The 55,362-nt window shown below is 65.9% G+C and carries 52 protein-coding genes and 2 pseudogenes (1 of these 54 only partly in view); 20 read left to right on the plus strand and 34 right to left on the minus strand.

Translation table 11 applies throughout. The annotated features are described in order from the left end of the window. The 7 genes and pseudogenes from AC3FKH_RS06290 to catA all read right to left on the minus strand — a co-directional run. Positions 1-126 (minus strand): annotated as a pseudogene (locus AC3FKH_RS06290) (muconate cycloisomerase); the annotation flags it as partial. A 37-nt stretch (positions 127-163) separates the two neighbouring features. Then, on the minus strand, positions 164-1,546 hold the full coding sequence (locus AC3FKH_RS06295; protein ID WP_488673881.1) for an MFS transporter: 1,383 nt from the start codon (positions 1,544-1,546) through the stop codon (positions 164-166). An 82-nt stretch (positions 1,547-1,628) separates the two neighbouring features. After that, on the minus strand, positions 1,629-2,405 hold the full coding sequence (gene benD / locus AC3FKH_RS06300) for a benzoate diol dehydrogenase BenD (RefSeq protein ID WP_488673883.1): 777 nt from the start codon (positions 2,403-2,405) through the stop codon (positions 1,629-1,631). Beyond that, positions 2,402-3,424 (minus strand): benzoate 1,2-dioxygenase electron transfer component BenC, encoded by a 1,023-nt coding sequence (benC, locus tag AC3FKH_RS06305; RefSeq protein ID WP_488673884.1) that lies wholly within the window; start codon positions 3,422-3,424, stop codon positions 2,402-2,404. The genes benD and benC overlap by 4 nt, the downstream gene beginning before the upstream one ends. A 37-nt stretch (positions 3,425-3,461) precedes the next feature. Next, positions 3,462-3,950: a benzoate 1,2-dioxygenase small subunit gene (gene benB, locus AC3FKH_RS06310; protein WP_488673886.1), complete on the minus strand. Its 489-nt coding sequence runs from the start codon at positions 3,948-3,950 to the stop codon at positions 3,462-3,464. Continuing rightward, on the minus strand, positions 3,947-5,305 hold the full coding sequence (locus tag AC3FKH_RS06315) for an SRPBCC family protein (protein ID WP_488673888.1): 1,359 nt from the start codon (positions 5,303-5,305) through the stop codon (positions 3,947-3,949). The genes benB and AC3FKH_RS06315 overlap by 4 nt, the downstream gene beginning before the upstream one ends. A 103-nt stretch (positions 5,306-5,408) precedes the next feature. Beyond that, on the minus strand, positions 5,409-6,344 hold the full coding sequence (gene catA / locus AC3FKH_RS06320; RefSeq protein WP_488673890.1) for a catechol 1,2-dioxygenase: 936 nt from the start codon (positions 6,342-6,344) through the stop codon (positions 5,409-5,411). Between the two features lie 173 nt (positions 6,345-6,517). Between catA and AC3FKH_RS06325 the strand changes: the two genes are divergently transcribed. After that, positions 6,518-7,438: a LysR family transcriptional regulator gene (locus tag AC3FKH_RS06325; RefSeq protein ID WP_488673892.1), complete on the plus strand. Its 921-nt coding sequence runs from the start codon at positions 6,518-6,520 to the stop codon at positions 7,436-7,438. Positions 7,439-7,529: 91 nt separating this feature from the next. Then, the gene (locus AC3FKH_RS06330) at positions 7,530-8,051 is read left to right on the plus strand and encodes a DsbA family protein (RefSeq protein ID WP_488673893.1); all 522 of its coding nucleotides are present in this window, start codon (positions 7,530-7,532) and stop codon (positions 8,049-8,051) included. An 81-nt stretch (positions 8,052-8,132) separates the two neighbouring features. Here the strand turns inward: AC3FKH_RS06330 and AC3FKH_RS06335 are convergent, their stop codons facing one another. Both AC3FKH_RS06335 and AC3FKH_RS06340 read right to left on the minus strand, forming a co-directional pair. Next, on the minus strand, positions 8,133-9,533 hold the full coding sequence (locus tag AC3FKH_RS06335) for a dihydrolipoyl dehydrogenase (protein ID WP_488673895.1): 1,401 nt from the start codon (positions 9,531-9,533) through the stop codon (positions 8,133-8,135). A 140-nt stretch (positions 9,534-9,673) separates the two neighbouring features. After that, on the minus strand, positions 9,674-10,405 hold the full coding sequence (locus tag AC3FKH_RS06340; protein ID WP_488673897.1) for a glutathione peroxidase: 732 nt from the start codon (positions 10,403-10,405) through the stop codon (positions 9,674-9,676). Positions 10,406-10,656: 251 nt separating this feature from the next. Here AC3FKH_RS06340 and AC3FKH_RS06345 point away from each other — a divergent pair, with 251 nt between their 5' ends. Continuing rightward, a complete protein-coding gene (locus AC3FKH_RS06345; RefSeq protein WP_488673899.1) occupies positions 10,657-12,408 on the plus strand; it encodes a dipeptidase in 1,752 nt (583 codons plus the stop codon). A gap of 193 nt (positions 12,409-12,601) precedes the next feature. Here AC3FKH_RS06345 and AC3FKH_RS06350 read toward each other — a convergent pair whose 3' ends face one another. The 5 genes from AC3FKH_RS06350 to AC3FKH_RS06370 form a co-directional block, all read right to left on the minus strand. Continuing rightward, positions 12,602-13,507, minus strand: a complete 906-nt coding sequence (locus tag AC3FKH_RS06350; protein ID WP_488673901.1) for an alpha/beta fold hydrolase — start codon at positions 13,505-13,507, stop codon at positions 12,602-12,604. A gap of 58 nt (positions 13,508-13,565) precedes the next feature. Beyond that, positions 13,566-14,873, minus strand: a complete 1,308-nt coding sequence (gene mhpT, locus AC3FKH_RS06355; RefSeq protein ID WP_488673903.1) for a 3-(3-hydroxy-phenyl)propionate transporter MhpT — start codon at positions 14,871-14,873, stop codon at positions 13,566-13,568. Between the two features lie 83 nt (positions 14,874-14,956). Further along, positions 14,957-15,745 (minus strand): 2-keto-4-pentenoate hydratase, encoded by a 789-nt coding sequence (gene mhpD, locus AC3FKH_RS06360; RefSeq protein WP_488673905.1) that lies wholly within the window; start codon positions 15,743-15,745, stop codon positions 14,957-14,959. Positions 15,746-15,763: 18 nt separating this feature from the next. After that, positions 15,764-16,723 (minus strand): 3-carboxyethylcatechol 2,3-dioxygenase, encoded by a 960-nt coding sequence (locus AC3FKH_RS06365; protein ID WP_488673907.1) that lies wholly within the window; start codon positions 16,721-16,723, stop codon positions 15,764-15,766. A gap of 2 nt (positions 16,724-16,725) precedes the next feature. Then, complete coding sequence (locus AC3FKH_RS06370; RefSeq protein ID WP_488673909.1) at positions 16,726-18,582, minus strand: bifunctional 3-(3-hydroxy-phenyl)propionate/3-hydroxycinnamic acid hydroxylase; 1,857 nt, start codon at positions 18,580-18,582, stop codon at positions 16,726-16,728. A 264-nt stretch (positions 18,583-18,846) separates the two neighbouring features. On the opposite strand from AC3FKH_RS06370, the gene AC3FKH_RS06375 reads away from it, so the two are divergent. Next, entirely contained in the window at positions 18,847-19,638 is a 792-nt protein-coding gene (locus AC3FKH_RS06375) for a DNA-binding transcriptional regulator (protein WP_488673911.1), read from the plus strand. Positions 19,639-19,896: 258 nt separating this feature from the next. Here the strand turns inward: AC3FKH_RS06375 and AC3FKH_RS06380 are convergent, their stop codons facing one another. Together AC3FKH_RS06380 and nfsB are read right to left on the minus strand one after the other, a co-directional pair. After that, positions 19,897-20,556, minus strand: a complete 660-nt coding sequence (locus tag AC3FKH_RS06380; protein ID WP_488673913.1) for a carbonic anhydrase — start codon at positions 20,554-20,556, stop codon at positions 19,897-19,899. 114 nt (positions 20,557-20,670) lie between these two features. Continuing rightward, a complete protein-coding gene (gene nfsB / locus AC3FKH_RS06385) occupies positions 20,671-21,324 on the minus strand; it encodes an oxygen-insensitive NAD(P)H nitroreductase (RefSeq protein WP_488673915.1) in 654 nt (217 codons plus the stop codon). Positions 21,325-21,487: 163 nt separating this feature from the next. On the opposite strand from nfsB, the gene AC3FKH_RS06390 reads away from it, so the two are divergent. Next, positions 21,488-22,420 carry a LysR family transcriptional regulator gene (locus tag AC3FKH_RS06390; protein WP_488673917.1) on the plus strand — a complete coding sequence of 311 codons (933 nt, stop codon included), beginning with the start codon at positions 21,488-21,490 and terminating at the stop codon, positions 22,418-22,420. A gap of 109 nt (positions 22,421-22,529) precedes the next feature. Here AC3FKH_RS06390 and AC3FKH_RS06395 read toward each other — a convergent pair whose 3' ends face one another. Together AC3FKH_RS06395 and AC3FKH_RS06400 are read right to left on the minus strand one after the other, a co-directional pair. Next, positions 22,530-22,901, minus strand: a complete 372-nt coding sequence (locus AC3FKH_RS06395) for a hypothetical protein (RefSeq protein WP_488673919.1) — start codon at positions 22,899-22,901, stop codon at positions 22,530-22,532. Positions 22,902-23,054: 153 nt separating this feature from the next. Beyond that, entirely contained in the window at positions 23,055-24,026 is a 972-nt protein-coding gene (locus AC3FKH_RS06400; RefSeq protein WP_488673921.1) for an aliphatic sulfonate ABC transporter substrate-binding protein, read from the minus strand. Positions 24,027-24,275: 249 nt separating this feature from the next. Between AC3FKH_RS06400 and AC3FKH_RS06405 the strand changes: the two genes are divergently transcribed. The 6 genes from AC3FKH_RS06405 to metC are packed head-to-tail and all read left to right on the plus strand — an operon-like array spanning position 24,276 to position 29,308. Beyond that, positions 24,276-25,103, plus strand: coding sequence for a transporter substrate-binding domain-containing protein (locus AC3FKH_RS06405; protein WP_488673923.1), 828 nt, complete (start codon positions 24,276-24,278; stop codon positions 25,101-25,103). Between the two features lie 8 nt (positions 25,104-25,111). Next, positions 25,112-25,858: an amino acid ABC transporter permease gene (locus AC3FKH_RS06410; protein ID WP_488673925.1), complete on the plus strand. Its 747-nt coding sequence runs from the start codon at positions 25,112-25,114 to the stop codon at positions 25,856-25,858. Then, on the plus strand, positions 25,848-26,657 hold the full coding sequence (locus AC3FKH_RS06415) for an amino acid ABC transporter permease (protein ID WP_488673927.1): 810 nt from the start codon (positions 25,848-25,850) through the stop codon (positions 26,655-26,657). Before AC3FKH_RS06410 ends, AC3FKH_RS06415 begins: the two co-directional genes overlap by 11 nt. Beyond that, entirely contained in the window at positions 26,644-27,519 is an 876-nt protein-coding gene (locus tag AC3FKH_RS06420; protein ID WP_488673928.1) for an amino acid ABC transporter ATP-binding protein, read from the plus strand. Before AC3FKH_RS06415 ends, AC3FKH_RS06420 begins: the two co-directional genes overlap by 14 nt. Next, positions 27,516-28,136 carry a cysteine dioxygenase family protein gene (locus AC3FKH_RS06425; RefSeq protein WP_488673930.1) on the plus strand — a complete coding sequence of 207 codons (621 nt, stop codon included), beginning with the start codon at positions 27,516-27,518 and terminating at the stop codon, positions 28,134-28,136. Before AC3FKH_RS06420 ends, AC3FKH_RS06425 begins: the two co-directional genes overlap by 4 nt. After that, positions 28,133-29,308 carry a cystathionine beta-lyase gene (gene metC, locus AC3FKH_RS06430; protein ID WP_488673932.1) on the plus strand — a complete coding sequence of 392 codons (1,176 nt, stop codon included), beginning with the start codon at positions 28,133-28,135 and terminating at the stop codon, positions 29,306-29,308. The genes AC3FKH_RS06425 and metC overlap by 4 nt, the downstream gene beginning before the upstream one ends. 50 nt (positions 29,309-29,358) lie before the next feature. On the opposite strand, the gene AC3FKH_RS06435 is transcribed toward metC, so the two are convergent. Continuing rightward, positions 29,359-31,581, minus strand: a complete 2,223-nt coding sequence (locus tag AC3FKH_RS06435; protein WP_488673934.1) for a rhodanese-like domain-containing protein — start codon at positions 31,579-31,581, stop codon at positions 29,359-29,361. A gap of 214 nt (positions 31,582-31,795) precedes the next feature. Here AC3FKH_RS06435 and AC3FKH_RS06440 point away from each other — a divergent pair, with 214 nt between their 5' ends. Then, positions 31,796-32,791 carry a tripartite tricarboxylate transporter substrate binding protein gene (locus AC3FKH_RS06440; protein WP_488673935.1) on the plus strand — a complete coding sequence of 332 codons (996 nt, stop codon included), beginning with the start codon at positions 31,796-31,798 and terminating at the stop codon, positions 32,789-32,791. Positions 32,792-32,814: 23 nt separating this feature from the next. After that, complete coding sequence (locus AC3FKH_RS06445; protein WP_488673936.1) at positions 32,815-34,461, plus strand: rhodanese-like domain-containing protein; 1,647 nt, start codon at positions 32,815-32,817, stop codon at positions 34,459-34,461. Between the two features lie 57 nt (positions 34,462-34,518). Here the strand turns inward: AC3FKH_RS06445 and AC3FKH_RS06450 are convergent, their stop codons facing one another. The 4 genes from AC3FKH_RS06450 to AC3FKH_RS06465 are packed head-to-tail and all read right to left on the minus strand — an operon-like array spanning position 34,519 to position 38,055. Continuing rightward, the gene (locus AC3FKH_RS06450; RefSeq protein WP_488673938.1) at positions 34,519-34,767 is read right to left on the minus strand and encodes a hypothetical protein; all 249 of its coding nucleotides are present in this window, start codon (positions 34,765-34,767) and stop codon (positions 34,519-34,521) included. A gap of 26 nt (positions 34,768-34,793) precedes the next feature. Continuing rightward, entirely contained in the window at positions 34,794-36,404 is a 1,611-nt protein-coding gene (locus AC3FKH_RS06455) for a DHA2 family efflux MFS transporter permease subunit (RefSeq protein ID WP_488674847.1), read from the minus strand. After that, positions 36,404-37,510 carry an HlyD family secretion protein gene (locus AC3FKH_RS06460; protein ID WP_488673940.1) on the minus strand — a complete coding sequence of 369 codons (1,107 nt, stop codon included), beginning with the start codon at positions 37,508-37,510 and terminating at the stop codon, positions 36,404-36,406. The genes AC3FKH_RS06455 and AC3FKH_RS06460 overlap by 1 nt, the downstream gene beginning before the upstream one ends. Next, positions 37,507-38,055: a winged helix-turn-helix transcriptional regulator gene (locus AC3FKH_RS06465; RefSeq protein WP_488673942.1), complete on the minus strand. Its 549-nt coding sequence runs from the start codon at positions 38,053-38,055 to the stop codon at positions 37,507-37,509. The genes AC3FKH_RS06460 and AC3FKH_RS06465 overlap by 4 nt, the downstream gene beginning before the upstream one ends. Positions 38,056-38,176: 121 nt before the next feature. Here AC3FKH_RS06465 and AC3FKH_RS06470 point away from each other — a divergent pair, with 121 nt between their 5' ends. Beyond that, a complete protein-coding gene (locus AC3FKH_RS06470) occupies positions 38,177-39,652 on the plus strand; it encodes an efflux transporter outer membrane subunit (RefSeq protein WP_488673943.1) in 1,476 nt (491 codons plus the stop codon). A 27-nt stretch (positions 39,653-39,679) separates the two neighbouring features. Here the strand turns inward: AC3FKH_RS06470 and AC3FKH_RS06475 are convergent, their stop codons facing one another. Then, complete coding sequence (locus AC3FKH_RS06475; protein WP_488673945.1) at positions 39,680-40,198, minus strand: winged helix-turn-helix transcriptional regulator; 519 nt, start codon at positions 40,196-40,198, stop codon at positions 39,680-39,682. A 129-nt stretch (positions 40,199-40,327) separates the two neighbouring features. Continuing rightward, positions 40,328-41,245 (minus strand): annotated as a pseudogene (locus tag AC3FKH_RS06480) (LysR family transcriptional regulator). 110 nt (positions 41,246-41,355) lie between these two features. Between AC3FKH_RS06480 and AC3FKH_RS06485 the strand changes: the two are divergent. Together AC3FKH_RS06485 and AC3FKH_RS06490 are read left to right on the plus strand one after the other, a co-directional pair. Then, positions 41,356-42,105, plus strand: coding sequence for an SDR family oxidoreductase (locus tag AC3FKH_RS06485; protein WP_488673947.1), 750 nt, complete (start codon positions 41,356-41,358; stop codon positions 42,103-42,105). Positions 42,106-42,210: 105 nt separating this feature from the next. Beyond that, positions 42,211-42,645 (plus strand): VOC family protein, encoded by a 435-nt coding sequence (locus AC3FKH_RS06490; protein WP_488673949.1) that lies wholly within the window; start codon positions 42,211-42,213, stop codon positions 42,643-42,645. A 77-nt stretch (positions 42,646-42,722) separates the two neighbouring features. On the opposite strand, the gene AC3FKH_RS06495 is transcribed toward AC3FKH_RS06490, so the two are convergent. Next, positions 42,723-43,685 carry a GlxA family transcriptional regulator gene (locus AC3FKH_RS06495; protein ID WP_488673951.1) on the minus strand — a complete coding sequence of 321 codons (963 nt, stop codon included), beginning with the start codon at positions 43,683-43,685 and terminating at the stop codon, positions 42,723-42,725. 109 nt (positions 43,686-43,794) lie between these two features. Here AC3FKH_RS06495 and AC3FKH_RS06500 point away from each other — a divergent pair, with 109 nt between their 5' ends. Further along, on the plus strand, positions 43,795-44,595 hold the full coding sequence (locus AC3FKH_RS06500; RefSeq protein ID WP_488673953.1) for an SDR family NAD(P)-dependent oxidoreductase: 801 nt from the start codon (positions 43,795-43,797) through the stop codon (positions 44,593-44,595). A 134-nt stretch (positions 44,596-44,729) separates the two neighbouring features. Here AC3FKH_RS06500 and AC3FKH_RS06505 read toward each other — a convergent pair whose 3' ends face one another. Beyond that, on the minus strand, positions 44,730-45,650 hold the full coding sequence (locus tag AC3FKH_RS06505; RefSeq protein WP_488673955.1) for a 2-dehydropantoate 2-reductase: 921 nt from the start codon (positions 45,648-45,650) through the stop codon (positions 44,730-44,732). An 11-nt stretch (positions 45,651-45,661) separates the two neighbouring features. Further along, positions 45,662-46,849 (minus strand): thiolase family protein, encoded by a 1,188-nt coding sequence (locus AC3FKH_RS06510; protein ID WP_488673956.1) that lies wholly within the window; start codon positions 46,847-46,849, stop codon positions 45,662-45,664. Between the two features lie 261 nt (positions 46,850-47,110). Here AC3FKH_RS06510 and AC3FKH_RS06515 point away from each other — a divergent pair, with 261 nt between their 5' ends. Continuing rightward, positions 47,111-47,695, plus strand: a complete 585-nt coding sequence (locus tag AC3FKH_RS06515) for a TetR/AcrR family transcriptional regulator (protein ID WP_488673958.1) — start codon at positions 47,111-47,113, stop codon at positions 47,693-47,695. 55 nt (positions 47,696-47,750) lie between these two features. On the opposite strand, the gene AC3FKH_RS06520 is transcribed toward AC3FKH_RS06515, so the two are convergent. The 3 genes from AC3FKH_RS06520 to AC3FKH_RS06530 all read right to left on the minus strand — a co-directional run bounded on the left by AC3FKH_RS06520 (position 47,751) and on the right by AC3FKH_RS06530 (position 50,438). Further along, positions 47,751-48,536 (minus strand): alpha/beta fold hydrolase, encoded by a 786-nt coding sequence (locus tag AC3FKH_RS06520; RefSeq protein WP_488674848.1) that lies wholly within the window; start codon positions 48,534-48,536, stop codon positions 47,751-47,753. Positions 48,537-48,592: 56 nt separating this feature from the next. Continuing rightward, entirely contained in the window at positions 48,593-49,930 is a 1,338-nt protein-coding gene (locus tag AC3FKH_RS06525; RefSeq protein WP_488673959.1) for an epoxide hydrolase family protein, read from the minus strand. A gap of 64 nt (positions 49,931-49,994) precedes the next feature. Beyond that, positions 49,995-50,438, minus strand: coding sequence for an organic hydroperoxide resistance protein (locus AC3FKH_RS06530; RefSeq protein ID WP_488674849.1), 444 nt, complete (start codon positions 50,436-50,438; stop codon positions 49,995-49,997). Positions 50,439-50,642: 204 nt separating this feature from the next. Between AC3FKH_RS06530 and AC3FKH_RS06535 the strand changes: the two genes are divergently transcribed. Then, complete coding sequence (locus tag AC3FKH_RS06535; protein WP_488673961.1) at positions 50,643-51,077, plus strand: MarR family winged helix-turn-helix transcriptional regulator; 435 nt, start codon at positions 50,643-50,645, stop codon at positions 51,075-51,077. A 52-nt stretch (positions 51,078-51,129) separates the two neighbouring features. Here AC3FKH_RS06535 and AC3FKH_RS06540 read toward each other — a convergent pair whose 3' ends face one another. Continuing rightward, the gene (locus tag AC3FKH_RS06540; RefSeq protein WP_488673963.1) at positions 51,130-51,906 is read right to left on the minus strand and encodes an enoyl-CoA hydratase; all 777 of its coding nucleotides are present in this window, start codon (positions 51,904-51,906) and stop codon (positions 51,130-51,132) included. Positions 51,907-52,237: 331 nt separating this feature from the next. Between AC3FKH_RS06540 and AC3FKH_RS06545 the strand changes: the two genes are divergently transcribed. After that, complete coding sequence (locus AC3FKH_RS06545) at positions 52,238-52,996, plus strand: sulfite exporter TauE/SafE family protein (protein ID WP_488673965.1); 759 nt, start codon at positions 52,238-52,240, stop codon at positions 52,994-52,996. A gap of 25 nt (positions 52,997-53,021) precedes the next feature. Here AC3FKH_RS06545 and AC3FKH_RS06550 read toward each other — a convergent pair whose 3' ends face one another. Together AC3FKH_RS06550 and AC3FKH_RS06555 are read right to left on the minus strand one after the other, a co-directional pair. Further along, complete coding sequence (locus AC3FKH_RS06550) at positions 53,022-54,353, minus strand: aminotransferase-like domain-containing protein (protein WP_488673966.1); 1,332 nt, start codon at positions 54,351-54,353, stop codon at positions 53,022-53,024. A gap of 108 nt (positions 54,354-54,461) precedes the next feature. Then, on the minus strand, positions 54,462-55,362 hold the 3' portion of the coding sequence (locus AC3FKH_RS06555) for an MFS transporter (protein ID WP_488673968.1). Its footprint extends 428 nt past the window's final position; the window shows 901 of its 1,329 coding nt (coding positions 429-1,329); its start codon lies off the right edge, out of view — the gene reads right to left on this strand; its stop codon occupies positions 54,462-54,464.

The following is a 55,362-nucleotide window of genomic DNA, read 5'->3' on the forward strand; positions in this document are numbered from 1 at the left end:
GTCGCTGCAGCGCAGCCGCACGATCACCAGCGTCTGCTGCTGCATGGTGGCCATGGCCAGTTGATGGGCCCGGATGGTGGGCAGGTCGACCAGGATGGCTTCGACCGAGGTAATCGTGGCTGTCATAGCTTCTCGATGCTGTGGATGTATGGGTTGGACGACGTCATGAGCTGCGCTGCTGGACGCGCGCAACGATGGTCCGGTCATCCGTTGGGGCCTGGACCGCCTTGCCTTCGATGACCGACGCCGAGCGCTGGTGGTCGATCAGCAGGACAGCCAGCACGGCGATGACCGCAGGCACGGCCATGGCCGCGAAGTTCTGCTGCAGTGGCAGGGAAAGGCTGACCAGCACGCCGATGACAATCGGCGCGAGGATAGCGCCGCTTCGGCCGACACCGGAGGCCCAGCCAATGCCCGTGCCCCGCACCGTCGCCGGATAGAACTGCCCGGCATAGGCGTAGGTCACGATTTGCGTGCCGATGGTGGAGGCTCCAGCCAGCGCGACCACGAAGAACAAGGCCCCGGTCGGCATCCTGAAACCAAGCAGCGTGATGGAGACCGCAGCCAGCGCGTACATGCCGACCAGCACGTATTTGATATTGAACCTGTCTGCAAGCCAACCGCCGCCGATGGCGCCGGCCATCGCGCCAAAGTTCAACACCAGCACGAAAGTCAATGCGGAGCCGAGGCTATAGCCTGCGCCCGCCATGAGCTTGGTGAGCCACGAGCTCAAGGCATAGACCATGAACAGGCACATGAAGAAGGCAATCCACAGCATCACGGTGCTGAAGCCGCGCCCGTCACGGAACAGCATGCTGATGGGAGCGCTGGTCCCTTTCTCGGCCTGCGGCAAGTCGAACCGGTCCGTGGCCTGTGCGCGGTAAGCGGGGAACATCCTGACCAGCACGGCCTTCAGCGTGTCCAGGCGATTCCGCTGGATCAGGAACGGCAATGACTCCGGCATCAGCTTCAGCACGGCGGGGATGATGAGCACGGGCGCGCTGGCGGCCAGGAACACCGATTGCCAGCCGTACGTCTCGATCAGCGACTTGCCCATCAATGCGGCCAGCATCCCGCCCACGGAATAGCCGCTGAACATGAGCGTGACCATCGTGCCGCGGATCTTGCGCGGCGAAAACTCGGTCATCTGGGCGACGACGTTGGGCATCACGCCGCCGATGCCGAGTCCGGCAAAGAAGCGTGTCACGCTGAACGAGACCGGATCATGCGTCATGCCCGCCGCCGCCGTAAAGACGCTGAACAGCGCGATGCAGATGGCAATGGCCTTGGGCCGGCCAATGCGGTCGGCAACGGTGCCCATGATTACCGCGCCGAACATCATGCCGAACAGGGCCGAACTGACCATGAAGCCTGCACGGGTCGCGTCGACGCCCATGTCCTTCATGATCGAGGGCAGCGCAATGCCCACCACGGCAAGGTCGTAGCCGTCAAAGATGATGATGAGCGCGCACCAGAACAGCAGGCCTGCATGGAATCTGTTGAAGCGCGCGTCGTCCGCTAGCTTGTGGACGTCAATGTGTCGCATGTTTTGTCTCCGTGGTCGTTTTTTGGATGGCCGCGGCGGCCAGGCTGAATGCAGCCGGCCGCGCCTGCTTCTTTTATGAGCTTTAGCCGTTGTCGCCGCCTGCAACCGGCAGCACCGCGCCTGTGATGTAGCCGGCTTCGTCCGAGGCAAGGAAGAGAATCGGCGCGATCTGTTCGTCTAGCGTGCCGTAGCGCTTGAAGAAGGTCGACTCGGCAACCTGCGTCACCGCCTCGCGCATCCATGCCTTCTCTTGCTCGCTGTCTCCCGCTGCGTTGCGCGGCACGCGCCGCGGCGGCGCCTCGGTCCCGCCGGGCGCTGCGGCGACCACCCGGATGTTGTGCTCGCCATACTCCATGGCCAGCGACTGGGTCATCGCATTGACGCCGCCTTTGGCCGCCGAGTACGGCACGCGTCGGATGCCGCGCGTGGCATTCGAGGAAATATTCACGATGGTTCCGCCTCCCCGCGCCAGCATGTGCGGAAGGACCGCGTGGCAGGCGTACAGCGTAGGCATGAGCGAGCGGCGGATTTCCGCGTCGATCTGCGCCGGCTCGAACTCGGCAAACGGCCGCATCCGGATGGCACCGCCCACGCCGTTGACCAGGACGTCGATGCGGCCAAATTTCTCCACCGCAAAGGCCATCGTGGCGGCCGCGCCTTCATAGGTCTCCATGTCGGCAATGAAGCCGGCGGTGTCGGCCCCGACCGCTTCAGCAGCGACCTCGCGGACGAATTCGGCGCGATCGACGAACAGGACGCTGGCGCCTTCCGCCGCGGCGCGCAGCGCAACGCCACGGCCGATACCCTGTGCCGCGCCGGTGACGACCATCACCTTGCCTTCGAATCGGCGGGCGTTCATGCGATCACCGGAACGGCGTTGGGCGTGAACTTCTCGTAGTGGAAGCTGTTGGGCTTCACGCCGTTGTCATCGAAATGCTTGCGCACCGCGTCGACCATCGGCGGCGGACCGCACAGGTACACGTCGACATCCCCATCGTTCAGGCATTCAGCCGGCATATGCTGGGTGACCCAGCCCTTGCGCGGATGGCTCGATTCCGCTTCGGCGACCACGGTGCTGAACGTGAAGTTCGGCAGCTTCGCGACGTAGGCCTCGATCGCATCGACCTGGACCAGGTCGAGGTCCCGCGTCACGCCGTAGATGAGATGCACCTTCTGCTGCGAGTTCGCCCGCACCAGCACTTCCAGCATCGACAGGAACGGCGCCAGGCCCGTGCCGCCCGCGAGGAACAGCAAGGGACGCTCCACGGCCCGAAGGTAGAAGCTGCCCAGCGGGCCGGTCAGCTGCACCTTGTGTCCCGGCTGCGCCGATTGGAGCCAGGTGCTCATCACGCCGCCGGAAATCTTCTTGATCAGGAAGCTGATCTTCGAGGCACCCGGCGCGGACGAGAACGAATACGAGCGGTGCGCCCCGCTGCCGGGAACGTCGATGTTCACATACTGGCCGGCGAGGAAGACCGGGGGAATGCTGTCCACGTCCAGTTCAAGCACTACGGCCGCATCGTTGTGCTGCTCGACCTTGGTGACCGTCGCGGCAAACTTGCTTTGTTCGGTCTTGCACACCGTTGACGACGCCGGCACGGCGATGACGCAGTCGCTCTGCGGCACCATCTGGCACGTCAGCACGAGACCGCTGGCTTTCTCGTCGTCGTTCAGCGCATCCTCGATGTAGTCGTCGCCGAGATCGTAGCTGCCGCTCTCGGCGCGGCACTTGCAGGTGCCGCACACGCCGTCGGAGCAGTCCATCGGCAGGTTGATCTTGGCGCGAAACGCGGCGTCGAGGACCTTCTCGCCGGCCTTGCATTCGACAAAGCGGGTGACGCCGTCTTCAAAATTCAGCGCGATGTTGTAGCTGGACATGTTGCCTCCTGCGTCCGTTTCATTCCAACCCGTGGCCTCAGACGTGGTAGACGTCGAGCACCTGGCGGATGTAGTCATTCTTGAGCGCGATCTTCTTGCTCGAAATCAGCAAGCGGTCGCCCACCTTGCGGAAGGTGAGATAGACCGTTCCAAAGTACTGGTCTGTCACCCTGTAGCGATGGCTCAGCGTGTTGAAGTTGTAGCGAATGTCGACTTCGTCCTCGCGCTGCGCCAGCACTTCGACATTGGTGACGTTGTGGCTGGTGCGCGGTTCCGGCATCGACGCGCTGCTGCGCTCGGTCCTGATGCGGAACACCCGGTCTTCCAGGCCGCCGCGGTCCGGGTAGTACATCAGTGAGATCTGGCTTTGCGGGTCCTGGGTAAGCTGGTCATCGTCGTCCCACGCCGGCATCCAGTAGGTGACGTCTTCCGCGTAGCAGGCCAGCCACTCGTCCCACTGGCGGTCATCGAGGAAGCGCGCTTCCTGATAGAGCGTCTGGCAGATGGTTTGGTAGTCGATGTTCATGCCGCCGCCTCCGCCTGTTCCTTGCGCAGGGCTTCGCGCATCACCTGCCTCCAGTATTCGTGTTGCACTACGAAGAGCCCTTCATCTTCACTGCGCTCGCCCGAGATCAGCGGGTTCAAACCCATGCCTTTGGCGTTCTCGTCCGGTCCGTGGACCCACAGCGGTGCGCCACGCGACATGTCGTTCCACATCGTCGTGGTGTTGGCGTAGCCCGCCTGGCACGCGCGGAATTCCTCAAGGTCGTCGCTGGTGCCCATGCCCGTGACGTTGAAGAAGTCCTCGTACTGGCGAATGCGGATGGCGCGGCTTTCGGCGCTTTCGCCCTTCGGCGCGAAGCAGAAGATATTGACTTCGGTCTTGTCGACGCTGATCGGCCGCACCACGCGGATCTGCGTGCTGAACTGGTCCATCAGGAACACGTTCGGATACAGGCACAGGTTGCGTGTCTGGTTGACGATGTAGTTCGCCTTGTCTTCGCCGACACGCGCGGCGATCTCGTCGCGATGCTGATAGACCGGACGGACTTCCGGGTTCATCGTGTTGGTCCACAGCAGGATGTGGCCATGCTCGAAGCCATACACGCCCGCAATCGACTTGCTCCAGCCGTTGGCATCGACGGCCTTGGTGCCTTCGACCTTGCGCCGGCCCATGGTGGCGGCGTAGTTCCAGTGCACGGTGCTGACGTGATACCCGTCGCAGCCGTTTTCCATCTGCATCTTCCAGTTGCCGTCGTAGATGTAGGAAGAGTTGCCGCGCAGCACTTCGAGACCTTCAGGTGCCTGCGATACGATCTGGTCGATGATGACCTTCGTTTCGCCAAGGTAATCCTCGAGCGGCATCACGTCTTCGCTCAGGCTGCCGAACAGGAAGCCGCGGTAGTTCTGGAAGCGCGCCACCTTCTTCAGGTCGTGCGAGCCGTGCTTGTTGAACTGCACCGGATACTCGGTGGTCTTCTCGTCCTTGACCTTCAGCAGCTTGCCGGCATTCGAGAACGTCCAGCCGTGGAACGGACAGGTGAAGCTGCCCTTGTTGCCATGCTTGCGACGGCACAGCATGGCGCCTTTGTGGGCGCAGGCATTGATCACCGCATGCAGTTCGCCGGTCTTGTCACGCGTGATGACGATCGGCTGGCGACCGATCCACGTGGTGTAGTAATCGTTGTTGTTCGGAACCTGGCTTTCGTGCGCCAGGTAGACCCAGTTGCGCTCGAAGATGTGCTTCATCTCGAGTTCGTACAGATCGGCATTCGTAAAGATGTCACGGCGGCAGCGGAAGACGCCATTTTCCTTGTCATCCTGGACGGCATTGCTCAGCAGATCGTCCAGTTGTCGTGCTTTGTCGAGTGTTGCGGACATGAGTCGTCTCCCTATGCAGGCTTCGCGGGGAAGCCCGTGGCATCGGTTTAGATAATTCGAGCGGAGAAGTGGGCGGCCTGCGAGAGAGGCCGCCGGGCGAGGCTTACGCCGTGGCGGCGACGCGCGGGCGATTCACCAGCTGGTTGTCCTTGCCCTGCACCAGCGGAGTCAATGCGATGTTGAACTCGATTTCCTTGTACGCGTCGGCCTTGAGGCCAAGCGCTGCGCCGCCGGTCTTTTCCACCACATGCGGCACGAGTTCTTCACGCGTGGCGTAGGCGAAGTCATCCCAGATCAGCGGGTCGCCTTCGATGTTGATCTGCGTCGTGAGCTTGCGGGTCTTGTCGCTCGTGACGAAGAAGTGGACGTGCGCCGGGCGGTTGCCGTGGCGGGCCATCGCGTCAAGCAGCTGTTGCGTGGCGCCCTGCGGCGGGCAGCCGTAGCCGACGGGCATCAGCGTGCGGAATTCATACTTGCCGTCGGCGCCGGTCTTCACCGCGCCGCGCAGGTTGAAATCGTCTTGCGCGCCGGTCGGGTCAAAGTGCGAGTAGAAGCCCTTCGAATTGGCGTGCCAGCATTCGACCACCGCATCGGCCACGGGCTTGCCGTCCGGTCCGGTCACGGTGCCACGGATGACCAGCGGGCCCGCATCTTCGTCAGCATTGAGATCGATCCGGGAGACGCCGTCACGCACCGGGGCACCGGCCACATACAGCGGTCCTTCAATCGTGCGCGGCGTGCCGCCGTGGATATCGGCTTCGCGGTCCTGGGCATCCATGCGGATGTCGAGATACTTCTCCAGACCCAGGCCAGCGGCCAGCAGGGCCGCCTCGCCATCCTGGCCGAGCTTGTTGAAGTAATTCACGCCGACCCACACTTCGTCGGGGGTCATGTCCAGGTCGTCGATGGCCTTGAACAGGTCGCTCAGCAGACGATGCGTGATCTGCTTGGTACGAGCGTTGCCCTCGTTGCTGCCCAGATTGGCGGCGGCCTTCAGCAGGTCCTGCACTTCCTTCGCGTCGAATACCTTGGCACTCATGTCTGCTCCTAGCTGTCTGTGTTTTTGCTGGGGTTAACCCTCATTTCAGGTCGGTCTTAATCTACCCAGAAGGTATAATTTGCCGCTGAAACCGAGCTTGAATGCAGAATAGAGTCGTAAAACGCGCCAGTCCAACACCGTTTTAGTATCAGGCTATATCCAGGAGGTATTGTATGGAGCTACGGCATCTCCGCTACTTCGTGGCCGTCGCGGAAGAGCGCAACTTCACGCGCGCCGCAAAACGGCTCCATATCGCCCAGCCGCCGCTCAGCCGGCAGATACAGCAGCTCGAAGAGGCGCTCGGGGTACAGCTGTTCGAGCGGAACTCCCGTCCGCTCAAACTCACCGAGACCGGCAAGTTCTTTTATTCGCACGCGGTCCACCTGCTCGCGCAGACCAGCGAGCTGGAATCGATGACGCGGCGCGTGGGCAACATCGAGCGCAGCCTGTCCGTCGGCTTCGTGGGTTCGACGCTCTACGGCATGCTGCCAAAGATCATCCGGCGATTCCGCGACGAAAACAAAGCGGTCGAGCTCAGCCTGCACGAAATGTCGACCATGGACCAGATCCGCGCCTTGAAGGACGGACGCATCGATGTCGGGTTCGGCCGCATCCGGCACGAGGATGCGAATATCCGCCGGGTCATCCTGCGCGAGGAGAAGATGATCGTGGCCCTCCCCGTTGGTCATCCGCTCTCGCTGTCCAAACCGCAGCTCTCGTTGCGGGACCTCATCTACGAAACATTGATCGTGTTCCCGAAGGCGCCGCGGCCCAGCTTTGCGGACCAGGTCCTGTCGGCGTTCCAGGAACGGGCACTGACGCCCCGGCGCATCTATGACGTCCGTGAGTTGCAGATTGCATTGGGGCTGGTCGCGGCGGGAGAAGGGATCTCCGTCGTGCCGAGCAGTGTCTATGGGCTCAAGCGCGACGACGTGAGCTACATGGAACTCGATGACCCGACCCTCACGTCGCCGATCATCATGAGCATGCGCGCGATGGACGAGTCACGCGATATCAGGGAAATGCTCGACCTGATCTATCGGCTCTACGAAGAAGAGCAGATTCCATATGTGCCTCGGACGGACATGGGTTAACGCATGAGCCGCATATCCCACCCACGCCTGAGCCCCGTCTGCGCCTAAACTAAAAAATCCCGGGCCGCCAGCCCACGTACCGGAGCGCCTTATGCCAGACGTCGCCATCACGGCCGCCGACCACGCGGTCGGCCCCGACACCGCCAGGGTTACTGTCGTCGAGTACGGAGATTTCGAGTGCGAGTATTGCCGCATGGCCTACGGCGCCATGAAGATCCTCATGGAGCACTACGGCCCGCAGGTGCGCTTCGTCTATCGCCACTATCCGATGTCGCACTGGCACCCGTCGGCCGAAGCCGCCGCCGAATGCGCGGAGGCCGCCGGCGCGCAGCAGAAGTTCTGGCCGATGTACCGCCTGCTCCATGAAAAGCCGGACGGCCTCAAGCCCGACGCGTTGCGCCACTACGCCGGCATGCTCGGCATGGACCTGGACCGATATGACGAGGACATGACGGCCCACGCGCATCTGCCGCATATCCGCGACGACATGCATGGCGCTGCGCAGTGGCAGGTGCGCGGCACGCCATCATTCTTCGTCAATGGCGTGGTGCAGGACGTAACGTTCGGCATGGAGCGGCTGCAGCATGCTATTGATGCGGCACTGGCCGCATGACCGTGCCGGGCGTCCGCGGCAGCCGCTGCAGCGCTTTCCCGCAAGCGGAACTTCCCGCCGCCCCCGGGGGCAGTGGCCCGCTCAGCCCTCCAGCTTTGCCGCCGCATCGCGCAACGCCGTACGCAGGCCCTCTTCCACCACCGGGTGATAGAACGGCATGCCCAGCATTTGCGCGATGGTCAGGCCCTGCTGATATGACCACGCCAGCAGGTGCGCAATGTTCTCCGCTCGCGGGCCAGTCCATTCGGCGCCCAGGAAGCGGCCCGTCGCCTTGTCGGCATACACGTGCATCAGGCCACGGTTCTTCAGCATGACGCGGCTGCGGCCTTGGTCCTCGAAGCTGACCTCGCCGGTGACGAAGCTGCCTTCGGCCAGGTCGGCAAAGCGCTGGCCGACCATGGCGATCTGCGGGTCCGAGAACACCACCGCAATCGGCGCGCGGCGCGCGAGCGGCTTCACCTGCGGGTACGCGGCAGCGTTCTCGCCAGCGGCCTTGCCTTCATCGGCGGCTTCGTGCAGCAGCGGCAGGATATTGTTGGCATCGCCGGCAATGAACACCGGCGATACGCCGCACTGCAGCGTGGCCGGATCGAACACCGGCACGCCGCGCGCATCGCGTTCCAGGCCCGCGTTTTCCAGGCCCAGGCCGCGCACATTGGGCTCGCGGCCGGTCGCGCACAGCACGTAGTCGAACGTCTCCGTGACGGACTTGCCGTCGCGGTCGGTGTAGGTGATGCGAGCCAGGTCGCCTTCGCGCGCCATGTCCGTGACATCGGCCTCGGTATCGAGGTAGAACTCATTGCGGAAGGTCTCGTTCGCATGGCTGCGGATGACAGGGTCGGTCAGCGGACCGAGCGAGCCGCGCACGCCGAATACCCGGACCCGCACGCCAAGGCGCGACAGTGCCTGGCCAAGCTCCAGGCCGATCACGCCGGGGCCGAACACGACGACGCTGCGCGGCAAGTCTTCCCACGCAAATACATCGTCGTTGACGATCAGGCGGTCGCCGAACACCTTGAACGGCGCCGGCACGACCGGACGCGAACCCGTGGCGATCACCACGCGGCTGGCGCGCACGGTGATGTCGCCCTCGGCGGCAGCAACCTCCAGCGTGGTGTTGTCGATGAAGCGGGCATAGCCACGCAAACGGTCCGCTGCGGGAATGGTTTCCACGCCGCGCTCCACGAAACCGACAAAGCGGTCGCGTTCGCTGCGGACGCGGGCCATGACTTCGCGGCCATCGATGCGGATATTGCCGTCCACGTGCACGCCGAACGGGGCCGTGTGGCGCAGTTCGTGCGCGGCTTCCGCAGCGGCGATCAGCAGCTTGGACGGCATGCAACCCACGCGGGCGCAGGTGGTGCCGTAGGGGCCGCCTTCGATGATCACGGCGCGCTTGCCTGCCGCAATGGCGGCGCGATAGGCGGCGAGGCCGGCGGTGCCTGCTCCGATGACGGCGACGTCGGTCTGGATGGTCTTCATGGCGTGCGGTTCCTTCCCTTCAGGGTTGTTCTTGAAATCGATCAGTCATCAATCGGCGGGCTGGATGGCGCCACGCAGGCAGCGCGGTGCCATCGGGTCCGGCGACTGCCGGACCGCGAAGTGCGGTCGTGATACCGGAGTTACCTGGCCAGGTACTGTTCAAGCGCGGCGGCGCCGCCGACCAGCTTGCCGTTGATGAACACCTGCGGCGCCGTCATTTCACCGGACACGGCGCCCAGCACCTTGCCGCGCACCTTGTTGTCCAGCGGCACTTCGATGTACTCGTAGCCGGCATCCGACAATTGCTGCTTGGCCTTGGCGCAGAACGAGCAGCCGACCTTCGAGAACACGACAACCTGGTCCGGGCGCTTGGCATCGGGGGCGATGTGGTTCAGCATGGTGTCCGCGTCAGACACCTTGAACGGGTCGCCCGGCTCATCCGGCTCGATGAACATCTTTTCGACCACGCCGTCGCGGACCAGCATCGAATAGCGCCAGCTGCGCTTGCCGAAGCCCAGGTCGGTCTTGTCCACCAGCATGCCCATGCCTTCGGTGAACTCGCCATTACCGTCGGGGATCATGGTGATGTTCCCGGATTCCTGGTCCTTGGCCCATTCGTTCATCACGAAGGTGTCGTTGACCGAGACGCACAGGATTTCGTCCACGCCCTGCTTCGCAAACGCCGGCGCCAGTTCGTTGTAGCGCGGCAGGTGGGTCGACGAGCAGGTCGGCGTGAAGGCGCCGGGCAGCGAGAACAGCACGACGGTCTTGCCGTTGAACAGTTCACCGGTGGTGACCGTCTTCCATTCGTTGTCCTGGCGGATACGGAAAGCGACATTGGGAACGCGTTGGCCTTCACGGGATTGCAGCATCGGAATCACTCCTTGGTTTCTGTGGTTTGCTGCGTGCTGCAGCGATGAACCACATTCTGGCGACCGCGATGTGATTTGTACAATTCATCGTTTAAACCAATGCGATTAGTAATGGCTATCGAAACGTGATCAGGCTCCCATTACCGACAGGAAAAAGCGCACATAAAGTCACGCACAATTTTCAACCCATCACCAAAGTGCCCTATCATGCGGCCATCTCCCGATATCCATCGGAATCACCGATAGTCCTGATGCTCCGCCCAGACACCCTGAATGCCGGCCGCCGCCATGGCCGGCTGATCTCCCTGCTTGCGTTATCGCTGGCGCTGGCCTGTCCGGCCGGGGCCGAGACGCTGCGCAAGCCCGCCCTCGACACCCTGATCGCCACCCATAAATCGGGCCCGCCGGCCAGCCTGGAAACTTTCCTGGCGAGCGCGGCCAAGGCAGAGCCGGCCGCGGCGCCGGCCGTGGCCGCCTGGCAGGCCGGGACCCCGCTCAGTGGCGACAACCTTGTCAATATGGGGCGCTTGCTTGGTGTCTATAACCGGCTGCGCAACGAGGCGGCGGTGATCGACGCCCTGGGCAAGATGGTCGCGCTGCGGACCGTGCGCGACGACAAGGTTCCGCCGCACGAGAGTCCCGCCATCATCGAGTTCGGCAAGCTGGTCGAAGGCATGGCGAAGTCCTTCGGCCTGGTCTATCGCAATATCGACAACCGCGTGTTCGAAGTCACGCTGCCTGGCGCGGGCCTGGACACCTTCGGCATCCTGACCCATGCGGATGTCGTGCCGGCGGTCGCCGACGAATGGGTGCTCGACAACGGCACCCGGCTGGATCCGTTCGCCGTCACGCGCGTGGACGGCTACCTGTACGGCCGCGGCACCATCGACGACAAGGGATCGATTGCCGCGGCGCTCTACGCCATGAAGACCGTCAAGGAAAGCGGCCTGCCGCTGGAGCGCAGCGTGCGCCTGATGATCGAGACCACCGAGGAAACCGGTGGCGACGGCATGAAGTATTACCGCGAACGCAACGCGCTGCCCGACTACAACATCGTGCTCGACAGCAAGTACCCGGCCGTGGTGGCAGAGAAGGGTTCCGGCGCGCTGCGCGTCATGTTCCCGGCGCTGCGCACCGACAGCAAGCAGCCGGCCATCGTGTCCATGCGCGGCGCCGCGTCCGCCAACAGCGTGCCCGAGACGGCCGTGGCACGCATCGCCGGCGGCAATCCGGCGACGGTGATGGCGGCGCTCGACGGTGCCCGCGCTGCCTTCCTGCGCAAGACCACGCCGCAGGGCGGCAAGTTCAGCATCGACCTGAAGCGCGATGGCGATGACGTCGAGGTCAAGGTAACGGGCGTGTCGGCCCACGGCTCGCGCCCCGAAGAAGGCGTCAACCCGCTGCCGCGCCTGGCCATGTTCCTGCAGGCCTCCGGCCTGCAGCTCGCCGACAACCAGTACCTGCGGGCCGCGCGCTACATTGCCGACCTGTATGGCCTGGGCTACCTGGGCGAGAAGATGGGGCTGGCCTATCGCGATCCGTTCATGGGCCCGCTGACCATGTCCCCCACCCAGGTGCGCGAGCAAGCCGATTCCGTCGAGGTCATCACCAATGTGCGCATGCCGCGCGGCAGCACGCCCGAGGCGCTGAGCGGCAAGGCCGTGCAGCGCATCTACAAGTGGGCGGCGTCCACGGGTTCGACGGTCGAAATCAAGTATGACCAGGGCAACTGGATGGCCCGCGACCCCAAGGGTGCGTGGCTTTCCACGCTGCTCAATATCTTCGGCGACACCACCGGGCTCGAAGCCAAACCCGTGGCCACCGCCGGCAGCACCACCGCCAAGCTGCTGCCCAATGCCATCAACTTCGGGCCGGCGATGCCGGGCAAGAAATACACTGCCCACAACGCCAAGGAATACAAGGAAGTCGCCGATCTCGACCTGGACCTGCAGATGTTCACCGAGATGATCGTGCGGATCGGAAACCTGGCAAAGATGCAGTAAGGGCGGCAAGGAAACGCCCAGGCCGTCTGGGTGAAGGCGACCCGGTGCTGCCATTTTCCGGTCGCCCCTGGCATGTACGCGCCGGGGAAACCGTGCTCAACGTCGAACTGGCCTGGTCCTCGATGAAATCCGCGAGTGGCAGGGCCAGCGCCGTAACGGCTAGCGGCATGCGCCGTGCGGGAGATCTACCGCGTCAGCGCGCCAGGAAGTCGAGAACAAGGCGATTGAAGGTCTGCGCGTGCTCCCACTGCGCCCAGTGGCCGCAGCGGTTGAAGATATGCATCTGCGCATCCGGAATCCCGGCGATCAGCCGCAGTCCGACATCCATCGGCACGAACCGGTCGTCACGTCCCCAGATCACCAGCGTCGGCGACGCAATCTCGCCGAGCCGCGGACCGTAGTCCGTGAACTGCTTCGGGTTGGCCGCCAGGCTCTTGACGAAATTTTCCAGGTGATCGCGCCGCGCCAGCATATTGTCCAGCCGCGCCTGCATCAGCTCGTCGGTCAATGAGCTCGCGTCGTAGACGAACACGTTCATCATGCGCCTCAGGTTCTCGATGGACGGCTCGCGGTAAAGCCCATTGAGCAGCTTGATTCCTTCGGTCGGCATCGGCGCGAACAGGCTCGGGCCGCCGGTGCCGCCGCCCATCAGCACGAGCTTGCCGGCGCGCTGCGGATGGGCCAGCGCGAACGCCACCGCGCTGTGGCCGCCCATCGAATTGCCGAGGATGTGCACGCGTTCGATGTCCAGCGCATCGAGCACGCCCTTGAGCACGCGGCCATTGAGTTCCGAGCGCGAGCCCGTATTGACCACCGGGTCGCTCTTGCCCCAGCCCGGACAGTCGACCAGCAGCACGCGGTAGCCGGCAGCCGCCAGCGGTTCGACGTTGCGGTTGAAATTGGCCCAGCCGGTGGCGCCCGGCCCCGAGCCGTGCAGCATCACGACCGTCTCGGCACCGGCTCCGGTGTCGTTACAGTGGATGCGAAACCCGGTGTCGCCATCCTTCACGGTGACGAACCGGCTCGTGTTGGCTTCGGTAATGGCCTCGGTAATGGTTTCGGTGTTGGCTTCGGTATTGGCTGGTGCAGTAGCTTGCATGATCGTCTTCCTTGCTGGACTGAATCCGTTCTGAATGAAATGTGTGCCAACGCGCGGCTCAGGCGCCGCGCCCGCCCGGCAATGCCGCCCCGGCTTCGAGCCGCGGCGAGCATGAACCCACCACCGCCAGCGCGGCAATCGCCGCGACCACGATCAGTGGAATGCTGGCCGCCACCAGCATCGATGCACTCTGGCCCAGCGCGAACAACTGACCCGCAACGAGCGGCCCCAGGATCGAGCCGAGCCGGCCAATCGCGACCGCTGCGCCCACGCCGGTGCCGCGCACTTGCGTCGGATAGGCCTGCCCGGCCAGTGCATACAGCACCGACTGCCCGCCCACCAGGAACAGGCCGCAGAAGAACGCGCCCCATGCCATCGAGACGCTGCCACCCGCCCCCGCAAGTCCCGCCAGCGCGGCCGCAATGCCTGCATACATGCCCACTACCGTGAGGCGCGGGCTGAAGCGGTCCATCACGTTGGCGATACCGACCGCGCCGATGCCGCCGCCGATGTTGAACATCATCATGGCAACGCCGGCCTGCACACGCGTCAGGCCGTTGGACAGCACCATCGACGGCAGCCAGTTCATCAGGAAATACAGCACGACGAGCGTGCCCAGATAGCTGATCCACAGCGCGATCGTGGTACGTGTCCGGCGGTCGCCACACAGCGCTTCGGCAAAGCCGGACGAAGCTTCCGCACCCTTCGTCGCTTGAGACACCGATTGAGACTTCGATCGGGACTTGGATTGGGACTTCGCTTCGACGAACTGGGCCGACTCGGGCAGCCACAGCGCGAGCAGCGGCACCATCAGCAGCGGCCCGAATCCACCCACATAGAAGATGTGCCGCCAGCCCTCGTCGCCAGGACTGGCGATGCCGATCGCGGCGGCAAGCGCGGCCCCGAATGGCATGCCGCAGTACATCGCGCCCACGGCCGTGTTGCGCTGCGCGGGCGATGCCGCTTCCGAGCACAGCGCGATCAGGTTAGGCATGGCGGCACCCAGGCCCAGGCCAGTCAGCAGGCGTGCGGCCAACAGGCTTTCGAAACTCCACACCAGCGTCGTCGCCAGCGAGAACCCGCCGAACAGCGCCACCGACAGCATCAGCACGCGCTTGCGGCCAAGGCGGTCGGCAAGGCGCCCGCCGAGCGCCGCGCCCGGCAGCAGACCGATGGCACCGGCACTGAAGGCCCAGCCCATCTGCGCCACGGACAGCGAGAATTCCTTCGCGATACGCGGCGCTGCAACGCCGGCGGACTGCAGATCGAGTCCTTCCAGCAAGGCGATCGCCAGGCACAGGCCAATCGTGGTGATGCTGCCGTTCGTGCGGCGCGCGTCGGCACCGCGGGTGTTCATTGTCTGCATGGCTTGTCTGCTGTCTCTGTGTTCCGCTCTTGGTGGGCGGTTAGGGGTTGTGTGCGTTGGGTCGGGCGGCGATGACGTCCCTGCTACGCGTCAAACGCCGCGCGGACACTGCCGAGCCCCTCAATCTCCGCGGCATAGGTGCCGGGCTCGGTGACGGCGACCATGGGCCCGAGCGCGCCGGTCAGCACCACGTCGCCGGCGCGCAGCGGCGTGCCGAGCTGCACCATGCGGTCGGCAAGCCAGAGCGCCGCGTTGAGCGGGTTGCCAAGGCATGCCGCGCCGCTGCCGCGCGACAGCACTTCGCCATGGCGCGAGAGCGTCATCGCGCAGGCAGTGAGATCGAGCGCGGACAGCGGCACCGGACGGCTGCCGAGCACGAAGCGCGCGCTCGACGCGTTGTCGGCCACGGTGTCGACGAAGCGGATGTCCCAGTTGCGGATGCGGCTGTCGACAACCTCGATCGCCGCGAGCGCGTAGGCGCTGGCGCGCAGGATATCGGCAAAGGTGTGGCGCTCGTGCGTCAGGTCGTGCTCCAGCACCAGCGCGATCTCTGCCTCGACCTTGGGCTGGATCAGGCGCGACAGCGGCATAGGCTGGCTGTCGCCACAGGCCATGCTGGCGAACAGCGCGCCGAAGTCCGGCTGGCCGACGCCGAGCTGCTTCTGCACTGCCAGCGATGTCAGGCCGATCTTGCGGCCGACGATGCGTTCGCCGCTGGCCACGCGGGCGTCGACGTTGACCTGCTGCACGGCGTAGGCCGTGGCAATGTCGTCGATCGCGATCTCGCCGCGCACGGGGGCGATGGTCTGGCGCGAGGCCTCGGCGCCGCGCAGTCGCGCTGCGATGTCGTTGATGAGGGTACGGTCGGTCATCTGTTGTCCTGGATGAGGTCAGGCCGCAGCGGCCAACGCGGCGCGCGGCTCGGCGTGCATGGTGGCGAAGCCCGCGATCCACTCGGGAATGGCGCGGTAGAAGTCGAGCGATGCACGGTACGGCCCGTACGCGGCCAGGGCGCCGAACGCGGCCACCCACGTGCGGATCTCGTGCGCCGACTTGCCGCCATCGCGCGTGATCGCGTCGTTGGTCATGCCATCGACGGCCGTGAGTTCGCCGCACACGAGCAGCGAGAGGAAGGCGCGGTCCCACTCCGGATTGAGCGGGTGGAGGGGGCTGTCGCCGGCCACGAAAGCCTTTGCGGCGGCAACCGTGCGTGCCTGGCGCGCCGCGCGCGCTTCGGCTGACGGGTTGCGCCCGGCGATCAGGCGTTCCGCAACCTCTTCGCTCGCGCCGGCCAGTTCCGGCACCGGCGGTTCGTGCGAGATGCCGCCCGAGCCAACCACCAGCACACGCTTGCCGGTGCGCGACGCGAAGCGGCCAACCGCATCGCCGAGCAGGCGCGCGCGGCGCAGCGTGGCCATCGGCGGCGCCACCGAATTGATGAAGACAGGGATGACCGGGTAGCGGTCCAGGCCGCCGCTCAGCACCGCAAGGGCGTCGGCGCAGCCGTGGTCGACCTGCATCCGGTATGACAGCGCGACATCGATATCGGCCGCCATCACGCTCTCGGCCAGCGACTGCGCCAGGTCCGCGGGCACCGGCAGCTTGCCCGCAAGGCTCCTGAAGTCGCCGATGGCGGTGGCAGCCGCGCCGATGCAGAACGGCGGCATGACGTCATAGAAGAAGCCGTTGAAGTGGTCCGGCGCGAATACCACCACCAGTTCCGGATCGAACGCACGCACGCGCTCGCGCGCCGCGGCCTGCACGCGCTCGACCTCGGCGACGATCTCGGGCGCGGGGTCGACATAGCCGTGCAGCGGCGTATGTGACAGACATTCCAGGTGAATCGGCATCCTCATGCTCCTGCTGCTTGCGTAACGTTGACGGGGTCGTGCGCCGGTCGCTGCGTCGTGCAGGGGCTGGCGGCACCGGCATGCGGCGGCACCTGCGCCATGCCGAGCTTGCCGGCGAGTTCGGTGATGGCCTCCGACACCCGCTGCGGCGAGCACACGCCGGCGACGAAGCGGTCGGGGCGCAGCAGCACGACCGAATGCGGCTGGCGGCTGAACCACTCCTTCAGGCGGCCGCCTGCGTCGCCGATGGCGGTCACGCCTTCGGGCACGTCGTCGGCGTGGCGCAGTTGCACGTCGGGCTTGGCCAGCACGAAACGCATGCCGGCCTGCTCGGCCAGGGCGCGCGCCTGCGGCGTCAGGCCAAAGGTCGGATCAGTGCCCCAACCGATCACGGCAAAGTGGTTGCCGATGGCGTCGTCGAGCAGCGTGAGACGGCCATCGCCGGTACGCACCCGCGGCTGGATGAACATGCGGCCCACCGGCGAGCCGGCAAGCGGATCGCTCCCATACACCAGACGGCCGAGGAAGGATTCGCGCTTCTCGCTCATCAGGCCGAGCAGGCGGCCCGGCGCCGAATTCCCTGAGCGCTCCAGCACGCGCGCGAGCCAGCCACCGCGAGGTTGCGGCGGCGGCAGCAGCACCACGCCCTCCTCGTAGCGCGGCATGGGCTTGAAACGCATCTCGATGAAGTAGCGCTTGACCGACGGCAGTACGTTGAAACTTCGCACGAAGGCGTCGCGCAAGCGCACGCCAAGGCGCGTGTTCGGCGCGAAGATGTCCCCCGCCACTTCGGACAGGTGGATCATCGAACGCGCATGGGCGCGGCGCTCGGCGGTATAGGTGTCGAGCAGGCGCGCACCGGCCAGGCCCTTGGCGACCATGGCGAGCTTCCAGCCCAGGTTGCTGGCGTCACGGATACCGCTGTTGTAGCCCTGCCCCTGCCACACCGGCATGATGTGCGCGGCGTCGCCGGCCAGCAGCACGCGCTCGACGCGGAACGTCGATGCGAGCCGTGCGTTGTGCGTATACACGCGCTGGCGGATGTAGTCGACCTTGTCAGGATCGGCCACCACCTTGCGGATCAGCGCGGCCATGTTCTCCGGCTTCGACAGCTCCTCTTCGGTCTCGCCTGGCATCACCATGAACTCGAAGCGACGAATGCCGTGCGGCAGCGCGGCCGAGACATAGGGACGTTCGTGATCGCAGTGCATGTAGATGTGCGGCGAGCCGACCGGGTCGTTGCGCACGTCCACGACGATCCACTGGTTCGGCTTGGTGCGGCCCTCGAAGGGCACCTCCAGTGCGCGGCGCACCAGGCTGTTGCCGCCATCCGCACCGACCACGTAGGCAGCACGGATGGTGCGGCGCTGACCGCCGCTCGTGGTGACCTCGACGCTCACGCCGGCGCTGTCCTGCGTGAACGATTCGACGCCATGGCCGAACAGCACCTGCACATGCCCGAAGCGCCGCAGCCCTTCGTACAGGACCCGGTCGGCCAGCGGCTGAATGAACGCGTTGCGGCGCGGCCAGCCGAACTCGTCGGTGCGCGGTTCGATGGACGCGAAGCAATAGCCGTCCCTGGTGACAAAGCGCATCCAGTGGTCAGGCGTGGTGTGCGGCAGCAGCGTGTCGGCCAGGCCCACTGCCTGGAAGACGCGCAGCGCTTCGTCGTCGAGCCCGATCGCACGCGGATAGTCGATCAGCTGCTCCAGCTTTTCCACGACCGTGACGCGCACGCCCTGAAGGCCGAGAATATTGGCAATCATCAACCCGACCGGGCCGGCGCCGATGATGGCAATGTCGGTGTCGACTCGGGGAAGACGGTCGGCTTGCGACGTCTGCGTGGCCATGGTGTGCATAGATCTCCTACTGGCAAGGGACGAGCACGCCCCCGCGCTGATTCCGCGCGTACTGGCCGTGCTGCGATGAAGTGGCAAGGGCAGCCGGGGAGCCGGCTGCGGGTCAGGCGCGGCAGCGGCGGCGCGGGCAGCGGATCAGGCAGGACATGGGGGCGTCTCCATTGTTTGCGATTTTGAAAGGAGTCTAGGGATCAGGCGCCGCGTGCTCAAACATTTCTATAAAATGTGCAAGGCATGCACATGATTGATTTTTAAGGAATTTCAGTGAGCAAGTACGCGAACGTGCGAGGGTTGTCACGTGGTCTGCAAGTGCTGCGGGCGTTGAATGCCATGGAAAACGGCCGCGCCTCCAGCCAGCAGTTGAGCGACGCCACCGGGCTGCACCGGACCACGGTGCGGCGTTTGCTGGAAACGCTGGTCGAAGAGGGATTCGTGCGGCGCAGCACATCGGACGACAGCTTCCGCCTGACGCTGGACGTACGCGCGCTCAGCGAAGGCTTCACCGATGACGAACGTATCGCCACGGTCGCACCGCCGATCATGGGACGGCTGATGCAGCGCGTGGTCTGGCCATCGGACCTGACCACACCCGACGGCGACGCCATGATCATCCGCGAGACCACGCACCGCTTCAGCCCGCTGTCATTCCACCGCGCCATGGTGGGCCGGCGCCTGCCGATCCTGCTGACCTCGGCCGGACGCGTGTATTTCTCGATGTGCCCGGATGCCGAACGCGAAGACATTCTTGAAGTGCTGCGCTCGGGCGCTGGCGGCGAGCAGCAACTCAAGCTTGCAATGGATGATGGCTATATCCGCAACCTCATCCGGCAGACGCGCAAGGACGGATTCGGATCCAACCACGGGGACTGGGCGGACCAGCGCAAGATCGGGGCGGTGGCGGTCGCCATCCAGGCGCAGGGGCGGGTGCTCGCCAGCCTGAATGTCATTTACCTGGAGCAGGCGATCAGTCCTGCGGAGGCGACGCGGCGCTTTGTCCCGGAGTTGCAGCTGGCGGCGAAGGAGATGGTCGAGGCGCTGGAGATCAGTGACAGATAGCCGGGAATGCGCTTGCCCAACCCGGGTAACGGGGACGACTCCCCGTTCAGCGATTCGCAGAAGGCGGCCTCCATCAGCCTGGGCGCGTGTCCGCAGGCAGTATCCAGGGCAGATTGGGAAAACTACTGATATTTAGCGATTCACCAGTTGACTCGTCGGTGAAGCATTGGAGAGTGTGCAAAAAACCGTTGCGATGCCGGGCGCGCGGACACTGCGGCGTCGGACCAGGTCCCGCGCAGTCGCCCGCGAACGCAAATATCACACTTGCCGACGGTTGCGCGAAGCCACTGCCACCGTGGTCGGCGACTCGGCGAGCGGCACAAAGCTTCGTGTTGCGCCGTCGAGCGCATCGATGCTGCCGGTCTCGATGTCGTAGACCCAGCCATGCAAGTTCATGCAGCCCTGTTCGAGCGCCAGTGCCACCGACGGATGTGTGCGCAGGTTGGCCAGTTGCGCGATCACGTTCTCACGCACAAGGCCGTCCAGCTTGGCGCGGGGCGTATCGAACTGATGCGCGGCGTTGATCGCTTTCGCAGCGTCGGAATGGCGCAGCCAGTTTGCGACCGCGGGTAGATGGTCAAGGCATGTGCAACGGGAGATCGCGCCCATCGCGCCGCAGTCCGAATGTCCGCAGATCACGATGTCGCGCACTCCAAGGACCGCCACCGCATATTCGACGGTGGCCGATACGCCACCGGGTTCAGGGCCGTAAGAGGGCACAATGTTGCCCGCGTTTCGAATGACGAACAGTTCGCCGGGCTCGCGCTGAGTGAGCAGCTCGGGCACGACGCGGCTGTCCGAGCAGGTGACGAACAACGCCTTGGGATTCTGTGTCGTGGCGAGCTGCTTGAAAAGCTCGACACGCTGGGGATAGACCTCGCGCTGAAAGCGCAGGAAGCCGTCGATGATGTCTTGCATGGCGTCCTCGGATTGGGATATTGGGATGCCGGCACGGCCGTTCATATACACCGCCGTGCCATTGCGGCCACCATTATCGCCGGTATCAGGCGCCGGAAGCGTCGGATCTCCGCTTCAGATGTTCGTGAACACTGCCTCTTTCGGCAGGCGCGACTTCGGCAGTCCGGCATTGAAGTCCTGTTCGCTGCGCCGGCCCAGCGACACCAGTACGACGCTGGTCAGGCCACGCTCGCGCAGGTTGAGCGCCGCATCCAGCGCCGACGCGTCAAAGCCCTCCATCGGCGTCGCATCGATCCCCAGCATGCCAGCGCCCAGCAGCAGACCGCCAAGGGCAAGGTACACCTGCTTTTCCATCCATTGCGGCACATCGCGCAGCGCGTAGCGATGCAAGTCCACATACGAACGCCGGCTCTTGTCCTGGCCTTCGCGGGCGCCTTCGGTCCTGAACCGGCCGTCGCTTTCCTCCTGCGCCAGGATGGCGCGCAGATGCGCTTCGTCCAGGTCGGCACGCATGCACAGGGCGATCACGTGCGAGGCATCGACGATCTTCGGATGGTTGTAGGAAAACGTGCCCGTGGCCGCCCTGGCGATGGTCTCGCGCCCCTCGGGCGTCGACGCCACCACGAAGTGCCACGGCTGCGAGTTGACCGACGACGGGCTGTTGTGCAGCCATGCCAGCAGCATGTCGACCTGTTCCTGGGGCAAGGTCTTGCCGCCTTCATAAGCCTTGACGGTATGGCGGGAAAGCACGGCGTCAGTGAAATTCATGTTCAGCTCCAGTTCATGGTTCGGGAAATACGGGACATACGGGACATCGTTCAACTGCGACGGCTTGTCGCCTGAGCAGCCCCGGCATGTTCGGTATTTTCGTCGCTGCGGTGTTGTCAAAAAACTGGGAAAATGCACCAAGACTTTCACTATGAGAGTGAAAATGATCAGACTCGACGATCTCCAGCTTTTTTTGCGAACCGCGGCGCTGGGCAGTTTCTCGAACGCCGCGCGCGAGGCCGACCTGCTGCCCGGACAGGTCAGCGCTGCCATCCAGCGCCTGGAGAAGGAACTCGACATCCGCCTGTTTGCACGGTCCACGCGCAGCCTGCGGCTCACTGCCGAGGGCGAGCAGTACCTGCCGTATGCGGACGAGGTGCTGTCCAAGCTTAAGGAAGGCCGGGACCGCCTGCACGGCGAGCAGCGTGCATTGCAGGGCACGCTGAAGATCGCCGCTCCGTCAGACCTCGGCCGCAATATCCTGCTGCCGCTACTGACCGCGTTCCGGGAATCCCACCCCAAACTTGTGCTCAGGCTGTCGCTGTCCGACCAGGTCTCCGACGTTTTCCGCGATCCGGTGGACGTTGCCTTCCGGTATGGCATGAACGAAGGCGCTACCTATGTCGCCCTGCCCCTCGCGCCCGACAATCGACGCGTGCTGGTGGCGTCCCCGGACTATCTTCGGCGCCACGGCCGGCCGGCATCGCTCGACGACTTGCTCGCGCACCAGTGCTTGCCATATGTGCTGGGCGGCCGGGTCCATGACCGTTGGAGCTTTCCCGTCGCCGGCGCCCGGCGGCAGATCACCATCAAGGGCGCGCTGATGTGCGACGACGCGGAAATCGCGCGGCGCTGGGCGCTCGATGGACGCGGCATCGCTTACAAGTCCTGGCTCGATGTCTGCGATGACGTCGAAGCAGGCCGGCTGGAACTGCTGCTGCCTGGCCAGCCCGGCGAGCCGGCACCCCTGAACCTGGTCTGCCCGCATCGCCGTCAGTTTTCGCCCGCGGTCAGGTACCTGCACGCCGCGCTGCTCGTCCCGCTGACCGCCATGAGCGCACGGATGCCAGCCTGTACGCCTACGACTGGCGGCTAGGCGGCACGCCCTTGTCGGCGGAATCTTGTCAATTCCCCGGCCGGACCCCTGGAAGCGCGTCGCCATCAGTCAGGCGCAACCGCATGCGGGCATGAATCACGTGCCCCGCTCAGGCCCCGTCGAGGAACGGGCTGCGCCGGCCAAGGCGGGTGCCGAGCGCATCGGGCCCCAGGCCCGCGCTGGCCGGATCGATGCCCTGGCCCGCGCCGCCGGCCACGGTCGGATCGACCGGTGCGGGCGTCATCCCTGGCTGGCCCGGCTGTCCGGCGGTCTGCGCGTATGCATTGCCGCCGGCAGGCATGGTCCCGGCTGCCGCGTTGGCTGACGCCGGTGCGGCCGGGATTGCCTGAGCGCCTTGCATCGGCTGGGCTGATTGCATCGGCTGAGTCGGCTGAACGGGCTGGACCTGCTGCGCGAACAGCGGGTACGACGCGAGCATCGCGCCAGCCATCAACAGGGATTTCGCCAGATGTTGCTTCATTCGATTACCTCCTGGAATAGCCCTAAGGCCTGGGAGTAATCACTGTAGCGGCACGGCGCCTGACATTCTGTTCGATTTTGCAACCGGCATTTACGAGGCTTGCCATCGGGCATGGCAGGCGTTATTCGCATGCGCGCGCCGGTGCGAAGCTGATCAGGCCGGCTTCCATACGGGCGAGGCCGCCACCGTCACCTTGCGTGGCAGGATGCCCTGCGAGGTGAAGGCGTCAGCGATACGCTGCTGCTCGTCGAGCGCCGCGCTATCGACGGGCTGGACGCGATACGTGCGCCTGGCGTTGGCCATTTCCACCGTCGCGGGATCGAGGCCGATCAACGGCGCATGCCAGGCCGCTGCCGCCTCCGGATTCGCCTTGATCCATTCGCCCGCACGGCGCAGCTCGCCGTAGACCAGCGCGAGAACATCGGGCCGGCGCTTCGCATAGGGTGTCGCGGCCAGATAGAAGCGCCGGTAGTTCGAGAGCTTCGTGCCGTCGCGCAGGACACGGGCGTTGGCCTGCCTTTGCACGGCAGCCAGGAAAGGATCCCACACCACCCATGCGGCCACGCTGCCGCGCTCGAAAGCGGCGCGGGCATCGGCAGGCGAGAGGTAGACGGGTTCGATATCGCGAATCGACAGTCCCGCCTCGCCGAGCGCTTCCAGCAACAGATAGTGCGCGCCCGCGCCTTTCGCGAACGCCACCCGCTGGCCCTTGAGCTGAGCGACGGAACGGATCGGCGAATCCTGCCTGACCACGATGGCCTGCGCCGACTGCGACGGTGCCTCGCTGGCGTAGTAGGTAAGGTTCGCACCGGCGGCAAGCGCAAACGGCGGCACCGCGTCCGCGACGTCCGCCGTCAGGTCGAGGCTGCCGACGTTCAATGCCTCGAGCAGGGGCAGGCCCGACGTGAACTCGTGCCATTGCACGGTGATGCCCAGCGGCGCGAGCGCGGCTTCAAGCGTGCGGCGGGATTTCAGCCAGATCGTCAGCGTCGAGGATTTCTGATAGCCGATGCGAAGCGATTCGGCCTCGGCCGCGCATGTCATGTCCGGCAGGACGGCAGCACCCAGGGCGGCAAAACCGCCGAGCAACACGCGCCGGCGGGCAGAGTTGGTTGAGGAGGACATGCGAGACCTTCTTCTGTCTGGACAATCCGCCAGCGTACGCGCGCTGGCAGGCGATGTAAACGAAGCAAGCCGGCTAAGCTTATGCGCCGCGCGCAAATGCCCGCTTGCCGCATTGGAGCGCGTTCAGGCTTGGTTGCAAGTCAGCCTCATGCAGGTCCGCGAGCTCATATCCATATCCAAAAGCGTTCTTTGTTTGCGGCGGCGCCAGCCGATAGCATCGTCTCCTCCTCATTGCCCGGATCCTCAGACATGCCCGCCCCACTGTACCGCCTCGCCGCTGCCACGGTTTTCACTGCGCTGACCCTGAATGCCGCATGGGCGGATGCCACGCTCGATCGCATCAAGCAACGCGGCAAGGTCGCCATCGGCGTGCTGGCCGGCGGCGGCCCCTTTGGCTCCATTGACCCCGCCACGCAGCAGCTCGTCGGCTGGAATCCGGAACTGGCGCGCGACCTTGCGAAGCGGCTCGGTGCGGAACCGGAGCTGGTGCCGGTGCAGCCTTCCAACCGCGTGCAGTTCCTGCAGCAAGGCAAGGTCGACCTGCTGATCGCCTCGATGGAGTACAACCCCGAGCGTGGCGAACTGCTCGGCTACGCGCCCACGCCGTTCTATCGCGTAGGCGGCACGGCAGCGGTGCTCAAGCGCAGCGGGATCGCGGCATGGGAGGACCTGCGTGGCAAGACCGTCTGCGCCTCGCAAGGCAGCAGCTTCGTGAAGCCGCTGCAGGAACAATATGGCGCACAGGTGCGCGGCTACAAGACCTCCGCCGAATCGCTGCTGGCACTGCGCGGCGGCCAGTGCGTCGCAGCGGTGCACGACGCGACCCTGATCCACCCCTTGCTGCGCACCAATGCCGAGTGGGCCGACTATGCCGCGCCCATCCCGGCCGAGATCCTCCCGGCCCCGTCGGTGGTGTGGACGCGCAAGGGCGAGACCGACACCATCGCCGCCGTCGACCGCATCGTGCAGGAGTGGCACCGTTCCGGCTGGCTGATCGCCACGGAGAAGCGCCTCGGCATCGCCCCGCCGCAGCCGCTGCTGCCGGAACTGCAGGCGCGCTTCAAGCGCCCCGCCTGAGTCCTTGCATGATGGATTCTGCGCTGGCCGCCGCCATCGCGGCGCTCAGGCCGCTGGGCCTGGATTACGCCTTCCTGCTCGATGCGGCGGAGCGCTCGGCGTTCCTGCGCGGGCTGGCCATTACGCTTGAGCTGTGCCTGCTGACCATCCCCTGCAGCCTTGCGGCCGGCGTCGTACTGGCGGCGATGCTGACCTCGGGGCGCCGTGCTCTCGCCGCGCCGGCACGCGCCCTGGTCGAGCTCACGCGCAACACCCCCACGCTGGTGCAGCTCTACTGTGCCTTCCTGGTACTCAATATGCTGATCACCCAGCAGTTCACCAGCCGGGGCGCCACCAATCCGCTCACGCCATTCGTCTGGGTCGTGATCGTCGTCTCGCTGCACAAGGCCGCGTTCCATGCGGAGGCGCTGCGCGCGGGCATCGAGGCGGTGCCGCGTGTCACGCTGGAAGCGGCGCGCTCGCTTGCCTTTTCCCGGCGCCAGTTGCTGCTGCAGGTGGAACTGCCGCTGGCGGTTCGTTTCGCGCTGCCGGCACTGATCAACAACCTCGTCGACCTGGTCAAGATGACCGCCGTGGCCTCGGCCATCGCGGTGGGCGACGTGACCTACGAAGCCATCATGATCTGGACCCAACGCGACAACGTACTCGAGTTGCTGTTGCTGATCCTGGTCTGGTTCGGCCTGCTCACCTGGCTCGTCGGCCGTGCCGGCCGGTGGCTGGAAGCCCAACTGAGGATGCCCGGTTATGGCCAGTAATCCAGCACTCCCAGCGCAGCCCGCTTACGCCGCCGCACGGCGCACGCGCCACTCGGCATGGATGACCGCCCTCGCCTTCACCGCCTTGCTGTGCCTGGGCTGGGTCACCATCGGCGGTATCCCGGCCGCGCTGCGCGACCTCTGGACCTGGACGCCCGCGCTGCTGCGGGGGCTGTGGACCAACATCGGCATCAGCGTACTGGCGATGGCGGCCGGAACGCTGGCTGGACTGGTGATCGGCGCCCTGTCGTTGTCGACACGTCCGCCGTTGCGCGGCGCCACACGGATCTGGGTGCAGGCGTTCCGCAATGCGCCGGTGCTCGTGCTGGTCTACTTCACCACCTATGTGTTCCCGTTCGAGCTGCATGTCGCGCACTGGACCCTGCCCTTCCCGGACTGGATCAAAGTGGTGCTGGGCCTGTCGCTGCCGGCCAGCGCCAATGTGGCGGAGATTTTCCGCGGCGCGATTCAGTCGATCCCGGCTGCCCAATGGGAAGCGGCGCAGTCTCTCGCGCTGCGGCGCCGCCAGATCTTCCGCCTGATCGTGCTGCCGCAGTGCCTGCGCCGCATGCTGCCGCCGTGGATGAACCTGTATGCGGCGATCACCATGAGCACGGCGCTCGCCTCGCTGGTCGGCGTCCACGACCTCGTCGATACCGCGCAGGTCGCCAGCAACACGGTAGCACGCACCGACTTCACGATCCTGGTCTACTTCACGTTGCTGGCCCTGTTTTTCTCCTATTGCTATCCGATCGCCCGCGCCACGCGCGCGCTGGAGCGCCGCCATGAACGCCACTGAAGCTTTCCTGCGACGGGCATCCGCCGCACCCTCCGACACCACGCCGCTGGTTCAGTTGCGCGACGTCCACCTGACTTTCGGCGCCAATGCCGTGCTCAAGGGCATCGATATGGACGTGCGGCCCGGCAAGGCCGTCACCATCATCGGTCCGTCGGGTTCCGGCAAAAGCACGATCCTGCGATGCATCACGGGACTGCTGCGGCCAGAGCGCGGACAGATCCGCGTGGGCGCAACCGCAGTGGAGTCGCTGCGCAGCGAGGACGAGCTGATCGCGTTGCGCAAGCGCGTGGGCTTCGTGTTCCAGCAGTACAACCTGTTCCCGCACCTGACGGTGCTGCAGAACCTGGTCATCGCGCCCACCCGCGTGAGCGGCCGCCCGCGCGCCGATGCCGAGCGCGAGGCGCTCGCGCTGCTTGCCAAGGTACGGCTGTCGGACAAGGCCCATGCCTATCCCGGCGAGCTGTCCGGGGGCCAGCAGCAGCGTGTGGCGATTGCCCGGGCACTGGCGATGCGCCCCGAACTGATCCTGTTCGACGAGGTCACGTCCGCGCTCGATCCCGAGACCGTCGGCGAAGTGCTGACCGTGATCCGCGAACTGGTACAGGACGGCATGACCTGTGTACTGGTGACACACGAGATGCGCTTCGCGGCCGAGATCAGCGACCACATTTACTTCACCGAGGCGGGCCGCATCGTCGAACATGGCCCGCCGGCACAGATCTTCGGCCACCCGCAGCAGGAGCGCACGCGCGCGTTCCTGCGCCGGGCGCTGGGCTCGATTCCGCGGCTGCCCGCCGATTTCGACGCGGCGTTTACGCCTGCGCCTTCCCTCTTTCCTGCTGACAGAGTATCCGCACCATGAGCCTTTCTCCTTCCGAACGCCAGGCCGCCCGGCGCGAGGCCGTCGCCACCGCGCTTGCCAACATCCGCCGCCTTGCCGCCGGCGACCCCGACCGTAGCGCGCTCGATTCGATTGCCGTGCGCCTGCAGGACCTCGCCGCCCGGCGCGAGCTGTTCACGCGCGAAGACTTTCCGCCGCCGCCCGATACCACCGCAGGCACCTCCACACGCTACCGGCTCAACCCCGGCGATGGCGATGACCAGGCCGCGCTCTACCTGAACTCGATCCATCCCGGCAAGACCACCATCCCGCACAACCACGACACCTGGGCTGTCATCGTGGCCGTGGAGGGGCGCGAATTCAACCGCGTCTACCGCCGTACCGACGACGGCAGCGAACCCGGCACCGCACAACTGGAGATCGTGCGGGAAGTCACGGTCGAGCCCGGTACGCCGATCGCTTTCCTGGCCGATGACGTGCACAGCATCCATGTCGTCGGTGATGCGCCGACGCTGCACTTCCACTGCTATGGCAGGCCGCTGGAAACGCTGACGGGCCGCTACGGCGTGCGCCCGGAAACCGGCGAGATCGTCAACTACAACACTACGCAGATGCAGCCAAGCAAGGTGGTGGCATGAGCGGCGCGGGCAGGCAAACTCAGCTGCTGCACGCCGGGGCGCCGGCCTTGCGCGATGGCGCCGGCCCGGTCAACGTGCCGGTGGTTCGTACCAGCACGGTGCGCTTTGCCAGCCAGCAGGCGCTGGAGGCGCGCCAGCACCGCCGCGCGGCCGGCGAAAGAGTGGCCGCCTACGGCCGCCACGGGCTCGACACGCATGAGGCACTGGAGTCGGCGCTGATCACGCTTGAAGGTGGTCACCGGGCCTTTCTCGCTCCGTCCGGGCTGTCCGCGATCACGCTGGTGCTGCTGGCCCTGCTCGGCCCCGGCGACCATGTGCTGGTATCCGACAGCGTGTATGCGCCGGTGCGCCGCGTCGACAAGACGCTGCTGCAGCGCATCGGCATCACGGTCGAATACTTTTCGCCGGCGCACGACGACCTCGCCGCGCGGATCCGCCCGCAGACCCGGCTGGTCTACCTGGAATCGCCCGGCTCACTGCTGTTCGAGGTGCTGGACCTGCCGAAGCTCGCAGGCATCGCGCGCGCACGCGGCGTCCCTGTCGCGGTGGACAACACGTGGAGCGGCGGCTGGTTCCTGCAACCCTTGCGGCTGGGCGCCAATATCTCGATTCAGGCCGCGACAAAGTACATCGCCGGCCATTCGGATGTCATGCAGGGCGCGGTCGTGGTGGACAGTCCTGCGTTGGCCGAACGCCTGGCAGCCGCCCACGAGGCGCTGGGGCTGGCCATCAGCGCGGACGATGCCTATCTGTCGCTGCGCGGGTTGCGCACGCTGCCGCTGCGGCTTGCACAGCACCAGCGCAATGCGACCGAGGTCGCGCATTGGCTGCAGCGCCATCCGCAGGTCGGCCGGGTGTTCTATCCCGCGCTGCCGGATGATCCCGGGCACGCGCTCTGGCGGCGCGACTTCAGCGGCGCGAGCGGGCTCGTGTCGTTCGCGTTGCGCGAGGGCAATGCCGGGTCCGCTGCCGCGTTGGTCGACGCACTGCGGCTGTTCGCCATCGGGGCTTCGTGGGGCGGCTACGAGAGCCTTGCGCTGGTCGCTGCGCCCGAACGTCTGCGCGAGCATCGCGGCTGGCAAGACCATGCGCCGGTGGTGCGCCTGCATGTCGGGCTGGAAGACACCGGTGATCTGCTGGCAGACCTGGACCAGGCATTCCACCAGCGTTGATAGCGGCGCGCCGGGAACGGCGCGCCGCTGATCCATGAATCTCCTCTGCTTCAGTCCGCAAGCAGGCGAATGCCGATATCCCCTTCCCGCCCCAGCTGCGCGACCAGTCCGACTTCCCAGTCCAGGTAGGCGCGGAAGCCGGCATCGCGCAACGCGGTGTCGGCGTAATGGTAAGGGCTGTACCAGTGGTCATCCGCCCCGGTCAGCACGCCTTGCGCCCCCGTGCCCAGCGGCAGGTCCGCCGCCGCCCAGGCCTGCGTGCCGCCGGACACGAAGCGGACGTCGCGCCCGCTTCGGGCCGCGAGTTCCGCCGCCACGATCCGCGCCAGCACCCCGTCAGAGGATGTGACGATGATGGCCTGGCCGGCGGGAACGTCGCAGACAATGTCCGCCAGCTTGTCAGGCACGGCAAACCGCGCACCGGATACATGACGCTTCTCGTATGCGACGCGACGCTCGACGTCGAAGACCTGCGCGCTGCCGGACTGCAGCAACGCATCGGCCTGCAGCGGCGACACTGACGGCACCGGCGGCCGCGACGACAGCACGCGCAGCGGTTCCGCTCCGGTGTCGAGCGCAGCGTTGGCGGACGGCGCGTACACGAACACCTCATGCGCGCCAAGCTGTGCCAGCCAGGCAGCAGTGGTCAGCGCGCGCACGCCGTCCCAGTCGGCCAGCACGACGCGTGCCCCGCGCGTGGCTGCGTATTCGTCCGTGGCCTGCACGAGTTGCCCGCCCGGCGCCCAGCGCCACCCGGGCAGGTGGCCGGCTTCGTATTCGGTGCGCGTGCGAATGTCGAAACGATACAGGGTGCGCTGCCCGGCTTCGCTTTCCAGCCGGCGCAAGCCATCCTCATCCAGGCGCCGTACACCGGCGCGCGCGGCGACGGCCTCGGCGCGCCGGCGCGCCGTCTCCAGGGCGGCACCGGCCGGCTCCGGCAGCGGCGTATGGCGCCCATGAGCAAGGGTACGGCCAGCCAGCAGCCAGGCCATGGTGCCGTCCTTGAGCGAAACGACCCGGTTCGGCACGCCGGCGTCGATCAGCGTCTGGGCACCAACGATGCTGCGCGTGCGGCCGGCGCAGTTCACGACCACCAGCGTCTCGGGCCTTGGCGCCAGTTCGCCGATGCGGTACACCAGTTCCGCGCCAGGCAGGCTGTGTGCAAACGGCAGGCTGAAGTCGGCGAATTCCTCTGTCGTACGGCTGTCGACGACCACCACGTCATCACCGCGCCCGATGCGCTGGTGCAGTTCATCCGCATCGATCCATGGCGTGTGCTTGCGGTGCTCGATCACCTCGCCAAAGGTCTTGCTCGGCACATTGCTGCCGCTGAAGACTTCGAATCCCGCTTCGGACCAGCCGGCCGTGCCGCCGCTCAGCACCGACACGTTGCGCCAGCCCAGGCGCAGCAGCTTCGCGGCGGCCTCGTGAGCCAGCCTGTCGCCGTCATCGCCGCCGTCGGCCAGAACGATGCGCGTATCCCGGCGCGGCACCAGGCGGTCGATCAGCAGCTCCAGCCGCCACAGCGGCGCCGATGCCGCCAGCAACAGGTGGCCGCGCGCGAACACACCGGTCTCGCGTACGTCGAGCAAGGCGATTTCGTCGCCGTCGGCCAGCGCGGCCTTCAACGCCGCCGCATCGATGGCGGCATGGGCGATGCGTCTGGGCGGGCCGAAGTGCCGGTAGGTTCCGCCCGCAGTGCTTTCGAAGACCACGCGCTTGTGCAGACGGTCCAGCGCCAGGCCATAGAAATGAAGATGCAGCCCCGGCTCGTCGCCGATCAGTTCAATGGTATGGACATCGTGGGGCAGCAGCGTCACCGAGCCGCCTGCGGCGACATCGGCGCGGCCCGTCTCGTTCAGGCGGTCTTGCGCAGGGTCGGCCGTGGCTTCGCGGCGATAGAAGACGTTGCGCTCATTGCCCGCGATACCGGCGATGATGGCCCACGTCGTATGGTCGTGCGGAGGCTGCGCCTTGCCGGGCAGCCCTGCCGAGACATACAGCGCATAGCGGCCGTCGAGGTCTTCCGAGAGACGATAGACCTGCGCCGGATTGGCACTCGAAACCGGAAAGTGCGCGGCAGGAAACAGTTCGCGCTGCAAGCCAAGCCGCTCCAGTGCGCGCGCCACATGCTGCAGGGTCTCGCGGTCCGGCTCTGGCGTGCCGGCGAGCCATTGCCGGGCTTCGGCGATGAACGCCGCCACGGCGGCATGGCGCCGGCTTGCAACATCGTTGCCCGACACCGCTGATGGGGAGAGGATTGGTTGGGTCATGCGGCGACTGTAACGCCGCCATCACGCCGTGCCAAAGAACGCTTCCGAGTATCGACATGCAATGGGCGAAGGGGTATTGCAAGTTCATGGAAGGCCGGCCTTTCGCATATCCATAGGCTTAAAGATTCGTTGGTAGCCGGCAGGCGGCTTCGTAACCTGATTGGCCCGGCCAGTCCCGTCTTCGACTGGCTGTTCGCCGACAGAGGTCAATTCGATGCTTCGCCGCCCCCTCCTGCGCGCCCTGGTCGCGTTCGCCATCGCCCCGGCAGCCATTCACGCACCGGCGCGCGCCACGCCGGCTCCCGCCAGCGCCCCGTTCCCCTCGCACGCCGTGCGCATCGTCGTGCCAGTCTCCGCCGGCGGGAGCGCCGACAAGCTGGCGCGGACGCTGGCTTCGAAGCTCAGCGAGACCTGGCAACAGCCGGTGGTCGTCGAGAATACGGTGGGCGCCAGCGGCACCCTTGGCGCGGCACAGGTTGCCAAGGCGAAGCCTGACGGTCATGTCCTGCTGCTCGGCGGCGAAGGCGTGACGCTCAATGCGTCGCTGTTCAGGCAACTTCCCTATGACTCCAGTCACGCCTTCCGTGGCGTCACCAAGGCCGTCGTGAACCCGCAGGTGCTGGTGGTCAGGCGCGACCTCGGCGTGCGCACCTTCCAGGAGTATGTGGCGCTGGCGCGCCGCAAGCCGGGCGAGCTTACGCTGGGCCTGCCGGGCAACGGCGGTATCGCGCACGTTGCGCATGAGATGCTGTCGCGCCAGCTCGGCATCAAGGTCAACTACATCCCGTACGCCGGGGGCGCGCCGGCAACGGTCGACCTGCTCGGCGGCCATATTGACGCCACCCTCATCACGCTCGCGGCCGTCACCGACTATGTGCGCGCCGGCCGCGTGACCGCGCTGGCCGTCACGACGGCGTATCGCTCCAAAGCCCTGCCGAACGTGCCGACCCTGGCCGAAGCCGGGGCGCCCGGCTTTAGCGTGGAGAGCTGGCAGGGCCTGCTGGCCCCCGCCGCCACGCCGACCGAGGTGGTCGACAAGATCAACCGCGATGTCGCCGCGGTGCTGCACGACCCGGCCACCCGCAGCCAGCTTGAAGCGGCCGGCTACGTCGTCGTGGCATCGACGGCTCAGGAGCTTGACACCACGCTGGCACGCGACCTGCCACGGTATGCGTCGGTCATTGCCGAGTCCGGCATCACCCTGCGCTGACACCCCTTCTGCCAAGTCACGACATGACCCGTACCATCGACGCCGCCACGCTGCACGCGTGGCTCAACGACGCCGGGCCGATCGCCCTGTTCGACGTGCGCGAGCACGGTCAGCACGGCGAAGGCCATCCGTTCTTCGCGGTGCCTCTGCCCTACAGCCGGCTGGAACTCGAGGTCGGCCAGCTTGCGCCACGCCGCGCCGAACGCATCGTGCTGTTCGACGATGGCGATAGCGAGAACGCCGTGGCATCGCGCGCGGCACAGCGCCTGGCGGTGCTCGGCTACGGCAACCTGGCCGTACTGGAAGGTGGCGCGCCGGCGTGGGCCAGGGCAGGCCTTACGTTGTTCAAGGGCGTCAACGTGCCCTCGAAGACGTTCGGGGAACTGGTCGAGCATTTCACGCACACGCCTCGCCTGAGCGCCGACGAATTCGTCGGTCGCCGCGCTGCCGGCGAAACGTTCGTGCTGGTCGACGGCCGCACCGCGGAAGAACATCGCAAGATGACCATTCCCGGCGCGCTGAGCTGTCCCAACGGAGAGCTGGCGCTGCGCCTGCCGGCGCTGCTGGTCAACCCGAATACGCCCGTCGTGGTGCACTGTGCCGGCCGCACGCGCAGCATCATCGGCGCGCAGACGCTGCGTGACCTGGGGCTGCCCAACCCGGTGCTGGCGCTGGAGAACGGGACGCAGGGCTGGTACCTCGCCGGGCATGCCCTGGAACACGGCAGCGAGCGGCTCGTCGCCGCCACAGCGGCCGGCCCGGTGCTTGCCGCGGCGCGCAAACGCTCGGCCGGCCTGCTGGCGCGCTTCAACCTGCCATCGCTGTCGGCAACGCAGGCGCAGCAATGGCTCGACGACCCGGATCGCACCACGTATCTGTTCGATATCCGCTCTGCGGAGGAATTCGCTCGCGGCACGATTGCCGGCGCGGTCCATGCACCTGGCGGCCAACTCGTGCAAGCCACGGATCGCTACATCGGCGTGCGTGGCAGCCGGGTCATCGTCTTCGACAATGACGGTGTGCGGGCGCCTGTCATTGCAAGCTGGCTGCACCAGCTTGGCTTCGACGCTGCCGTGCTTGCCGACGGCATCCGCGCCGCATTGAACCTTCGCGGATGCGCCCGGCAGGATGGTTTGGACACGCTCCCGGTACTGGATGCCGCAGCACTGCGGACACTGCACCGGCAAGCGCCTTCGCCAAGCATCGTGGACCTGCGCGAGAGCGCCGCATTCGATCAGGGTCATGCGCACGGCGCGGTCTGGGCGATTCGACCGCGGCTGCTGGCGCAACTGCGGGCGACAGGCGCAGACCCGTCAGATCCGGTGGTGCTGATTGCAAGTGAGCCTGGCATTGCCGCACTGGCCGCAAAGGACTTGCACGATGGGGGCTTCCGCAAGATTTTCCGCACCGAGGATGGCATGCGCACATGGCAGGCCGCCGGCCTGCCCGAATGCTTGCAGCCCGAGCCCTTGCCGCCGCAGGCGCGAATCGACTACCTGTTCTTCGTGCATGACCGCCACGAAGGCAACCGTGAGGCGGCCCAGGCCTACCTTGCGTGGGAAACCGGCCTGATCGGGCAATGTACGCAGGAAGAACTAGGAACCTTTCGCCTCGCTGCCCGCGACGCTGACGCACACCAGCGCGGCAAAGGACTTTCGGAAGCGGGCTGAATGACCTTGAAGCGATCGACTTCGCACCAGCTCATGGTGATTGATCCTCGATCCGCCCTATGCCCCCGGCTCGATACGGCCGCCCCGGCGGTCGAGGAACCGCAGCGTCGTGCCGCCGCTTCCCGGCCGCACGGCGTGGGCTTCGGCATCGGCCAGTGGTTGCGGCGTCTGGCAATAGCTATTGCCCGCGCGTGCGCACGCCACGCCGGTCTGGCGCGACCGGTCGGTATTGGCGTGCACGGCCGAGCACGCGCACGCGGCAAGCATCGCGGCGCAGTTCAGAAGTATCTTCAGGTCTGATCTCATGGCGGGACTCCTCTTGCCGTGCAAGCTCAGTGCGCATCCGCGGACGGTGCCTTCGGCGGCGCGACTTTGCGCATCAGGGGGACCATCGCGGTGGCAATCACGAAACACGCCATGACGATCAGGAAGGCATCGCTGAACGTCTGTGTCTGGGCTTCGCGCCAGGCGAGCGCGAAGAGCTGCTTCAGCGCGGCCGTTTGCGCATCGACCAGATCGTGGCCGGCCGCGGCCATCTGGCTGGCCGCGCCCTGCAGGAACGCACCCATGGCTTCGTTGCGGATATTCAGGTGCTCCGCCTCGCGCAGGAAATGCAGATTGCCGCGATCGTTGAGCACGGTGGCGCAGGCCGCGATGCCAATGGCGCCGCCAAGGTTGCGCATCAGGTTGAACAGGCCCGATGCGAGCTTGAGCCGTTCGGGCGGCAGGCTTCCCAGTGTCAGCGTGACCGTCGGAGCCACGGCGAACTGCTGTGCCATGCCGCGCAGCGCCTGCGGCAACAGCAGTTCGGACCCGCCCCAATCGTGCGTGATCGGCGCGAAGAACCACATTGACAGCGCAAACAGGCCGAGTCCGAACATCATCAGCCAGCGCAGGTCGACGCGATTGGCCAGGAACGCATAGAACGGGATCGAAGCGACCTGGAACACGCCCGTCGAAAAGATTGCCAGGCCGATGTCCAATGCGCTGAAGCCACGCACGCGTCCCAGGAACAAGGGGGTCAGGTAGATCGTCGCGAAGATGCCGATGCCGGTGACGAATGAGAAGAAGCAACCCAGTGCGAAATTCCGGTCGCGCAGCGCGCGCAGATCGACGACCGGATTCGCATACGTCAGCGATCGCCAGACAAAGGCCACGCCCGACAATCCGGCGATCCATGCGGTCGCGACGATCACTTCGTCCCCGAACCAGTCCCAGCGCGGACCCTCTTCCATGGTGTACTCGAGGCAGCCAAGGAACAGCGCCATGAGCGTGATACCCAGATAGTCGGCACCGCGCAGCAGCGACCAGTTCGGGCGATCGACCTTGACCAGCATCGGCACGGCCACCGTGACAAAGATGCCGGGCACCAGGTTGATGAAGAACAGCCAGTGCCACGAGAAGTTGTCAGTAATCCAGCCACCGATGGTCGGGCCGAGCGTCGGCGCGAGCGACGCAAGTGCGCCGATGGTGGCCGCGGCGATCACGCGCTGCGGGCCCGCAAAAAATGCAAATGCGGTGGTAAACACGAGCGGTATCATGGACCCGCCCAGGAAGCCCTGTGCCGCGCGGAACGCGATCATGCTCTGGATATTCCACGCCACGCCGCAAAGCAGGCTTGTCGCCGTAAAGCCGGCCGCCGAGGCGGCAAACAGCCAGCGTGTCGACATCACGCGCGAAAGCCAGCCCGAAAGCGGGATCACGATGATCTCCGCAATCAGATAGCTGGTCTGAACCCAGACCGTCTCATCGGCGCCCGCCGACAGGCCCCCGCCGATATCGCGCAGCGACGCGGAGACGATCTGGATGTCGAGCAGCGCGATGAACATGCCTACGCACATGGTCGCGAACGCGAAGATCTTGGCTGGCGTGGATAGCGAAGCCGGTGATTGCAGCGCCGGTGCCGGCGCAGCGGCCCGCCGCTCGAGGGTGGCCGTATTCATCATTGCACCTGCTTCGAAGGGTGCGTATCGACTTGCGCGATCACCGACAAGCCGGGGCGAATGATGCCGAGCGTCGCATCTTTCTCGTCGAGCTGGATGCGTACCGGCACGCGCTGGACGATCTTGGTGAAGTTGCCGGTCGCGTTTTCGGCTGGCAGCACGCTGAATTGTGCGCCCGTCGCCGGCGCGAGGCTGCCGACACGGCCATGGAAGACGCGTCCCGGAAGCACATCGGCCTCGATCGTGACGGGCATGCCCTCGCGCATATGCGCGAGCTGCCCTTCCTTGAAGTTCGCATCGACCCACAGTCCGCTGGACGGGACGATGGACAGCAACTGGCTGCCGCTGCCGGCATAGGCGCCGACGCGCGCACGCCGGTTGCCCACCGTGCCGTCGACCGGCGCGCGCAGCTCGGTGTAGCCAAGGTTCAGCCTGGCGATGTCGCGCTCGGCAACGGCCTGTGCGAGCGCCGCCTTCGCCTGCAGCTTCTGCGTGCCGATGACCTCGAGCTGGCGCTGCGCCGCGAGCAGCGACGCCTGCGCTTTTTCGCTGTTGGCCGCCGCCTGCTTGTAGTCGGCGTCGGCCTTCTGCGAACTCTGGATCGACACCGCCGATTTCTCGACCAGACTCGCATAGCGCAGCTGATCCTGGCGCGCGCGCACGGTATCGGCATTGGCGCCCGAGATACCGGCCCGCGCCTGGCCGATCACGGCCTCCTGCAGCCGCTGCGTGGCTTCGAGGTTTTCGAGCAGCGCCTGCTGCGCCGCCACCGCGCCTTCCGCCTTGGCGAGCGCGGCACGGTAGTCGCGATCGTCGATACGCACGAGGACGTCGCCCGCGTGCACGGGCTGGTTGTCGGTCACGGCGACTTCGGCAATATAGCCGGCAACCTTCGCGCCGATCACGGTCACGTCGCCGCCGACGTAGGCGTCGTCGGTGCTCTGCACGAAGCGCGCTTCATTCCACCAGTGGTAGCCGTAGCCTGCGCCGGCCAGTCCCGCGACCAGCAGCGCGCCGGTCGCGATCAGCTTCTTCGTAGCGGGGCGCGGCTTCGCCGCCGGAACGGGCTGCTCGCCCGCGCGTTCGGTCATGGTGTCGCTCGTCATGGCACTTCCTTTCTGCACTGAGGTTCGAGGGAATTCGGATTCGTGGCGGACGCGGCCGGCGCATGTGCCACGCGATGCAGCTTCTGCCGCATGCGCTCGCTGGCAGCCGGACCGGGGCCAAGGACATAAGCCGCTTCGGTGATGCGCCTGCCGTTGGCGGCATCGACCAGCACGGGCTCGACGCGTGCGCCGGTCTCGCGGTCCAGCAGTTGCACGCTTTCGCCTTCGGGAGAGAAATGCCGGTTGCCCCACGCCAGCAGCGCCACCAGCACGGGGCGGAAGTCGCGGCCGCGCGGGGTCAGCACGTATTCGAAGCGCGGCGGCCGCTCGCAGTAACTGCGCCGTTCCAGCAGTCCCTCATCGACAAGCGAACCGAGCCGACGCGCGAGCATGTTGGGCGCGATGCCGAGGCTCTTCTCGAACTCGTCGAAGCGCGCCGTGCCGTAGAACGCCTCGCGCAGGATCAGGACGCTCCACGCGTCACCGATGCGCGCAACCGTCCGGGCGATCGGGCAAGGCGCCTTGTCCAGTGGCCTTCTCTGCATGATTGTCATCCCTTTCAATTCGGGGTTGCTATCAACTTGCAAGTTAGTCTAGAGTGGTGACTATCATGTTGCAAGTTAATTTTTCAACGTGCATGACAGATCACGAAAGAGAGGTGTAGACATGACGCAAGGGCAACCCTTCCCTCCGGCACGGCGCTTCGGGCGCAGCCTCGCGGCGCTCACTGCCGCAGCCATGGCCGCCAGCCTGGCCGCGTGCGCGGTCGGCCCGGACTACCGCACCCCCGAGGCGAACCTGCCGGCGACCTACGCGCATGCGGCGGCACTGCAGGCCGGCGGAACGAGCCAAACGGCGCCCGCGGCGCCCGCCCTCGACAGCTGGTGGAAGGGATTCGATGACCCCGCGCTGACCCGGATCATCGAGCGCGCGCTGGCGCAGAATCTCGACCTGGCCGCTTCCATCGCCCGTGTCGACCAGGCGCGCGCGGCCGCCGACTATGCGGGCGCATCGTTGCTGCCGGAGGGGTCGTTGTCGGGCAGCGTCGCGCGGCAGCGGCAGTCGCTCGAAAGCCCGCTCGGCAAGATCGCCAGCAAGTCTCCCGGCTTCGAGCGCAACAACACGCTGTACAACGTGGGCGCGGGAGCCAGCTGGGAGATCGACATCGCCGGCGGGCTGCGGCGCGGTGCCGAAGCGGCGAACGCGCAAGCGCAGGCAGCGCAGGCCGAGCACTTGGGCGTGCGCGTGCTTGTGGCGGCAGAAGCCGCCGATTCGTACTTCCGCGTGCGCGGCGCGCAGCAGCGCATCGCCATCGCGCAGCAGCAGGTGCAGACCAATGCGCGGCTGCTGGATCTGGTGAATCTGCGCCTGGCCGACGGTATCGGCGCCGAGCGCGAGCGCGCGCAGGCCGAAGCCCGGCTCGCGCAGACCCGCGTCACCATTCCGCCGCTGCAAATTGAACTCGACACGCAACTCAACCGCCTCGACGTCCTGATGGGTGCGGCGCCGGGCACCTATGCTGCCGAACTTGCCGCACCGGGCATGCGCACGGATGTGCCGCGGATTCCGCTTGCGCAGGGTCCCACCCAGCTACTTGAACGCCGCCCGGACGTCATCGCCGCCGAACGCCGGCTCGCGGCGTCCAGTGCGCGCATCGGCGTGGCCACGGCCGAGTACTACCCCAAGCTGTCGCTGTCGGCGCTGCTCGGCTTCGAAAGCCTGTCCGCGGGCAAGATGTTCACGGCAGCGACGTTCCAGCCGGCGGCCATGGCCGGCCTGCGCTGGCGCCTGTTCGACTTTGGCCGTGTCGATGCCGAAGTCGCGCAGGCACGCGGCGCGAACGCGGAGGCACTCGCCGCCTATCGCCAATCGATGCTGCGCGCGACGGAGGACGTGGAGAACGCCATCGTCACGCTGACCCAGCTGCAATGGCAAAGCAAGGACCTCGCAGTCGAAGTCAATGCACAGACCCGCGCGCGCGGCGCGGCCGAAGAAGCCTACAAGGGCGGCGCGGTCAGCCTGTTCGAAGTGCTCGAGGAAGACCGCCAGCTGCTGTCCGCGCGCGACCAGCAGGCCCGCGTGGGCACCGACAACGCGCGGGCCGCGGTGGCGGCGTTCCGCGCGCTCGGTGGCGGCTGGTAAGAGACGGAAAAGAACAGGCGCGCCGCGTCAGTCGGCGTCGTCCTGGCCGGTTGCGGACAGATAGGCGGCAGCATCTGCCAATCGCCGGCGCACACCTTCACCCGCGGCCGGCCCGGGCGCCAGCGCATGGCGCGCAAAATCCACCGGCGCGCCGCTCGCGGCATCGACCAGCACGGGCTCGATGACGTCGCCTGTCGACTTGTCCACCAGTTGCACGCTCGCGCCCTCGGGTGCGAAGTGCTTATTGCCCCAGGCCATCATCGACAGCATGACCGGCAGGAAATCGCGGCCGCAGCCGGTCAGCACGTACTCGTAGCGCGGAGGACGCTCCGAATACTGGCGCCGCTCCAGCAAACCTTCCTCCACTAGCCCGTTCAGGCGGCGCGTCAGCATGTTGGGCGCGATGTCGAGGTTCTTCTGGAACGTGTCGAAACGGGTCGCGCCGTAGAACGCCTCGCGCAGAATCAGGATGCTCCACCACTCTCCGACCCGCTCGAGGCTGCGTGCGATGGGACATTGCATGTCCCTGAAGGTCTTTCTTTGCATGGTGCGGCTCGTTGGATGCCAGGTAGCTGCTGAATCGCTTCCATCCTACTGTCGCAACTTTAATCATGCAAGTTAGAGACCACGCAGGCTTTTGTCGGCTTTACAGCCCGTCGCCATGGGAATACTTTGCTACGCATAAGCGTCAACCCCCTCTACCAGCCGTTTGGCCAGCCGGGGCTGCCGCAACTGCTCCAGCCACCATTGCAGCGCCCGCCCCTCGTGATCGCCGCGCCAGCCGACATAGAGCACGTTGGGCTCACGCGGATCGGCGGTGCGCTTTTCCACCAGTTCGCCACGCCGCAGCAGCGACGCGACCCGGTGCCGGGGCAGCCAACCGATACCCAGGCCATCGCGCTGGGCGAGAATCTTGGCTCGCATGCCGGGCACGGCCAGCGAGCGTTGGCCGCCTACCATGCCATATCAGCGCCCGCCGGTCAGGCGGGATGAATCAGCGACCACGACGGCGCGGTTGCGGGCGATGTCATCGCGTGTGACCGGCCCGCGTGCGCCCGCCAGCGGGTGCCGCGGGGAAACCGCAAACACCCACTCGATGACGCCCAGCTCGAACCAGCCCAGATTCGGTATGCCAGGCGGCTCGTTGGTGGCGCCGATAACCAGATCGGCGCGGCCGTCCCGCAATGCCTCCCAGGTCCCGGCAAGCACTTCGTGCGTCACCCGCAGGGCCACGCCGGATTCCAGCGCGTCGAACGCATGCATGACCGGCATCAGCGTCTCGAACTCCAGCAGTTCGTCGGTGACGATCCACAGGCGGTCCTCCCACCCGGTGGCAACCTGGCGCACGCGTTGCGCGACACGCGAAACATCCAGTGCCAGCCGCGCGGCTTCTTCCGTCAGCACCTCGCCGGCACGCGTCAGCTGGAGGCGGTAGCGACGCCGGTCGAACAGGAGCGCGTCGAAGCGCTGTTCGAGCTGCCGCGCGGCGTGCGACACCGTGGAAGGCGCCTTTCCCAGCCGGGCCGCGGCACGCGACAGGCTGCCGGCTTCGCGGATGGCCTGCAGCAGGGCCAGTTCATCTTCCGACAGCATGTGCAATTCCTTCGAACGTGTTTGCCGGGCCGATCGTATGGCAAGCCGTCCGTCCTTGTCCATACTCCATTCACACCACTCAAGTTCATCTTTTCCGACTGGAGAACATCATGAATCGCTTCGAAGGCAAGACCGTTCTGGTTACTGGCGGCAATAGCGGAATCGGCCTGGCGGCTGCCCAGGCATTTGCGCGGGAAGGCGCCCGCGTGGTCATCACGGGCCGCGATGCCGCGTCACTGGATGCCGCGCGTGCCACACTGGGCAAGCAGGCGCTCGCCATCCGCAATGAAACCGGCTCCGTGCCGTCCGCGCGCGACCTGGCCCGGCAGCTGGCCGACGCCGGCATCCGCCTGGATGCAGTGTTCATCAACGCCGGCACGGCAAAATTCGCCGCCGTGCCCGATGTGGACGAGGCCCTGTGGGACGCCACCTTCAACGCCAATGTAAAGGGTGCGTACTTCCAGATTCAGGCGCTGCTGCCGCTGATGAATGCGGGCACCTCTATCGTGCTGAACGGCTCGATCAACGCGCACATCGGCATGCCGATGTCGTCGGTATATGCCGCCAGCAAGGCCGCCCTGATCTCGCTCGCCAAGACCCTGTCAGGGGAATTGCTCGGCTCGGGTATCCGCGTGAATGTGGTGAGCCCCGGTCCGGTAACGACCCCGCTGTACGGCAAGCTGGGCCTCGACGCCGAGACCCTGTCGGCTACCGCGGCGCAGATCCAGGGCAAGATTCCGCTGGGGCGCTTCGGTGAGCCGGTGGAGATCGCCGCGACCGTGCTGCATCTGTCCGCACCGGAATCGGCCTTCATCGTCGGTACTGAAATCATCGCCGATGGTGGCATGAGCCAGCTTTGATCCTTTTCCCTGGCGGGACCGTGGCGCAAGCGCGGTCCTGGCCAACGCTCCGGCCGGCGTCCTGCCGACGCCACCGCCTGTCACGCTTTCAATCGGGAAATCTTCATGCCTTCAACCCGCACTCCCGCCGCGCCAGCGCTGCGCCTGAATAACGTCGCGTTGGCCGTGGCCGACCTGGAAGCCATGATCCGTTGGTATCGGGTTACCCTCGGCCTGCAGGTCGAACAGCGAGGCCGTTTCGACCCTGTGGACGCAGACTTCGCCATGCTCACTGGCAACGGATTCCGGCTGGAGCTGGTGTCGCGTGCCGGTGGCGAGCATCGCCCGGCCGACCGCTCCGCGCCTCCCCAGCACCTGCATGCGCTCGGCTGGAAAGCGATTGTGCTGGAAACCGACGACCTGGCCGCCACCACCGCAGCACTGGCGGCGCAAGGCGCCGAGATCGTCTGGTCCGAACAGAAACTGACGCCGCTGCTGGCGTCCACCATGATCCGGGACCCGGAGGGGAACCTGATCAATATCTTCGGCAAGCCAGCCTAGCCATGCGCCGGCCGCGGAGCCAGCATGCCCTGGCTTCATGCCAAGGGGAACCGGCTGCCGGCAGGCATTCCCGGGAGCTAAGCTTCGGCCAGCTCGGCGCCGTTTCTCGCTTCCCGCCTCACCGCTTGCGGCGGCACGCCGAATCCTCGCACAAACGCTTCGCGCAGATGCCGGCGGTCGCGAAAGCCCGTCTCGCGCGCCACCACCTCGAGCGGGTGCCGGCTCTGCTCGATCATCAGCCGCGCCGCCTCCAGGCGCAGTCCCTCCACCGCCTTGGCCGGTGACTGCCCGGTTTCCTGCATGAACGCCCGGCTGAACTGACGCGGGCTCAGGTTTGCGGACTGCGCCAATGCATCGACGGTCAGCGGCTCGCTCAGATGCTGGCGCGCGTAGTTCAAGGCATGCTGTATGCGGTCGGACTTCGGCGCAAGGTCGAGCATTTCGGAATGCTGCGACTGCCCGCCGGAGCGCCGCTGGTGCATGACGAGCTTGTGCGCGACCGAACGCGCTATGGCCGCACCGAGATCGCGCTCGACCATCGCGAGGGCGAGATCGAATGCCGCCGTCATGCCTGCCGATGTCCAGACCTGGCCGTCAACGATAAAGATGCGGTCTTCCTCGACCGCGACGTCCGGGTGCCGCTGGCGCATCGCGCGGGCGAACGCCCAGTGAGTCGTCGCCCGCCGTCCGGCCAGCAAGCCTGCCTCGGCGAGCACGAAGCCTCCGGTACAGAGTCCGGCGATGCGCCGGGCGCGGGGCGCTGTATCGCGCAGGAACGCAAGTTCTTCCTGCGCCGGGCGAGAGACGACCGGATCCGTCACGCCGAGCACCATCCAGGTGTCGACGATCTCTCGCGGGTCGGGCCGCCGCGTGCCGACGGTCATGCCGAGCGAGGATGTCACCACACCGCCGGAGGCCGAGAAATTCTCCACGCAGTAGAAGGGTTCGCCGCCCGTCGCATTGGCAAATTCGAACACCGCCTGGGTGCCGAGCGCCATGATCTGGAAGCCATCCGCCAGCAGGTAGCCGATGCGATGCATGTTTCTTTCTCCGAAAAGCCCACGTCCCAAATACGCACTATATACGTCATTTACGCCATGCGCAGGGATACCTACGATTCAGTCTCCGAACCACACCAGGAGTCATGACATGAACCGAACCATCCACGCCGGCACCGCCCTCGTTACCGGCGCCTCCTCCGGCATTGGCGCTATCTACGCCGACCGCCTGGCGCGCCGAGGCTATGACCTGATCCTTGTTGCGCGCAACCGCGACCGCCTGGCCGCTCTCGCCGACCGCCTTACCACCGAAACGCGTCGCAACGTCGAAGTGATCGGCGCAGACCTGAACGACCGCGGCGGGCTGTCCCAGGTCGAGGCCCGCCTGAGGGAAGACGAAAGCATTGCGCTGCTGGTCAACAACGCCGGCGTCGGCACGCACACCCCGCTGCTGGACAGTGATGTCGACCGGATGACCAGACTGATCGAGTTGAACGTCACGGCGCTTACCAGACTGACCTATGCCGCCGCGCCATCTTTCGTCGCACGCGGCAAGGGCGCGATCATCAACATCGCGTCGATCGTCGCCATCGCCCCCGAGATCCTGAATGGCGTGTACGGGGCCAGCAAGGCATTTGTGCTGGCGCTGAGCCAGTCGCTGCACCACGAACTGCATGACAAGGGCGTGCGCATACAGGCGGTGCTGCCGGGTGCGACCGCCACGGAGTTCTGGGCCACAGGCGGACAGCCCGTGGAGAATCTGGACCCGAACATCGTGATGTCGGCTGCGGCCCTGGTCGATGCGGCGCTGGTCGGGTTCGACCGCGGCGAACTCGTCACGATCCCATCCTTGCATGACGTGGCCAAATGGGAAGCTTATGCGGCAGCACGCGTGTCGATGATGGGTGAACTGTCGACCAGCGTGCCGGCCGCGCGCTACCGTGGCGCCTGAAACGCATCGAACCGGCCGCTGTCGCGCGGGGCGGAGCGATGATGCCTACGCATCGCGGTGTCGGTCGAATCGCATGATCCCGGATCTCCGGACAGCAGGCGAAGCGATGCCGCTTCGCTGCAGTCCGGTCCTGATCAGTGGTGCTGTCCCTGGTAGACCTGCAGGTGACAGTAGGCAATGCGGCATAGCGGCAGGTCCCGGCCGGCCGTATCGGCATGCACGACAAGGTCACCGACAATGGCATCGGCCTCGATCCGGCTCGCGTTCTGCGCGATGTCGCGCATCATCGAAGCTGCCCATGTCGAGGCATCATCGAGCAAGCGGTCGCGCATCTCCGCTGCCACACGGTGCGCAAGCGGATGGCCGCGCAGCGCCGCTACGGCGCTGCACTCGTCGATGGCCTGCTCCATCAGCCTGCGGCCGTCACGCGTTCTCATGATGTCGCCCACCGTGCCGCGCATCAGGCAAGTCATCAGCGCGCCCGCGGCGACCATGACCCACTTGTTCCACAATTCCTGGTCTATGTCAGGCGAGAGCCCGCGAATGCCGGGCGTACGGGAGACCAGTTTGTGGAAGGCCGCCGCAAGTGCCTGCGCCCGTTCCGTGCGGCCGCCGACGAGGAGCTTGTCCCCGCGTCCGGCATGCGAGATCGACCCGTCCGCGGACAGTGTCGTCGCGATGTACGACACACCGCCAAGCACGCGCTCGCGGCCGAAGCGGAGGTCCAGGCTGTCGTAGGCGGACAGGCCGTTAACCAACGGCAGGACCGCGGCCCCGCCGGTCACGCTGTGAGCGATGGCGTCCATCGCCCCATCGATGTCATAGCTTTTGCAGGCGAGCAGGACAAGGTCGTAGCCGGTGCCGGGATCATCGGCCGTGACCGTCTTCACCACGCCGTGAAAGTTCCCCAGATCGCTACGCACGCGCAGGCCGTGATGCGCGAGCGCGTCGGCGCGGGCCGGACGGACCAGGAAGGTCACGTCCGCGCCCGCCTCGATCAGCCTCGCCCCGTAATAACCGCCCATGGCCCCGGCGCCCAATACAAGTATCTTCATGGGTAGCCGCCTCACGACAGAAGTTCGAGCGCGAGGGCGATGCCCTGTCCGCCGCCGATGCACAGCGTGACGATGCCGCGCCGGATGCCATCCGCCTGCATGCTGTACAGCAGCCGCGTGGTCAGCACCGCGCCCGTCGCGCCAATGGGATGGCCATGGGCAATGGCACCGCCGTCAACATTGATGATGTCGTGCGGCAGGCCAAGCTCGGCCGCCACTGCCAGCGGCACCGCCGCGAAGGCCTCGTTGATCTCGAACCGCCCGACGTCGCCGAGCGACCAGCCGGCGCGCTGCAATGCCTGCCGCACGGCCGGAACAGGGCCCAGCCCGAACAGGCCCGGCTCCACGGCACCGACGCCGTATGCCGCCAGCCGCGCCATGGGCGCGAGTCCCTGGCGCTCGGCATAGGCTCGATCCGCCACCAGCACGGCAGCGGCGCCGCTGTTGATGCCAGGCGCATTGCCCGCCGTGATCGTGCCATCGGGGCGGAAGGCCGGCTTCAGCCGGGCCAGTCCCTCCAGCGTCGTATCGGGCCGGCTGGCCTCGTCGCTATGGAATGCGGCAGTGCCTTGCTTGCCCTTCAACGGAACGCCGACGATCTGCGCCGCGAAACGGCCCTGCTGCTGCGCGCGGGCAAACCGCGACTGGGAGCGCTCGGCCCAGCGGTCCTGGGCGTCGCGGCTCAGTTCATAGCGCGTTGCGAGGTCTTCGGTATGCCAGCCGGAATGCTGCCCCGAGAAGGCGTCGTGCAGGCCGTCGAGCAGCATGCTGTCCTGCATGGTGGCATCGCCCATGCGATTGCCCCAGCGACCGCTCGCGAGCAGGTACGGTGCACGGTCCATGTTCTCCATGCCGCCCGCGACCGCCACGTCCCAATACCCCAGCCGCACTTCGTCCGCCGCCGTGGCGATGGCCTGCGCGCCCGACCCGCAGACGCGGTTCACGGTCATCGCCGGCAGCGACACCGGCAAGCCCGCGCCGATAGCGGCCTGCCGCGCCGGGTTCATCCGGTTGCCCGCCTGCACCACGTTGCCGAACACCACACTGCCGATCGCCGCTGCATCGAGGCCAGTGCGGCGCACCGTTTCGCGGATAACCGTGGCGCCCAGTTCGGCGGCCGGCGTGCCCTTCAACGACCCGTTGAAGGCTCCAATCGCGGTCCGCACCGGATGGCACAGCACTACGTCCTTTGCACTCATGGTCCTGCTCCTCTTGTCGCGACTTGCATCACAATCAATTCGACCCAGCCTCAGTCCTCGTGGCCAATGCGCCCTTCTTCGCAAAATGGAACGGCGAACGCGCATAGCCTGCGATGACAGCTTTCATTGAAATCTCTCCGTGGCGAAATAGTATGATGGTCATCATAACAAAGAATCCGCAGCGTTGTGAAAGCGCTCCAGCGAGGCCGCATAGGCTGTTCCTGATATATTGATCGACCTGAGAAGGCAACGGCACCCAAGATGAGATACGGATCCGAACAATGGGAAAAGACGCACAACAGTCTGGTCGACGCTGCTGCCGCGATGGTGCGGCGCGACGGCCCGGACAAGGTCTCGGTGTCCGAGTTGATGAAGAGCGTGGGACTGACGCATGGCGGTTTCTACTACCACTTCTCATCTCGCGAGGACATGATCGCCCGTGCCATCGAACGCGCGTTCGCCAGTACACAGGAGAGGCTCGAAAGGATATGCGCCAACCGTGGCCCGGCCGACGCACTGCGGGAGTACGTCGAACGTTATCTTTCGCCGGAACACCGGGAACATCGCAGCACGGGCTGTCCGATCGCCACGCTGACGGCCCACGTTGCGCTGCTGGGCGATGATTCGCGCCAGGCGTTCGAGCATGGTGCTGCCCGGCTCACTTCCCTGCTGGCCAGGATGCTGGAGCAGGTCGGGCATGCCGATGCCGGCGCGCTCGCAATCTCCGTGATGTCCGAGATGTCCGGTGCCCTCGCGATTTCGCGTGTGATCGTCGATCGCGAACGGTCCGACGAGGTGCTGCGGATTTGCAGAATGAACGTGCTTGGACGGACGCTTCCCGCCTAGCCGTTCAGCGGCGCTGCCCACCATGCCGCAAACACCCGATCGGGCCGGCTGCCGGTCAGTGCGCCTGCGCTGCCGCGCCGAGGATCGCTTCGGCCACTTGTTCCGGCTTCGACAGTTGCGGCACGTGCGACGACGGCAAGCTCACCACATGCGCAGAGATGTTGCTGGCCATCGCACGCTGCAGGCCCGGGTCGAGCATGTGGTCATCCTGCGTCACGACATACCACGTTGGCCTGCCCCGCCACGCGGCCGCCTTCGCTTTTTCCTCGAAGCTGCTGGCGCGGATGGGCACTTGCGTCACGGCCATCAGGCTGGTCTGCGCCGCAGGCAGGTCCTGTGCGAAGTGCGCGGCCATCCCTTCCGGACTCAGGCTCAGGAAGCCGCTCTGGTCTGCCACCACGAACTTCGATCCGGGCGGCACAGGATAGCCCTTGATAAGATCGCCGACGGATTGCCCCTCGGACGGAGCGAACGCCGCCACGTAGACGAGCGACTTGACACGGGCATGCACGCCCGCTTCCGAGATCACCATGCCGCCCCATGAGTGCCCGACCAGTACAACGGGGCCAGCTTGGGCGTCGAGCACGCGGCGCGTCGCCGCCACGTCGTCAGCCAGCGAGGTAAGCGGATTCTGGACCGCCACGACATTGAGCCCGCCGGCCTGCAACAGTGGGATGACCTTGCTCCATCCCGAGCCGTCGGCGAAGGCGCCATGCACCAGCACCACAGTCGTTTTGCCGGGACCTGCCTCCGCAGCCGCAGCGGCGCGCGGGGCGGAGGCGGCCAGGGCAACAGCGGCCGCGAAGGCGACACCCAGCAAGGTCTTGATCGATGACCTCATCCTGTACCCTCCAGCGCTGTCGCGCGTCCCGACACGTCCCAAGAAACGCTGCATCGTCATGATGACCTCCCGTCCCGCAACGTCCTGAATCCCGTGCGAAGTTCATCGGCGAAGACCAGCGGCTGTTCCCAGGCGGCAAAGTGGCCGCCCTTCCGGAGGCGGTTGTAGTGAATGAGCTGCGGGTAGGCGCGCTCGGTCCAGCTGCGCGGCGCCGCGTAGATCTCGTCCGGGAATACGCTCACCGCCACGGGGATCCGGACGTTCTTGACATCGAAGAACGCGAGCTTGTTTTCCCAGTACAGCCGCCCCGACGAGACGGCTGTCCGGGTCAGCCAATACAGCGTCACGTTGTCCAGGACGTCGTCGCGCGTAAGACCTTCGCTCTGGCCGTCGAACACGCGGGCGATCATCGCCTGGCTCGCCGCATCGTGATCGAGCATCCAGGCAGCCAGCCCGATGGGAGAGTCTTCGATGCCATAAAGCGTCTGCGGCCGGTTCGTCATCTCGATGGCGTAGCCCAGCCCGTGCTTGTAGAACGTCTCGAGCTGCTCGTACGCGTGCCGCTCGTCGGCCGAGAGTCCCGCGGGTGCCGGTTCGTTGTACTTGAGCGCCTTCGATATGCTGGCCGGTAGGGTGGCGGGCATATTGACGTGAATCCCGAGCAGTTCCGGGGGCGCGATCAGCGCCATCTGCTCGGTGATGGCATCGCCCCAGTCGCCACCTTGTGCCACATATTGTTTGTAGCCAAGCCGGTTCATCAGCACGATCCATGCTCGGGCGATGCGCACCGGGTCCCAGCCCGTGGCCGTTGGCTTGCCGGAGAAGCCATGGCCGGGGATCGACGGGATCACTACATCGAAGGCATCTGACGCCTGGCCACCGTAAGCGACCGGGTCAGCAAGCGGCCCAACCACCTTCAGCTGCTCGATCACCGATCCGGGCCATCCATGGGTGATGATGACCGGCAGCGCGCCAGGATGCTTCGAACGCACGTGAATGAAATGGATATCGACACCATCGATGGTCGTCATGAATTGCGGCAGCGCGTTCAGCCTCGCTTCCGCCTTGCGCCAGTCATGCCGGGTCGCCCAGTAGCCGGCGAGCTTCTGCATGGTCGCCAGGCGCACGCCCTGCGAGGCATCGTCAACCGTTTCGCGCGACGGCCAGCGCGTGGCAGCGATTCGCCTGCGCAGGTCTACCAGGGCCTGCTGCGCAAAGGCGACGCGGAACGGACGGATGGCGTCGGGCGTGTCGCCGCTAGCGGGTGCGGCCGACACTTCGCCCGGCAGCGACATCAGGCCAATACCGTAGCCTGCGGCTGCGGCGGAAACCCCGAGAAAATCGCGCCGGGTGAACTGGCGCGCATCGGAAGTGGGGTCATGGAACGGTTTCATTGGGCTTTCCTTGCACGCATGAATCGATCTGGCGAGCACGGCATGACCGCCGCGCTGGCCGATGTCACTCGGCACCCGCTTGCAAGGCGTTGTGCACAACGTTGATCTCCACGTTGATATTGCCGCGCGTGGCCTTCGAGTATGGGCAGGTCTGGTGCGCGGCATCCACCAGCGCCCGAGCCGTTCCGGCGTCGACGCCAGGCATGCTGACATTGAGGCGAGCCTGCAGGAAATAGGCATCGCCAGCCATGCCGAGATCCACTTCTGTGTCGACCGCCAGGCTGGCCGGCAACGTCACGCCTTTCGCGCGGGCCGCGAGGCCGATTGCACCGATGAAGCAGGCCGACCAACCGGCGGCAAACAGCTGCTCGGGGTTGGTGCCCTTGCCTGCGCCGCCCGGGGGCGACAGCTTGAGGTCGAGGCGTCCGTCCGAGCTGCGGGACGCACCTTCGCGCCCGCCCGTGGTGTGGGTCTTTCCGGTGTAAAGAACTTTGTCGATCCGGGTCATGATGTGCTCCTTGTTCAGGCTGGTTGATGGATACCCGTTAATGATTGGCGCTTTGCGCCGCATCTCAAATGACGGATATCGGACGGTTTCAGGACACAGGCTGCTGATGCAATGCGATCGCAATGTGAGATGCAAGCCGAGAGGCTTGCGGGCGATGGTATATTCGCGCACGAACTAACTTCGGACGTCCTGACGAATCACGGTATGGAACATCGCCTTGTCTATCTGTTGAATGTCGGCCAGCGGCGGCTGCAGCGGTGGTCGCAAGCGCGCGTGGCCGGCGGCGGCGTGACCGCGGCCCAGTCAGGGCTGCTGTTCTTCCTGGGAGGCAACGACGGCGCGCTGATGAGCGAGGCCGCTGCGGCCCTGGACCTTGGTGCGCCGGGCATGAGCGGTCTTGCCGACCGGACCGAGAGGGCCGGGCTGATCGAGCGCCGGCCGGATGAAACGGATCGCCGCGTGTCGCGGCTATGGTTGACCGAAGCCGGACGCGTGGCGCGCCAGCATTCGAAAGTCAGCATGAGGGCATTGAACGCCAAACTGACCAAAGGCTTCACCGAGGCCGAGATAGACATCGTCGCACGGTGGCTGACGAGCCTGCAGACAAAATTCCCGGCCACTGACAACGGCGAAGGATAGCCTGGATATCAGGGCCCTTCTTCCCCGGGGCCCGGATTGTGCTTGCTTTCGCTTACTTCGGGGCGAGCCGCATGAAATCCGGCTTGCGCTTTTCGGCGAAGGCCGAGAAGGCTTCCTTTGCTTCCGCACTGCCGAGCCGCTCCTCGAACTGAGCGCTTTCGCTCGTCATCTGCGCGACCAGCCTTTGCGCGTCGCGCATCAGCTTCTTCATTGCAATCAGCGATCCGGCCGGCTTTGCGGCGATCCGGCTGGCCATCCGCTGCGCTTCTGCCCGCAGTTGATCATTGGCGCACACTTTGTTGGCGATGCCCCGGGCAACGGCGTGCTTCGCATCGAGCGGCTCGCCCAGCGCGAACATCTCGAAGGCCCGGGCGTGTCCGATGCGCAAGGGCAGCAGATAGCTCGAAGCCGCTTCGGGAACGAGGGCAAGGTTGACGAATGGCGTGATGAGTTGCGCATCCTCCGCGAGCACGACGTAGTCGCAATGAAGCAACATGGTTGTGCCGACGCCGACCGCCTTGCCGTTGACTGCGGCGACGAGCGGCTTCGTGGCATTGGCAAGCGCGTGCAGAAAGCGGTGCACGTGCCGTTGCGCCGGCCCCTTGCCCGCCGCGGTCGCGGCAAACTCTCCCACATCATTGCCGGATGTGAAGCTGTCGCCATCGCCCTGCAACAGCACCACGCGGATGCCGTGGTCCAGCTGCGCCGCATCGATCGTGTCGGCCAGTACGGCGTACATCTCGTTGGTCAGGGCATTCTTCTTCTCGGGGCGGGCAAGCGTAATGGTCAGAATGCCGTCGCCGAGGTCGGTATGGATTTCCGGGGTCATGGTCGATTTCCAGGTCGCAGGGTGATGGATGCAGCAGGCATCCATTAAGTTCGCATGCGAAGTATATAGATGATTCGCATGCGAAGCAAACCGCAAACATGTTCTACGGCGATCACCCGGCAGGCCGCGGCGGTAAGCCGGACGCGCAGAGTCCGCAAGTTGTATGCATGACAATATTCAGATTGTATTAATCCGGTGGACTACGATTGCTGTGTCTTTGCACCGATGCAGGGTCTGTAATGCATGCATATTTCACAAAAGCCGCAGGAATCGCGGGCGATACGCCCCTGCATGTCCGCGCTGCCCGCCGCTTGACCGATGGGGTGGTCATATGGAACTGAATGTCACCACCATCCTCGTCACTTTCGCCGGCGTCTTCCTGATCTGCTTCATGAAAGGCGCCTTCGGAGGCGGCTTTGCCATCGTGGGCATTCCCCTGCTGTCACTCGTCATGGATCCGGTGACAGCGGGCGGACTTCTGGCACCACTGTTCGTCGCGATGGATCTCTTCAGCCTGCGCTACTGGAAGCCGTCCACATGGTCCAGGCCCGACCTGCTGTTGCTCGTGCCCGGTCTGGTGGTCGGCATCGGCGTCGGCTACCTGCTCTTCAGGGTACTGGACCACCGGGCTATCGCCATCGTCATGGCGGCAGTCACGTTGCTGTTCGTCGGCCTGTGGTTCTTGCGCGGCGCAGAGGTCGTGGTGCGGCCGCGCTCTTCGCCCAAGGCTGTAGCCGCTGGCGTGACGTCGGGCATCACCACCATGGTCGCGCACTCGGGCGGGCCACCACTGACGATCTACCTGCTGCCGCTTGGCCTGAGCAAGCAGGTCTACGCCGGGACCACCAGCATGTTCTTCACGGTCGGCAATATCATGAAGGCGGCGCCATGGCTGATACTGTCCAGGCCAGCCGGCGCGGTGTGGACGTTGATGGCGATCTCCCTTCTCGCCATTCCTTCAGGTGTCTGGCTTGGGTGGCGCCTGCATGGCAAGCTGGATCAGCAGCAGATGTACCGCACCTGCCATGGCTTGCTCGTGCTCACGGCGCTGAAGTTGCTGTGGGACGGTGCGTCAGGTTACCTTCATTGATCGCGCAGTGCCGGGATGACCTGGTTCAGTCTCCCTGGTCCGCCACGACCTTGTCGACCATCTCCAGCGACTGCCTTAGCGCATCGAGCCGCACCGAGGCAAGCGCGAGGCGGATGGCGTGGGGCACATGTTTCGATGCCGCGTAAGGATGCGCCGTCGACACAGAGATGCGCTCGCGCAGCAATGCCCTGGCGACTGCATCCGCACGGACGTCTTCGGGCATTGGCAGCCACACGAAGTAAGAGTTGGCGTGGCGGACGGGCTTCAGATGTCCGAGCACATCGCCCACTACGCGCTGTCGCAGATTGGCGTCGCCGCGCTTTTCCGCCTCGAGTCTTGCCACGGTGCCATCTTCGAGCCAGCCGCATGCAATCCCCGTCATGACGGCGGGCGTCGTCCACGTCGTGGCCCGGATGGCGCGTTCCAGCTTGGACATCCATTTGCGCGGCGCACACACCATGCCGACGCGAAGCCCGGTAGCAACGCTTTTGGACAGGCCCGACACATAGACTGTCGCTTCCGGCGCCAAGGCAGCCAAAGGCGGCGGAGCGCGCTCCTCCAGAAATGCGTAGGCGCCATCTTCGATCAGGATCAGCCCGTGCTGGCGAGCGATCGCAACCAGTTCACTGCGGCGCCGCATGCTCATCACCCACCCGAGGGGATTATGAAGCGTCGGCATCGTATAAATGGCCCGTACCCGCCGGCGACGGCATATGGTTGCGAGCGCATCCAGGTCCGGCCCGCGTGCCGTGGCGGGAACCGGCACAAGTTCGAGCCGGCATGCTTCGGCGGTGAGCTTGAATCCTGGATAAGTCAGTGCGTCCACGGCGACCACGTCGCCCGGATCCAGCAGTGCCATGGCCGTGGCTGTGAGCCCGTGCTGCGCGCCGCTCACCAATACCGTGGTCTCCGCGGTCGCGGGGACGCCCCGGGAGCCAAGGTGGCGAGCCATGATCGAGCGCTCGTGTTCCCGTCCGCCATGTGGATGGTATCGAAGCAGCGCCTCCAGATCACCTGCCCCGGCGAGCCTGCGCAATGCGGCGCGCAGCAGATCGGTCTGTCCGGGCATGGAAGGATTGTTGAAGCTGAGATCCACCGTGTCGGCGCTCCAGGCAGGCAGGTCGACGCCTTGCCCGGCGGGCAGCACCTCCTTGACGAAAGTGCCCCGGCCCGCTTCCCCGCTCACCAGGCCCATGGCGTGGAGCTCGGCGTAGACCCGCGTGGCCGTCACCAGCGCCAGGCCTTCCGCGGCCGCCAGCTCGCGATGCGTCGGCAGCCTGGTTCCGGGACTCAGCCTGCCCTCCCGTATATCGTCGGCGAACCGGTCCACCACTTCCTTGTAACGGAGTCGGGGCATGGGTCTTCATTACCATTGTCGCGGGCCCGATTATCGGCACTATGCCGATGCGGCGCAACGCGGTACCGACTTCAGGGCCTATGTCTTGCGGACCCGCCCGACGATCTGTCAATCCAGTGGCTTGCCCGCCTTCTCCGGCACCATCACCAGCCCGCACAGCGATAGAACGCCGCAGCCAATCACATAGAGTGCCGGCGCGCTGGCATTGCCAGTCAGCTCGATCAGCCAGGTGGCGATCAGCTGTGCGAAGCCGCCGAACACCAGCACGCCAATGCAATAGACGACCGACAGGCCACTGGCACGGATGCGTCGGGGGAACAGCTCGGTGATGAGCACCACGGTAGGCACCACGTTCAGCACCAGCGGCAAAGCCAGCACGGCGACCACGGCAAGCAGCGTGCCAAGAGATGGCCTGGCGTTGAGCAGCAGGAAAGCGGGATAGACCAGCACCAGCATAGCCAGGCGGGACCACAGGATGGCGGGCTTGCGCCCGATGCGGTCGGACAGCCTGCCGGCGTACGAGGACAATGCCACTTGCACCAGCGCTGCGACACAGCCTGCGCTCATGCTGAGCCCGAGCGGGATCTTCAGCACGGTCGCCGCGTAGCTGGTCATGTAGTGCAGCACGATATAGGTAGCGGAGGTGCCGCCAATCGTCAGCAGAACGCCGGCTACCACCACGCGGCCGTGCCCGCGGAAGACCTCGGCCAGGCCGGCGCGTTCGTGGCCCGGCGCCGTTGCGGCGGCGGGCGCTTCGGCGGTTTCCTCCAGGTGGCGGCGGATATAGAGGCCGAGCGGAATGACCAGGATGCCGATTGCGAACGGCACGCGCCACCCCCAGCCTTGCAGCGCATCGGGCGACAGGCCGTTAGTCAGCGACAACCCCACCACTGCACCGAGCAGCACGCTGACGCCCTGGCTGAACAACTGCCAGCTGCCGTAGTAGCCGCGCGAATGGTCGTCGGCGTACTCCATCAGCAGCGCTGTGGATGCGCCGACTTCGCCGCCC

This window comes from Cupriavidus sp. 21MJTG02-4 (assembly GCF_057798975.1).

Bases quoted from the DNA above. Each gene is read 5' to 3' on its own strand.
- AC3FKH_RS06295 (WP_488673881.1), bottom strand. From the start codon at position 1,546: ATGCGACACATTGACGTCCACAAGCTAGCGGACGACGCGCGCTTCAAC.
- benD (WP_488673883.1), bottom strand. From the start codon at position 2,405: ATGAACGCCCGCCGATTCGAAGGCAAGGTGATGGTCGTCACCGGCGCG.
- benC (WP_488673884.1), bottom strand. From the start codon at position 3,424: ATGTCCAGCTACAACATCGCGCTGAATTTTGAAGACGGCGTCACCCGC.
- benB (WP_488673886.1), bottom strand. From the start codon at position 3,950: ATGAACATCGACTACCAAACCATCTGCCAGACGCTCTATCAGGAAGCG.
- AC3FKH_RS06315 (WP_488673888.1), bottom strand. From the start codon at position 5,305: ATGTCCGCAACACTCGACAAAGCACGACAACTGGACGATCTGCTGAGC.
- catA (WP_488673890.1), bottom strand. From the start codon at position 6,344: ATGAGTGCCAAGGTATTCGACGCGAAGGAAGTGCAGGACCTGCTGAAG.
- AC3FKH_RS06325 (WP_488673892.1), top strand. From the start codon at position 6,518: ATGGAGCTACGGCATCTCCGCTACTTCGTGGCCGTCGCGGAAGAGCGC.
- AC3FKH_RS06330 (WP_488673893.1), top strand. From the start codon at position 7,530: ATGCCAGACGTCGCCATCACGGCCGCCGACCACGCGGTCGGCCCCGAC.
- AC3FKH_RS06335 (WP_488673895.1), bottom strand. From the start codon at position 9,533: ATGAAGACCATCCAGACCGACGTCGCCGTCATCGGAGCAGGCACCGCC.
- AC3FKH_RS06340 (WP_488673897.1), bottom strand. From the start codon at position 10,405: ATGCTGCAATCCCGTGAAGGCCAACGCGTTCCCAATGTCGCTTTCCGT.
- AC3FKH_RS06345 (WP_488673899.1), top strand. From the start codon at position 10,657: ATGCTCCGCCCAGACACCCTGAATGCCGGCCGCCGCCATGGCCGGCTG.
- AC3FKH_RS06350 (WP_488673901.1), bottom strand. From the start codon at position 13,507: ATGCAAGCTACTGCACCAGCCAATACCGAAGCCAACACCGAAACCATT.
- mhpT (WP_488673903.1), bottom strand. From the start codon at position 14,873: ATGCAGACAATGAACACCCGCGGTGCCGACGCGCGCCGCACGAACGGC.
- mhpD (WP_488673905.1), bottom strand. From the start codon at position 15,745: ATGACCGACCGTACCCTCATCAACGACATCGCAGCGCGACTGCGCGGC.
- AC3FKH_RS06365 (WP_488673907.1), bottom strand. From the start codon at position 16,723: ATGCCGATTCACCTGGAATGTCTGTCACATACGCCGCTGCACGGCTAT.
- AC3FKH_RS06370 (WP_488673909.1), bottom strand. From the start codon at position 18,582: ATGCACACCATGGCCACGCAGACGTCGCAAGCCGACCGTCTTCCCCGA.
- AC3FKH_RS06380 (WP_488673913.1), bottom strand. From the start codon at position 20,556: ATGCAAGACATCATCGACGGCTTCCTGCGCTTTCAGCGCGAGGTCTAT.
- nfsB (WP_488673915.1), bottom strand. From the start codon at position 21,324: ATGAATTTCACTGACGCCGTGCTTTCCCGCCATACCGTCAAGGCTTAT.
- AC3FKH_RS06390 (WP_488673917.1), top strand. From the start codon at position 21,488: ATGATCAGACTCGACGATCTCCAGCTTTTTTTGCGAACCGCGGCGCTG.
- AC3FKH_RS06395 (WP_488673919.1), bottom strand. From the start codon at position 22,901: ATGAAGCAACATCTGGCGAAATCCCTGTTGATGGCTGGCGCGATGCTC.
- AC3FKH_RS06400 (WP_488673921.1), bottom strand. From the start codon at position 24,026: ATGTCCTCCTCAACCAACTCTGCCCGCCGGCGCGTGTTGCTCGGCGGT.
- AC3FKH_RS06405 (WP_488673923.1), top strand. From the start codon at position 24,276: ATGCCCGCCCCACTGTACCGCCTCGCCGCTGCCACGGTTTTCACTGCG.
- AC3FKH_RS06410 (WP_488673925.1), top strand. From the start codon at position 25,112: ATGATGGATTCTGCGCTGGCCGCCGCCATCGCGGCGCTCAGGCCGCTG.
- AC3FKH_RS06415 (WP_488673927.1), top strand. From the start codon at position 25,848: ATGGCCAGTAATCCAGCACTCCCAGCGCAGCCCGCTTACGCCGCCGCA.
- AC3FKH_RS06420 (WP_488673928.1), top strand. From the start codon at position 26,644: ATGAACGCCACTGAAGCTTTCCTGCGACGGGCATCCGCCGCACCCTCC.
- AC3FKH_RS06425 (WP_488673930.1), top strand. From the start codon at position 27,516: ATGAGCCTTTCTCCTTCCGAACGCCAGGCCGCCCGGCGCGAGGCCGTC.
- metC (WP_488673932.1), top strand. From the start codon at position 28,133: ATGAGCGGCGCGGGCAGGCAAACTCAGCTGCTGCACGCCGGGGCGCCG.
- AC3FKH_RS06435 (WP_488673934.1), bottom strand. From the start codon at position 31,581: ATGACCCAACCAATCCTCTCCCCATCAGCGGTGTCGGGCAACGATGTT.
- AC3FKH_RS06440 (WP_488673935.1), top strand. From the start codon at position 31,796: ATGCTTCGCCGCCCCCTCCTGCGCGCCCTGGTCGCGTTCGCCATCGCC.
- AC3FKH_RS06445 (WP_488673936.1), top strand. From the start codon at position 32,815: ATGACCCGTACCATCGACGCCGCCACGCTGCACGCGTGGCTCAACGAC.
- AC3FKH_RS06450 (WP_488673938.1), bottom strand. From the start codon at position 34,767: ATGAGATCAGACCTGAAGATACTTCTGAACTGCGCCGCGATGCTTGCC.
- AC3FKH_RS06455 (WP_488674847.1), bottom strand. From the start codon at position 36,404: ATGAATACGGCCACCCTCGAGCGGCGGGCCGCTGCGCCGGCACCGGCG.
- AC3FKH_RS06460 (WP_488673940.1), bottom strand. From the start codon at position 37,510: ATGACGAGCGACACCATGACCGAACGCGCGGGCGAGCAGCCCGTTCCG.
- AC3FKH_RS06465 (WP_488673942.1), bottom strand. From the start codon at position 38,055: ATGCAGAGAAGGCCACTGGACAAGGCGCCTTGCCCGATCGCCCGGACG.
- AC3FKH_RS06470 (WP_488673943.1), top strand. From the start codon at position 38,177: ATGACGCAAGGGCAACCCTTCCCTCCGGCACGGCGCTTCGGGCGCAGC.
- AC3FKH_RS06475 (WP_488673945.1), bottom strand. From the start codon at position 40,198: ATGCAAAGAAAGACCTTCAGGGACATGCAATGTCCCATCGCACGCAGC.
- AC3FKH_RS06485 (WP_488673947.1), top strand. From the start codon at position 41,356: ATGAATCGCTTCGAAGGCAAGACCGTTCTGGTTACTGGCGGCAATAGC.
- AC3FKH_RS06490 (WP_488673949.1), top strand. From the start codon at position 42,211: ATGCCTTCAACCCGCACTCCCGCCGCGCCAGCGCTGCGCCTGAATAAC.
- AC3FKH_RS06495 (WP_488673951.1), bottom strand. From the start codon at position 43,685: ATGCATCGCATCGGCTACCTGCTGGCGGATGGCTTCCAGATCATGGCG.
- AC3FKH_RS06500 (WP_488673953.1), top strand. From the start codon at position 43,795: ATGAACCGAACCATCCACGCCGGCACCGCCCTCGTTACCGGCGCCTCC.
- AC3FKH_RS06505 (WP_488673955.1), bottom strand. From the start codon at position 45,650: ATGAAGATACTTGTATTGGGCGCCGGGGCCATGGGCGGTTATTACGGG.
- AC3FKH_RS06510 (WP_488673956.1), bottom strand. From the start codon at position 46,849: ATGAGTGCAAAGGACGTAGTGCTGTGCCATCCGGTGCGGACCGCGATT.
- AC3FKH_RS06515 (WP_488673958.1), top strand. From the start codon at position 47,111: ATGAGATACGGATCCGAACAATGGGAAAAGACGCACAACAGTCTGGTC.
- AC3FKH_RS06520 (WP_488674848.1), bottom strand. From the start codon at position 48,536: ATGAGGTCATCGATCAAGACCTTGCTGGGTGTCGCCTTCGCGGCCGCT.
- AC3FKH_RS06525 (WP_488673959.1), bottom strand. From the start codon at position 49,930: ATGAAACCGTTCCATGACCCCACTTCCGATGCGCGCCAGTTCACCCGG.
- AC3FKH_RS06530 (WP_488674849.1), bottom strand. From the start codon at position 50,438: ATGACCCGGATCGACAAAGTTCTTTACACCGGAAAGACCCACACCACG.
- AC3FKH_RS06535 (WP_488673961.1), top strand. From the start codon at position 50,643: ATGGAACATCGCCTTGTCTATCTGTTGAATGTCGGCCAGCGGCGGCTG.
- AC3FKH_RS06540 (WP_488673963.1), bottom strand. From the start codon at position 51,906: ATGACCCCGGAAATCCATACCGACCTCGGCGACGGCATTCTGACCATT.
- AC3FKH_RS06545 (WP_488673965.1), top strand. From the start codon at position 52,238: ATGGAACTGAATGTCACCACCATCCTCGTCACTTTCGCCGGCGTCTTC.
- AC3FKH_RS06550 (WP_488673966.1), bottom strand. From the start codon at position 54,353: ATGCCCCGACTCCGTTACAAGGAAGTGGTGGACCGGTTCGCCGACGAT.